45 protein-coding genes (1 of these 45 running past the window's edge) are annotated in these 57,671 nt (G+C 72.2%); 25 read left to right on the top strand and 20 right to left on the bottom strand.

All coding sequences use genetic code 11. The annotated features are described in order from the left end of the window. Nucleotides 1-388, bottom strand: partial view of a putative glycolipid-binding domain-containing protein gene (locus ACZ4EF_RS09790; RefSeq protein WP_391049429.1) — the 5' portion only. 197 nt of this gene lie to the left of the window's left edge; 388 of the gene's 585 nt are visible here — the first part of the coding sequence; the start codon lies at nucleotides 386-388; its stop codon lies off the left edge, out of view. A 221-nt stretch (nucleotides 389-609) separates the two neighbouring features. Here ACZ4EF_RS09790 and ACZ4EF_RS09785 point away from each other — a divergent pair, with 221 nt between their 5' ends. After that, entirely contained in the window at nucleotides 610-1,113 is a 504-nt protein-coding gene (locus ACZ4EF_RS09785) for an SAV_915 family protein (protein WP_391049427.1), read from the top strand. 68 nt (nucleotides 1,114-1,181) lie between these two features. Here the strand turns inward: ACZ4EF_RS09785 and ACZ4EF_RS09780 are convergent, their stop codons facing one another. Then, nucleotides 1,182-2,024: a GntR family transcriptional regulator gene (locus ACZ4EF_RS09780; protein ID WP_391163588.1), complete on the bottom strand. Its 843-nt coding sequence runs from the start codon at nucleotides 2,022-2,024 to the stop codon at nucleotides 1,182-1,184. Between the two features lie 352 nt (nucleotides 2,025-2,376). On the opposite strand from ACZ4EF_RS09780, the gene ACZ4EF_RS09775 reads away from it, so the two are divergent. The 6 genes from ACZ4EF_RS09775 (at nucleotide 2,377) to ACZ4EF_RS09750 (ending at nucleotide 11,033) form a co-directional block, all read left to right on the top strand. Then, complete coding sequence (locus tag ACZ4EF_RS09775) at nucleotides 2,377-3,675, top strand: extracellular solute-binding protein (RefSeq protein WP_467503727.1); 1,299 nt, start codon at nucleotides 2,377-2,379, stop codon at nucleotides 3,673-3,675. Between the two features lie 78 nt (nucleotides 3,676-3,753). Further along, nucleotides 3,754-4,725: a carbohydrate ABC transporter permease gene (locus ACZ4EF_RS09770; RefSeq protein ID WP_467503725.1), complete on the top strand. Its 972-nt coding sequence runs from the start codon at nucleotides 3,754-3,756 to the stop codon at nucleotides 4,723-4,725. A gap of 179 nt (nucleotides 4,726-4,904) precedes the next feature. Next, entirely contained in the window at nucleotides 4,905-5,654 is a 750-nt protein-coding gene (locus tag ACZ4EF_RS09765; protein WP_355339482.1) for a carbohydrate ABC transporter permease, read from the top strand. A gap of 126 nt (nucleotides 5,655-5,780) precedes the next feature. Continuing rightward, a complete protein-coding gene (locus tag ACZ4EF_RS09760) occupies nucleotides 5,781-7,367 on the top strand; it encodes a beta-N-acetylhexosaminidase (protein WP_401311713.1) in 1,587 nt (528 codons plus the stop codon). Nucleotides 7,368-7,421: 54 nt separating this feature from the next. Then, entirely contained in the window at nucleotides 7,422-8,846 is a 1,425-nt protein-coding gene (locus ACZ4EF_RS09755) for a cellulose binding domain-containing protein (RefSeq protein WP_355338895.1), read from the top strand. 195 nt (nucleotides 8,847-9,041) lie between these two features. Further along, nucleotides 9,042-11,033: a sigma-70 family RNA polymerase sigma factor gene (locus ACZ4EF_RS09750; RefSeq protein ID WP_401856084.1), complete on the top strand. Its 1,992-nt coding sequence runs from the start codon at nucleotides 9,042-9,044 to the stop codon at nucleotides 11,031-11,033. A 20-nt stretch (nucleotides 11,034-11,053) separates the two neighbouring features. Here ACZ4EF_RS09750 and ACZ4EF_RS09745 read toward each other — a convergent pair whose 3' ends face one another. Further along, nucleotides 11,054-12,169, bottom strand: a complete 1,116-nt coding sequence (locus ACZ4EF_RS09745; protein ID WP_355338889.1) for a winged helix DNA-binding domain-containing protein — start codon at nucleotides 12,167-12,169, stop codon at nucleotides 11,054-11,056. 176 nt (nucleotides 12,170-12,345) lie between these two features. Between ACZ4EF_RS09745 and ACZ4EF_RS09740 the strand changes: the two genes are divergently transcribed. Continuing rightward, nucleotides 12,346-12,921, top strand: a complete 576-nt coding sequence (locus ACZ4EF_RS09740; RefSeq protein WP_355338887.1) for an RNA polymerase sigma factor — start codon at nucleotides 12,346-12,348, stop codon at nucleotides 12,919-12,921. After that, nucleotides 12,918-13,985: a CU044_5270 family protein gene (locus ACZ4EF_RS09735; RefSeq protein ID WP_467503722.1), complete on the top strand. Its 1,068-nt coding sequence runs from the start codon at nucleotides 12,918-12,920 to the stop codon at nucleotides 13,983-13,985. Before ACZ4EF_RS09740 ends, ACZ4EF_RS09735 begins: the two co-directional genes overlap by 4 nt. Nucleotides 13,986-14,105: 120 nt before the next feature. On the opposite strand, the gene ACZ4EF_RS09730 is transcribed toward ACZ4EF_RS09735, so the two are convergent. The 5 genes from ACZ4EF_RS09730 to ACZ4EF_RS09710 form a co-directional block, all read right to left on the bottom strand. Beyond that, on the bottom strand, nucleotides 14,106-15,278 hold the full coding sequence (locus ACZ4EF_RS09730; protein ID WP_402711665.1) for an XdhC family protein: 1,173 nt from the start codon (nucleotides 15,276-15,278) through the stop codon (nucleotides 14,106-14,108). 43 nt (nucleotides 15,279-15,321) lie between these two features. After that, nucleotides 15,322-16,788, bottom strand: coding sequence for an NCS2 family permease (locus ACZ4EF_RS09725; protein ID WP_355338878.1), 1,467 nt, complete (start codon nucleotides 16,786-16,788; stop codon nucleotides 15,322-15,324). Between the two features lie 136 nt (nucleotides 16,789-16,924). Beyond that, entirely contained in the window at nucleotides 16,925-19,339 is a 2,415-nt protein-coding gene (locus ACZ4EF_RS09720) for a xanthine dehydrogenase family protein molybdopterin-binding subunit (protein ID WP_467346428.1), read from the bottom strand. Nucleotides 19,340-19,341: 2 nt separating this feature from the next. Continuing rightward, a complete protein-coding gene (locus ACZ4EF_RS09715) occupies nucleotides 19,342-19,818 on the bottom strand; it encodes a (2Fe-2S)-binding protein (protein WP_355338872.1) in 477 nt (158 codons plus the stop codon). Further along, nucleotides 19,809-20,714 (bottom strand): FAD binding domain-containing protein, encoded by a 906-nt coding sequence (locus ACZ4EF_RS09710; protein WP_355338869.1) that lies wholly within the window; start codon nucleotides 20,712-20,714, stop codon nucleotides 19,809-19,811. The genes ACZ4EF_RS09715 and ACZ4EF_RS09710 overlap by 10 nt, the downstream gene beginning before the upstream one ends. 273 nt (nucleotides 20,715-20,987) lie before the next feature. Between ACZ4EF_RS09710 and ACZ4EF_RS09705 the strand changes: the two genes are divergently transcribed. Both ACZ4EF_RS09705 and ACZ4EF_RS09700 read left to right on the top strand, forming a co-directional pair. After that, on the top strand, nucleotides 20,988-22,649 hold the full coding sequence (locus tag ACZ4EF_RS09705) for a PucR family transcriptional regulator (RefSeq protein WP_391049580.1): 1,662 nt from the start codon (nucleotides 20,988-20,990) through the stop codon (nucleotides 22,647-22,649). Between the two features lie 222 nt (nucleotides 22,650-22,871). After that, nucleotides 22,872-23,624 (top strand): hypothetical protein, encoded by a 753-nt coding sequence (locus ACZ4EF_RS09700; protein ID WP_391049409.1) that lies wholly within the window; start codon nucleotides 22,872-22,874, stop codon nucleotides 23,622-23,624. Nucleotides 23,625-23,726: 102 nt separating this feature from the next. On the opposite strand, the gene ACZ4EF_RS09695 is transcribed toward ACZ4EF_RS09700, so the two are convergent. Next, entirely contained in the window at nucleotides 23,727-24,569 is an 843-nt protein-coding gene (locus ACZ4EF_RS09695) for a Rossmann-fold NAD(P)-binding domain-containing protein (RefSeq protein WP_467346431.1), read from the bottom strand. 88 nt (nucleotides 24,570-24,657) lie between these two features. Continuing rightward, nucleotides 24,658-25,386 carry a GntR family transcriptional regulator gene (locus tag ACZ4EF_RS09690; RefSeq protein WP_355338857.1) on the bottom strand — a complete coding sequence of 243 codons (729 nt, stop codon included), beginning with the start codon at nucleotides 25,384-25,386 and terminating at the stop codon, nucleotides 24,658-24,660. A 417-nt stretch (nucleotides 25,387-25,803) separates the two neighbouring features. Here ACZ4EF_RS09690 and ACZ4EF_RS09685 point away from each other — a divergent pair, with 417 nt between their 5' ends. The 3 genes from ACZ4EF_RS09685 (at nucleotide 25,804) to ACZ4EF_RS09675 (ending at nucleotide 29,147) form a co-directional block, all read left to right on the top strand. Beyond that, on the top strand, nucleotides 25,804-26,787 hold the full coding sequence (locus ACZ4EF_RS09685) for an acetylxylan esterase (protein ID WP_401719678.1): 984 nt from the start codon (nucleotides 25,804-25,806) through the stop codon (nucleotides 26,785-26,787). Nucleotides 26,788-27,028: 241 nt separating this feature from the next. Continuing rightward, nucleotides 27,029-27,904: a (2Fe-2S)-binding protein gene (locus tag ACZ4EF_RS09680; RefSeq protein ID WP_401719681.1), complete on the top strand. Its 876-nt coding sequence runs from the start codon at nucleotides 27,029-27,031 to the stop codon at nucleotides 27,902-27,904. Between the two features lie 175 nt (nucleotides 27,905-28,079). Beyond that, entirely contained in the window at nucleotides 28,080-29,147 is a 1,068-nt protein-coding gene (locus ACZ4EF_RS09675) for a DUF2637 domain-containing protein (protein WP_355338847.1), read from the top strand. A gap of 80 nt (nucleotides 29,148-29,227) precedes the next feature. Here the strand turns inward: ACZ4EF_RS09675 and ACZ4EF_RS09670 are convergent, their stop codons facing one another. Then, nucleotides 29,228-29,683, bottom strand: a complete 456-nt coding sequence (locus ACZ4EF_RS09670) for an ATP-binding protein (RefSeq protein WP_355338844.1) — start codon at nucleotides 29,681-29,683, stop codon at nucleotides 29,228-29,230. A gap of 384 nt (nucleotides 29,684-30,067) precedes the next feature. Here ACZ4EF_RS09670 and ACZ4EF_RS09665 point away from each other — a divergent pair, with 384 nt between their 5' ends. Further along, complete coding sequence (locus tag ACZ4EF_RS09665) at nucleotides 30,068-32,908, top strand: fascin domain-containing protein (protein ID WP_467503716.1); 2,841 nt, start codon at nucleotides 30,068-30,070, stop codon at nucleotides 32,906-32,908. A gap of 164 nt (nucleotides 32,909-33,072) precedes the next feature. Here ACZ4EF_RS09665 and ACZ4EF_RS09660 read toward each other — a convergent pair whose 3' ends face one another. After that, a complete protein-coding gene (locus ACZ4EF_RS09660; RefSeq protein WP_355338838.1) occupies nucleotides 33,073-34,815 on the bottom strand; it encodes a pyruvate dehydrogenase in 1,743 nt (580 codons plus the stop codon). Between the two features lie 86 nt (nucleotides 34,816-34,901). Next, on the bottom strand, nucleotides 34,902-37,781 hold the full coding sequence (locus ACZ4EF_RS09655) for a protein phosphatase 2C domain-containing protein (RefSeq protein ID WP_467503714.1): 2,880 nt from the start codon (nucleotides 37,779-37,781) through the stop codon (nucleotides 34,902-34,904). Nucleotides 37,782-38,149: 368 nt separating this feature from the next. Between ACZ4EF_RS09655 and ACZ4EF_RS09650 the strand changes: the two genes are divergently transcribed. From ACZ4EF_RS09650 to ACZ4EF_RS09630, 5 genes are all read left to right on the top strand, one after another. Further along, nucleotides 38,150-39,145 carry a helix-turn-helix domain-containing protein gene (locus ACZ4EF_RS09650; RefSeq protein WP_401311750.1) on the top strand — a complete coding sequence of 332 codons (996 nt, stop codon included), beginning with the start codon at nucleotides 38,150-38,152 and terminating at the stop codon, nucleotides 39,143-39,145. A gap of 252 nt (nucleotides 39,146-39,397) precedes the next feature. Then, nucleotides 39,398-39,880, top strand: coding sequence for a DUF456 domain-containing protein (locus ACZ4EF_RS09645; protein WP_188282878.1), 483 nt, complete (start codon nucleotides 39,398-39,400; stop codon nucleotides 39,878-39,880). Nucleotides 39,881-40,036: 156 nt separating this feature from the next. Then, nucleotides 40,037-40,423, top strand: coding sequence for a PPOX class F420-dependent oxidoreductase (locus ACZ4EF_RS09640; RefSeq protein WP_355350185.1), 387 nt, complete (start codon nucleotides 40,037-40,039; stop codon nucleotides 40,421-40,423). Nucleotides 40,424-40,616: 193 nt separating this feature from the next. After that, the gene (locus ACZ4EF_RS09635) at nucleotides 40,617-41,663 is read left to right on the top strand and encodes a LacI family DNA-binding transcriptional regulator (RefSeq protein WP_355350182.1); all 1,047 of its coding nucleotides are present in this window, start codon (nucleotides 40,617-40,619) and stop codon (nucleotides 41,661-41,663) included. Between the two features lie 236 nt (nucleotides 41,664-41,899). Beyond that, nucleotides 41,900-42,037 (top strand): hypothetical protein, encoded by a 138-nt coding sequence (locus tag ACZ4EF_RS09630; protein WP_188282881.1) that lies wholly within the window; start codon nucleotides 41,900-41,902, stop codon nucleotides 42,035-42,037. Nucleotides 42,038-42,074: 37 nt separating this feature from the next. On the opposite strand, the gene rsgA is transcribed toward ACZ4EF_RS09630, so the two are convergent. Further along, nucleotides 42,075-43,223, bottom strand: a complete 1,149-nt coding sequence (gene rsgA / locus ACZ4EF_RS09625; RefSeq protein WP_467503710.1) for a ribosome small subunit-dependent GTPase A — start codon at nucleotides 43,221-43,223, stop codon at nucleotides 42,075-42,077. A 372-nt stretch (nucleotides 43,224-43,595) separates the two neighbouring features. Between rsgA and ACZ4EF_RS09620 the strand changes: the two genes are divergently transcribed. After that, nucleotides 43,596-44,537 carry an aldo/keto reductase gene (locus tag ACZ4EF_RS09620; protein WP_355350175.1) on the top strand — a complete coding sequence of 314 codons (942 nt, stop codon included), beginning with the start codon at nucleotides 43,596-43,598 and terminating at the stop codon, nucleotides 44,535-44,537. Between the two features lie 24 nt (nucleotides 44,538-44,561). On the opposite strand, the gene ACZ4EF_RS09615 is transcribed toward ACZ4EF_RS09620, so the two are convergent. The 6 genes from ACZ4EF_RS09615 to ACZ4EF_RS09590 all read right to left on the bottom strand — a co-directional run bounded on the left by ACZ4EF_RS09615 (nucleotide 44,562) and on the right by ACZ4EF_RS09590 (nucleotide 51,052). Beyond that, nucleotides 44,562-45,578: a LacI family DNA-binding transcriptional regulator gene (locus ACZ4EF_RS09615; protein ID WP_355350172.1), complete on the bottom strand. Its 1,017-nt coding sequence runs from the start codon at nucleotides 45,576-45,578 to the stop codon at nucleotides 44,562-44,564. Nucleotides 45,579-45,737: 159 nt separating this feature from the next. Further along, entirely contained in the window at nucleotides 45,738-46,058 is a 321-nt protein-coding gene (locus ACZ4EF_RS09610; RefSeq protein WP_391163568.1) for an L-rhamnose mutarotase, read from the bottom strand. Between the two features lie 81 nt (nucleotides 46,059-46,139). Next, a complete protein-coding gene (gene rhaS, locus ACZ4EF_RS09605) occupies nucleotides 46,140-47,243 on the bottom strand; it encodes a rhamnose ABC transporter substrate-binding protein (protein ID WP_355350166.1) in 1,104 nt (367 codons plus the stop codon). 80 nt (nucleotides 47,244-47,323) lie between these two features. Continuing rightward, a complete protein-coding gene (locus tag ACZ4EF_RS09600) occupies nucleotides 47,324-48,487 on the bottom strand; it encodes an ABC transporter permease (RefSeq protein WP_355350163.1) in 1,164 nt (387 codons plus the stop codon). Beyond that, nucleotides 48,480-49,535: an ABC transporter permease gene (locus tag ACZ4EF_RS09595; protein ID WP_355350160.1), complete on the bottom strand. Its 1,056-nt coding sequence runs from the start codon at nucleotides 49,533-49,535 to the stop codon at nucleotides 48,480-48,482. The genes ACZ4EF_RS09600 and ACZ4EF_RS09595 overlap by 8 nt, the downstream gene beginning before the upstream one ends. Continuing rightward, nucleotides 49,532-51,052, bottom strand: a complete 1,521-nt coding sequence (locus ACZ4EF_RS09590; protein ID WP_355350157.1) for a sugar ABC transporter ATP-binding protein — start codon at nucleotides 51,050-51,052, stop codon at nucleotides 49,532-49,534. The genes ACZ4EF_RS09595 and ACZ4EF_RS09590 overlap by 4 nt, the downstream gene beginning before the upstream one ends. A gap of 299 nt (nucleotides 51,053-51,351) precedes the next feature. Between ACZ4EF_RS09590 and rhaI the strand changes: the two genes are divergently transcribed. From rhaI to ACZ4EF_RS09570, 4 genes are all read left to right on the top strand, one after another. Continuing rightward, entirely contained in the window at nucleotides 51,352-52,518 is a 1,167-nt protein-coding gene (gene rhaI / locus ACZ4EF_RS09585) for an L-rhamnose isomerase (RefSeq protein WP_188282894.1), read from the top strand. Nucleotides 52,519-52,767: 249 nt separating this feature from the next. Then, on the top strand, nucleotides 52,768-54,822 hold the full coding sequence (locus tag ACZ4EF_RS09580; protein ID WP_467503705.1) for a bifunctional aldolase/short-chain dehydrogenase: 2,055 nt from the start codon (nucleotides 52,768-52,770) through the stop codon (nucleotides 54,820-54,822). Between the two features lie 378 nt (nucleotides 54,823-55,200). Continuing rightward, a complete protein-coding gene (locus ACZ4EF_RS09575; protein WP_467503703.1) occupies nucleotides 55,201-56,706 on the top strand; it encodes a rhamnulokinase in 1,506 nt (501 codons plus the stop codon). 61 nt (nucleotides 56,707-56,767) lie between these two features. Then, a complete protein-coding gene (locus ACZ4EF_RS09570; RefSeq protein ID WP_355350145.1) occupies nucleotides 56,768-57,589 on the top strand; it encodes a (Fe-S)-binding protein in 822 nt (273 codons plus the stop codon). Nucleotides 57,590-57,671: the final 82 nt, after the last annotated feature.

Here is a 57,671-nt window from a genome sequence, read left to right as displayed (position 1 = left end):
CCATCAGGAAGTCCTGATGGCCTTCGTTGCGGTGGAGTTGGTGCCGCAGCACCGGCATCGTGTTGGTGAGCGGTGACATGCCGAGGTCGCAGTCGAGCGCGCCGTCGAGCGCGAGGACGACCTGCCCGTTGGCCGTCCAGCGGCTGCGCTCGTCCCGGCGCAGTTCGAGGTCGTAGGTGCCGTCGACGGTGTGCGAGGTGACGTGCAGCCGCCGGGTCACGTACCCGGCGTCGGTGTCCAACTCATAGCTCAGCCAGTACGGTTCGGGCTTCAGTCCGACCGCGCGGCCGTGCGCGCGCAGCCGTCCGGCGGCCAGTTCGACCCACGCGGTCTCGTATCCGCCGGTCTCCTCGACCTGCCAGGTGAGTACGGTGTTCGGCGCTGTCATGGCGCAAACGTAACGTTCGCCCCGGATCGGACGCCATAAGCGTGGCGAGGACACATGGACGACGGCGGTCCGCGGCCGTGTCCGGCGGACGCGTCACTCGATCGGCGGGTGCCGGGCGCGGGGCGGGCGGGCGGCCGAAGAGGCGCGCGCGCCCGGTCGGCGCGGTGTCCACGCCTCGACCTCGCCGAATGCGCGTCCGGCGGCCGGGTTACGGTGGCTGCATGCACGTGAGCCAGCACGACGGACCCGGTGACCGGACTCCCGAAGGACAGCCCCACGAGCAGACGGCCCCCGCGACGGCCCGCGAGACGCCCCCCGGGCCGGTCTCGCCGACCGCGGAATCCGTGCCCGTACCGGAAGGGCCGCTGTATGTGCCGGTGCGACAGGGGCCCGCGGGCTATGTCGTACGGCTGTGGCGTACGCCCGTCGGCAGCAGGACGGCGGTCGCCTTCACCAGTGACCAGCGGCTGCGCTCGGTGCTGGGGCCGACCCAGCCGTGGATCAAGCTCTCGGAGAGCGCGCTGCGCGCGATGGCCGAGCCGCTGGGCGCCCGGCATCTGACCGTCGACCCGCTGCTGACCGCCCGGCCCCCGGCTTCCTGGACCGATCCGGCGGCGGGCCGCCCCTGCCCGCGGCGCGGCACCGACGGCGCCGCGGCGGGCGCCGCTGAAGGGGACGAGGGCGGCGACGGCATACGCCAGCAACCGGCGGGCCTGGCACCGTAGTTCGCCGTTCGAGACCCCGGCACGCCAGGGTGCGCCGCGGCGCACCCTGAGCACGTACGCCCCCGGCCTCAGCCCGCGGGCTGCACCTCCCCCACCATCTGCGCCGTCACGTCCCCGCGCCCCGCGAGGTCGCCCGGCGGGATGCCCGGGTGGTGCCGGTCGGCGGACTGCGCGGTCGCGGGCGCGGCGTCGCCGAGGGCCAGCCGGGAGACGATCCGGTAGCGGTCGCCGCGGTAGACGGAGTGGACGTACTCCACCGGACGGCCGGTGGCGTCCTTGGTGAGCCGTTCGAAGAGCAGCGCCGGTGACAGGACGGGCACGCCGATCAGCCGGGCCTCCTCGTCGTTGGTCACGGTGGGCTCGATGGACTGGACGGCCTCGTGGACGTGGACGCCGTGCCGGGCGCGCAGGAAGTCGTAGAAGTCGCCGGACTCCATGTCCGCCGCGTGCAGGCCGGGCACGAGGTCGGCCGGGACGTGCAGGTATTCGATGGCCATCGGCTCGTCGTCGACCAGCCGGAGCCGGGCGATGTAGGTGATCTCGGCGGCCGGGGAGATGCGCAGCTTGCGGCCGACGCGGGCGCCCGCCTGCACGGTGGTGAACTCCAGGACGCGGCTGGCCCAGGTGCCGGACGCCTGCGGGAGGCGGTGCGCCTGGCCGTCGAGCGCCAGCTCCTGGGTGATCTTGGCGCGGGCGACGAACATGCCGCGGCCGTGTTCGCGGACCAGCAGTCCCGTGGTGACCAGTTCGTCCACGGCGGAGCGGAGCGTGGGGCGGGAGACGCCGAGCTGCTCGCACAGGGTGCGCTCCGACGGGATCGGGTCGCCGGGCGCGCGCGACTCGACCAGTTCCATCAGGTAGTCGCGGACCCGTTCGCGTTTCAGCGCCGAGCGCGGCGGCTCGCTGGCCATGGGGGGCACCTTCCTGCCGCCGACGGGTCACCGGTGTGCCGCCGTCGTGCGGGTGAGTTCGTATGACGTGCTGCTGAGTTCGGGGGCGTGCCGGTGGGTTCATGTGACGTGCTGGTGAGCTGAGGTTATCCAGATGCTGACCAGTATGCCAGCGCTCCTTGCCACCTGGCTTTCGGGGGCCTCATTCGTATACGGCCTGCGTGTGGCGGGTGCGCGGCGGACGGCGGGTCGGCGGGCGACGGGTGCGCGAACTCTTGACGTGCTCAGTGGTCTATGCCATTTTCACTGACCAGCACTAGACCAGTTGGCAAGTGGTAAGTCCTGTTCGCTCCCTGCCCGAGGTGACATCCCCGTGAGATCCAGACTCGTTCCCGGCGCCGCGGCGCTCGTCCTCGCCGTCGCCGCGCTCTCCGCGTGCGGCTCCTCCTCCGGATCCGGCGGCTCCGGTGACTCCGGCGGCACCGGCGGTTCCGCCAAGACGCCGGCCCCCGCCAAGCTCACCGTGTGGATCATGCGCGGCAGCATGTCCGACGGTTTCCTCAGCCGCTTCAGGTCCGACTTCGAGGCCGGGCACAAGGGCACCACCCTGGACATCCAGATCCAGGAGTGGGACGGCATAGGCCAGAAGATCACCAGCGCGCTGGCCAGCAACGACGCACCCGACGTGATGGAGGTCGGCAACACGCAGGTCGCGCAGTACGCGGCGAGCGGCGGCGTCAAGGACCTCACCGACAAGGTGACCGACCTCCAGGGCGCCGACTGGATTCCCGGCCTCGCCGACCCCGGCAAGATCGACGGCAAGCAGTTCGGCATCCCCTGGTACGCGGCCAACCGCGTCGTGATCTACAACAAGGACCTCTTCTCGAAGGCGGGCATCGCCGCGCCGCCCAAGACCCGCGACGAGTGGATCCAGGACACCACCAAGCTCAACACCGGGGGCAACGACGGCATTTACCTGCCGGGCCAGACCTGGTACGCGCTGGCCGGATTCATCTGGGACGAGGGCGGCGACCTGGCGGTCCAGGACGGCGACAACTGGAAGGGCGCGCTGGACACCCCGCAGGCCAAGGCGGGCATGGAGTTCTACAAGCGACTCCAGGCGCTCGGCAAGGGCCCGAAGGACTCCGACGAGGCCAAGCCGCTCCAGGCCGACGTCTTCGCCAAGGGCAAGAGCGCGCAGATCATCTCGGTGCCCGGCGGCGCCGACGCCATCGTCAAGGCCAATCCCGCGATGAAGGACAAGATCGGCTTCTTCCCGATCCCCGGCAAGACCGCCGACAAGCCGGGCGCGGTCTTCACCGGCGGCTCCGACCTGGTGATCCCCGAGGCGTCCCGGCACCAGGCGCTCGCCTACGAGGTGGTCAAGGCGCTCGCGGGCACCAAGTGGCAGACGGACATGGCCAAGGAGATGAGCTACGTGCCCAACCGCACCTCGCTCGCGGGGGTGTTGGCGGGCAACGAGGGCGCCTCGGTGATGGCGGTCGGCGCGGCCAACGGCCATGCCACGCCCAACTCGCCCAACTGGGCGGCGGTCGAGGCCAACAACCCGATCAAGCAGTACATGACGCAGGTGCTGACCGGCAGCGACCCGGACGCGGCGGGCAAGACGGCCTCGGCGGCCGTCACCAAGGCCCTCGACACCGCCTCCTGACCGGCCACGCCCCGCCCGCTCCCTATCTGATCCGCGTCCGCCCGACAGCGTCCGATCAGCGCCCCGAGGAGAACCGCCGTGCTCACCGCTCCCAACGCCGCCTCACGGCCGGCCGTCGCGGAACCGCCACCGCCGCCCCGCGAACGCCGGCGCCGCCGCCGCCCGCTCGCCGCGGTCTGGCCGTATCTGCTGGTCGCCCCCACCGTGGTGGGCACGGCCTTCCTGCTGGTCTACCCGCTGGTCAGAAACACCGTCATGTCGTTCCAGCACTTCGGCCTCGGCGAGCTGATCCGCGGCGGCGCCACCTGGGTCGGCTTCGCCAACTACCGTACGGTGCTGGACGATCCGGAGTTCTGGACGGTGGTCCGCCGCACCCTGTGGTGGACCGGGCTGAACGTCGTGCTGATCATGGTGCTCGGCACGCTCGTCTCGCTGATGCTCGTCAAGCTCGGCAAGCGGATGCGGCTCGCGGTGATGAGCGGTCTGGTCCTGGCCTGGGCCACTCCGGTGATCGCGGCCACCACGATCTTCCAGTGGCTGTTCCAGTCCCGTTTCGGAGTGGTCAACTGGCTACTGGTAAAGCTGGGCTTCGAGTCGTACCGCGACTACACCTGGTTCGCGCACGGCGGCTCGACCTTCGCGATCCTGGTGACGCTGGTGGTCTGGCAGTCCGTGCCGTTCGCCGCGCTGACCCTCTACGGCGGCCTGACCACGATCCCGGCGGAGCTGTACGAGTCGGCCAGGATCGACGGCGCGGGCGCCTGGCAGACCTTCCGGCTGGTCACCTACCCCATGCTGCGCCCGCTGTTCGCGCTGATCACCTCCCTTGAGGTGATCTGGTGCTTCAAGTGCTTCGCCCAGATCTGGGTGATCAGCGAGGGCGGTCCCAACGGGGCGACCACCACGCTGCCGGTCTACGCCTTCCAGATCGCGCAGTCCCTGCACAAGTACGACCTCGGGTCCGCGGTCTCCACGCTGACCGTCCTGATCCTGCTCGGCGTGCTGGTCTTCAACCTGCGCCGGATGTTCCGTGAGGAGGGCGCGCAGTGAGCACGTTCACCGCAACTGGTAAGGCCCCGCGCGCGGGCGGACCGGGCGGACCGGGCGGACCGGGCGGACCGGGCGGCGCGGGCCGTCGGAAGCGGCCGGGCCGCGGGTCCCTGCGGCGGCTGCCGCTCAATCTGGCCGCGCTGTTCACGCTGGCGGTCGCCGCCTTCCCCGTGTACTGGATGGTGATCACGGCCTTCAAGCCGACCACCGCCATCCAGGCCGACACCCCGTCCTTCCTGCCGCTGCACCCCACCTTCGCGCACTTCCGCACGGCCATGCACGCCGACGGCTTCGGCACCTTCTGGCGCAACAGCCTGACCGTGACGCTCGGCGCGGTGCTGATGTCGCTGGTGGTGGCGCTGCTGGCGGCCTTCGCGGTCGGCCGGATGCGCTGGCGCGGCCGGCGGGCCTTCATCCTGCTGGTCTTCACCGCGCAGATGGCGCCGTGGGAGGCGCTGCTGATCCCGATGTACGTGATCGCGCGGGACACCGACATGCTCGACAAGCTGTCGATGCTGACGCTGGTCTACTTCATGACGACGCTGCCGTTCACGATCGTGACGCTGCGCGGCTTCCTCGCGGCGATCCCGGTGGAACTGGAGGAGGCCGCCCAAGTGGACGGCTGCACAAGGCCGCAGGCGTTCCGCCGGGTCACCTTCCCGCTGCTCGCGCCCGGCCTGCTGTCCACGTCGCTGTTCGGCTTCATCACGGCGTGGAACGAGTTCGCCTTCGCCAACACGCTGATCATCAAGAACCAGGACGCCCGCACGCTGCCGGTCTGGCTCTCCTCGTTCAGCAATGTCTTCGGTACCGACTGGGGCGCCACGATGGCCGCCTCCTCGCTGTTCATGCTGCCCGTGCTGCTGGTCTTCCTCGTCCTCCAGAACCGGGTCACCACCGGAATGACCGCCGGCGCCGTGAAGGGCTGACCGCGCGACCGCTGTCCACGCTCCCTGCCCGCGACCGCTGCCCGCGACCGCTCCCCACGCCCGCTCCCAGGTCACCTCGCTCGACGCCGTCGACCGCCGACCCCCGCCGCCCCCACTGGAGCCGCTGTGATCATTCCGCACCCCTCCCATCTCGCCCGTATCCCCGGCCACTTCACCTTCGACGCGACCACGTGCGTCCGGGCGAGCGACGGCGCCCAGGGCGCGGCGGACCTGCTGCGTACGCTGCTCGCGCCCGCCACCGGGCTGCCGCTGCGGCCCTCGCCCACCGGCCGGGTGGTGCTCGCGCTCGACCCCGAGCTCGGCGGTCTCGGCGCGGAGGGCTACGGCCTGACCGTCGGGCCCGACGCGGTGCTGCTGCGGGCGGCCAGGCCGGCCGGACTGCTGCACGGTGTGCAGACGATCCGTCAACTGCTGCCCGCGCAGGCCCTGTCGGAGCGCCCGGAGAGCGGGGTCGCCTGGCGCATGCCGTGCGTGCAGGTCACCGACGTGCCGAGGTTCGGCTGGCGGGGCATGATGCTGGACGTCGCCCGGCACTTCCAACCGGTGTCGTTCCTGCGGCGCTTCGTGGACCTGCTGGCGTTCCACAAGCTGAACGTGCTGCATCTGCACCTGACCGACGACCAGGGCTGGCGGATGCCGGTCGCCGCCTACCCCCGGCTCACCGAGGTCGGCGGGGCCAGGTCCCGCTCGATGATCGGGCGTTCGGGCAGCGGCCGGTTCGACGACCTGCCGCACGCGGGGGCGTACACCACCGCAGAGCTGCGGTCGCTGGTCGCCTACGCGGCCGAGCGCGGCGTCACGGTGGTGCCGGAGATCGAGATGCCGGGGCACACCCGCGCGGCGCTGGCGGCCTATCCGCACCTGGGGAACGTGCCGGGGCGCGAGCTGGACGTGTGGACCGAGTGGGGTGTGTGCCGCAACATCCTCGGCGTCCACGACGAGGTGCTGGACTTCTGCCGCACCGTGCTCGGCGAGGTGCTCGACGTGTTCCCCTCCTCGTACGTGCACATCGGCGGCGACGAGTGCCCGGTCACCGAGTGGGAGGAGAGCCCGGCGGCGCGGCGGCGCGCGGCGGAGCTGGGCCTGGCCGCGCCCAAGGACCTGCGCGGCTGGTTCCTCGGGCGGATCGGCGACTTCCTGATCGAGGCGGGGCGGCGCCCGCTGTGCTGGGCGGAGGACTCGGGCACGCTGCCGCCGGAGTTCACCGTGATGCCGTGGCGGGACACCGACCACGGGCTGGCCGCCGCCCGGCGCGGCCACGACGTGATCATGGCGCCGCACCGCTCCACGTATCTGGACTACCCGCAGACCGAACAGCCCGGTGAACCGCTCGGCCAGGCGGGCGGAATCGTCGACCTGCGGGCCGTGCACGGCGGCGAGACCGTACCCGCCGACTGGGAACCGGCCGCGGCGGCACGTGTGTTGGGCACGCAGGCGCAGCTCTGGAGCGAATTCGTGCCGACGGCCGAACACGCCGAGTACCTGGTCTTCCCCCGGCTGTGCGCGCTGGCCGACCGGGCCTGGAATCCGGCGGGCGACTGGTCGACGGACTTCCTGCCCGCCCTGCTCCGGCACGAGGACCGGCTGGCGGCGCTGGGTATCGCCCACCGGACGATCCCGCACCCCGCGGTCCCGCCGCACACCCCCCGAGCCACCTCCCGCACCACCTCTCCCCGGACCATCTCCCAGTAGTCCCGCACCATCACCCCCCTCTGGAAAGGGATCACCGTGTCAGGAAAGTTCCGCATGTCGACCCGCGTCCGTACGGCGATGGCCGTCTGTACGGCGGCCGGTCTCGCCTGCGCCGCGCTCACCGCGATGCCCGCCTCGGCGGCGCAGGACTCGCTGAGCGCGCAGTACCGCACCAGCGCCTCCGGCGCCACCGCCGACCAGTCGGAGCCGTGGCTGGAGGTCACCAACACCGGCAGCACCACGGTGCCGTTGAACACCGTCACCGTGCGGTACTACTTCAAGTCCGACGGCCCGAACGTCAGTTACCGCTTCGCGTGCTCGTGGGCGGTCAAGGGCTGCGGCAACATCACCGGCACCTTCGGGACGCTGGCCAATCCGACGGCCACCGCGGACCGCTACCTGGAGATCGGCTTCACTTCGGGCGCGGGTTCGCTGACGCCGGGTCAGAACACCGGTGACATGCAACTGCGGTTCTACCGCGCCGACTGGCAGACCCTCACGCAGTCCGACGACTACTCCTTCAACGGCTCGCAGACGGCGTACGCGAACTGGAACAAGGTCACGGTGCAGAAGAGCGGCGCCGTGGTCTGGGGCACCGCGCCCGCGGGCAACGACCCGACCAACCCGCCCACCACTCCCCCGACCACCCCGCCGACCGGCAACCCGACCGGTCCCGCGATGTTCGACGACTTCACCTACACCTCCAGCTCCGACCCGGCCGTGCAGCAGCACGGCTGGACGGTCAAATCCGGTCAGGGCGGCCCCGGTGTGGCCGGCGCCACCTGGTCGCCGCAGGACGTGACCTTCGTCGCCGACGGCGCGAGCAACAAGGTGATGAATCTGCGGCTCACCACCGACGGCACGGCGGCGGGCACCAAGGAGACCGAACTCCAGACCACCGCAAGGAAGTTCAAGAACGGCACCTACGCGGCCCGGGTCAAGTTCAACGACACACCGACCGGCGGCCCCGACGGCGACCACGTCAACCAGACCTTCTTCACCTTCACGCCGCTCAACGCGCCGATGGACCCGAACTACAGCGAGCAGGACTTCGAGTACCTGCCCAACGGCGGCTGGGGCGAGACCCAGAACATCATGTACGAGACGTCCTGGGAGACCTACAACCCGGACCCGTGGAACGCGGTCAACACCCACGGCCAGCAGTACGGCAGCCTCGACGGCTGGCACAACCTCCAGATCACCATCGACAACACGAACATCACCTACTACATCGACGGCAACCAGGTCGCGCAGCACGGCGAGCCGTACCTGCCCGAGACGCCGCAGTGGATCGACTTCAACCACTGGCTGATCGACCTCGCGGGCCAGACGAGCAACACCCCGCGCTCGTACAACCAGCAGGTCGACTACGTGTACTTCCTCAAGGACCAGGTGCTGACGCCCGCCCAGGTGCAGACCCAGGTCGCGGCCTACCGCACGGCGGGCACCACCTTCACGGACACCGTGCCGTCCTCCTGATCCGGTGGCGCGGCCGGGACCCCGGACCGGGGGCCCGGCCCGCCGTCCGGTCGCCGGCCCCCCGGACCTCCCCGCGCGGGAAGTCCGGGGGGCCGGCGGGTTTCTGTTATCCCCCTGGTCGTGGCAGCGTCTCCTGTCCGAGGGCAGATACGTGTCACCCGGCCGGAGTCCGGGCCAGGACGGAGTGTGAGCAGCATGCGCGCAGGCGACCGGGTCGGTCCCGACCCCGCGTTGGTGAGTGCCGCGCGGGCGGGCGACCAGGCGGCACTCGACCGGCTGGTCGCGGAGTGCCTGCCGCTGGTCTACAACATCGTCGGGCGCGCCCTGGACGGGCACGACGACGTGGACGACGTGGTGCAGGAGACGCTGCTGCGGGTGGTCCGCGGCCTGTCCGACCTGCGCGACCCGGCGGCGTTCCGTTCCTGGCTGGTGGCCATCGCGGTCCGCCAGGTGCGCGACCGCGAGCAGGCCCGCAAGGCGGCGTGGCACCAACAGACCGCCCTGGACGCGGCGGAGCTGATACCGGACCCGGCCTCGGACTTCGCCGCCGTGACGATCCTGCGGCTCGGGCTGACCGACCAGCGCCGGGAGATCGCGGAGGCCACCCGCTGGCTGGACCGCGACGACCGTACGCTGCTCGCGCTGTGGTGGCTGGAGGAGACCGGCGACCTCGGCCGCTCGGAGCTGGCCGACGCCCTGGGCCTGACCCGGCAGCACGCCGCGGTGAAGGTCCAGCGGATGAAGGAACAGCTCGAAACCTCGCGCACGGTGGTGCGGGCGCTCGGCGACGCGGGCGGCTGCGCGGGTCTCACGCATGTGACCGGCGGCTGGGACGGTGTGCCGAGCCCGCTGTGGCGCAAGCGCTTCGCGCGGCACATCCGCGGCTGCCCGGACTGCGGGCAGCGCGGCCGGACGCTGCTGCCGATGGACCGGCTGCTCAGCGGGCTGCCGCTGCTGCCGGTGCCGCTCGGGATGCCGTTCAGCGCCCCCTTCGGCGGGCACGCCCCGGCGGCGCCCCCGCACACCGGCCCCGCGGGCCCGCCGCCCGCGCACTCCCCGATACCCCCCTCCCAGGCCGCTCCCCAAGCGGCGGCCCCGCGCACCGCTCCGCGACACCGCCCCCCACGGCGGAGCGGTGCGCCCCGGGGAATCCGCGGCAGGCTGCTGCACGGTCCGCTGAGCGTCCCGGCCGCCGCGATGGGCGCGGTCGCGGCGGTGGCGGCCGGAGCGCTGCTGGCCGTGCACCTGTCGGCCGACCGGTCCCCCGGCACCCCGGCCGCCGACAGCACGCCGATCCGTCCTTCGGTGACGATCTCGGCGCCCGCCACGACCGCCTCCCCCTCCCCCACGCCGTCCGCGACGAGGACCGGCGCCAAGCCGACGACGAAGCCGCCGCGCAAGCCCACGCCGACGACCCATGCGCCGCCGCCCGCGGCGCCGCCGCCGGTCGCGCCGGTCTCCTCGGTCCGCAAGGGCGTCGGGGTGTGGTCCTTCCCCGGTGTGAACACCGCGCTCGACCGGTCGGGCGCGGGCTGGTACTACACGTGGTCCACGACGCACGGCGGCATCAGCGGACCCGGCTTCGTGCCGATGATCTGGGGCGGTGACAGCGCGAGTCCGACGGCGCTGGCGCAGGCGAAGGCGGCGGGTCCGTACCTGCTGGGCTTCAACGAGCCGGACATGGGCGGCCAGGCGAACATGACGGTGGATCAGGCGCTGTCGCTGTGGCCGAAGTTGATGGCGAACGGCAAGGTGCTCGGCAGTCCCGCGGTCGCCTACGGCGGCGACACGGCCGGCGGCTGGCTCGACCGGTTCATGTCGGGGGCTCAACAGCGCGGCTACCGCGTCGACTTCATCGCCCTGCACTGGTACGGCGGGGACTTCACGACGCCGAACGCGGTCTCCCAGCTCAAGTCGTATCTGACGGCGGTCCACAACCGGTACAACAAGCCGATCTGGCTCACCGAATTCGCGCTGATCGACTTCGCCAACGGCGTCCGCTTCCCGACCGACAGCCAGCAGGCCGCCTTCGTGACGGCCGCGACGAAGATGCTCGACGGACTGCCGTGGCTCCAGCGGTACGCCTGGTTCGGGCTGCCCGCCGACGACAGCAAGCCGAGCAGCGGGCTGTTCCACAGCGGTCCGGTGGAGACGGCGGCGGGGCGGGCGTTCGAGGCGGCGCGCTGAGCGGTCGTCAGCGCGCCGCCTCACCCGGCGGGCCGCTCGAACCGCACCTCGGGCGTCCGCGCCCGCGGGTCGGAGGCGGCCAGCAGCCGCAGACCCTCCGCGTCGAGCGCGTCCCGGTCGGCCGGGCGCAGCGGCGCGAAGGGCGCGACGACGACGGCCGCCGTGTCCTTGGCACGCTCGAACCGCCAGGTGCCGCCGACGAATCCGTCGACCAGGACCGTGCCGCGGATGATGCCGTTGACGGTCATCACCCGCGGCCGGTGCTCGTCGGCGAGGACGCGGGTGCGGTCGGCGTGCGAGAGCAGCAGATTGTCGAAGTCGGCGACGAAGCGCGCGGAGACCTCGGTGGCGGGGTCGGTGAGTTCCGCGTCCGGCAGGTCGTACAGCTCCCTGCCGTCCTCGGCGGTGTAGGTCCGGCAGTCCAGCGCGGTGAAGACCTTCTTGAGGCCGGTGAGTCCGCACCACTTCTGCATGTCGGCGGGGGTGGCGGGGCCGTACGCGGCCAGGTAGCGGCGGACCAGCGCGGCCGGTTCCGCGGCGGTCGCGGCGGGGTCGGCCATCGGCTGTCCCAGCCAGTCGTCCAGCAGGGTGTAGGCGGGCTGGGCGCTCGCGCCCCACAGCCCGCGCGGCGGCACCTGTGCCAGCGGCGCCCACACCCGTAGCGCGTTGACCAGCGAGGCGGGGTCCGCGTCGGGCCAGCGGGCGCTCAGCGCGGTACGCAACTCGGCGGGTCCCAGCGGCCGTTCGGCCAGCGCCTCGCGGCCGTGCGCGACCAGTTCCGCGCGGTCGACGCCCGCGGCCCCGGCCGCCCACTGCGAGCCGCGAAATCCCCGGTCCAGCATCGGCTGGATCCACGGCCGCAGCCGCAGCGCGTCCGCCGCCGTCACCAGATGCACGGTGCCGCGCATCAAGACGACGCGCACCACCGCGCGTTCGGTGAGCAGCGTGCCCAACTCGTCGAAGCGGAAGCCGTTCAGCCGGGTCCACAGGCCCGGATAGGGCGAGGTGGGGTGCTGCGACTGGAGTCCGAGCAGATGGGCGACGGCGTCCTCGGCGGCCGTCCGCCGCCGGTCCAGCAGAAGCTGGCGCGCGAGCAGGGTCCGGTTGAGAGTGCGGCGGTCGAGCGGCGTGAGCATGGCTCCTACGCTAGGGCCCGTCGCGGACAGTTGCTGTCCGCGACGGCGGGCGGGCGGTGCGGGCGGTGCGCGCGACGGCCGAGCCACTGGCCACCCTGACCTGCGGGAAGAAACGGTTTTCGGTCCCCGAACCAAGTGATGGGTGACAGGTGGCAGACAGCACAGGAGGTCCCCGCGTGCAGATACCCACGCACGAGCCCGGACGGAACCGAACCCCGTTCGGCGAGGTGTACGAGGCGCACTTCGACGCCGTTCTCGGCTTCATTACCCGGAGAACCACCGACCGGCACTTGGCCGCCGACCTGACCGCCGACGTCTTCGTGGCCGCGCTGGAGGCATTCGAGGGTTACGACCCCAGGCGCGGCACGCACCTCATGTGGCTCTACGGGATCGCCCGCAACACCACGGCCGCACATGCCCGCCGCGCGGTACGTGAGCGGGACGCGGTGGCCGCGGTCAGCGGTCGGCGGCTGCTGGACGAGCAGGACATGCAGCGCTTCGAGGAGCGCATCGACGCCGAATGGGCGGCCAGGGAGTTGCTCGCCCGGCACGCCGGGCTCTCCGAGCCGCTGCGCGCGGTGATCGACCTCGTCGCTGTCGACGGTCTCACGACCAAGGAGGCCGCGAAGGTGCTCCGGATCTCCCAGGCGACCGCCCGGGTCCGCCTGCACCGCGCCCGCGCCGCCCTGCGTGCCGAATCCACCACCCCGTCCGCCGCATTCGATTCCCCCCTCACGGAGGTCACCCGATGAACACCCCGGTCGGATTCAAGCAACGCCTCGGTGCCGAGCTGGCCCTACTGGAACAGGTACGAGCCGAACAGCGGGAAACAGAGCGGGCATCCCGACCAAAGCCGCCGGTGGCCGCCCGCGGGATCCTCGCACGTCCCGCCGTACGTCGGACCGCGTTCGCGGGCCTGGCCGCGGGCGTGGCGGCCACCACGATCGTCGCGACCTCCTCCGTCTGGGGAGCGCAGCCCCGGCCGGTACACGCCATGACGGTCGCCCAGGTGCTGGACGCCGCCGCGGACAACGCCGCGAAGGGTCCGGGCAAGGAGCCGGGTCTCCACCAGTGGTTGTACACGGACGATGTTGTCTGCGTGACGACGTGCGGGCACGAGCGGTCCTGGTACCGGTACGACGGTCTCAAGAGCGCATCGGTCGGCAAGTCATTGGCGTCAGGAAACCGCACTGCCGTCCAGGTGCGCGATGTCTTCACCCCCTTCCGCTCGGGGAAGGTCGGGGACCATCCGCGGGAGACCCGCGAGGTTCTGTCCCGACTGCCCACCGATCCCCACGAGCTCCTCAAGCGGGTGAGTACTGACCCCTTCTTCAACAGTTCAGGAGAAGAGCCGGGCGCGGCCCCCACCAACGGAATATTCCACAGCCTGGGTGAACGGCCCCCGGCCGTCACACCCGCAGCGCAGTTCACCAGGATCCTCCACATTCTGCGGACCGCATCGACCGTCCCGCCCCGGATCAACGCCGCGCTTTACCACGCGCTGGCGCTGATCCCCGGAACCACGCTGGTCAGCACGCCGATGCGAGACGCGGCCGGTCGGCCGGGACTCGCCATCGCCTTCGATTTCCACGATCGGCAACGAACGCACGAGTACCTCATCCTGGACCCGAGCACGTACACCTACCGCGGCGACCGCGTCGACTGGCACGGAGAGAGCGACTTCTCCGATTCCTTCGCCCGCGTGACGACCGGCGTCGTCGACCATCCCGGCCAGATGCCCGGCGGCCCCGCCCCGGACCCCTCGGACATCGTGGAACTGCCCCCGGTCGTCCAGGCGCCGCTCAAAGCACGCTGACCGACACCGCCAACAGGAGTCCGGGCCGCCCTGGACCCGGGCCCCGCAACGGCGGTGCGGCGAGGTCCGGGTGCGGGTCCCGATCGGGACCCGCACCCGGTCTCGGCGGGCCGGTGGCCGCTACGCGGCCGGGGAGCCCAGGCGGCGGGACGGGGTCTTGGGCTCGTGGTGGATCGGGGTGCGGGCGCCGGTGAGGGGGGCGCCGGAGCCGCCGCGCGAGTGGGCGACGATCTCGGCGGCGATCGACAGGGCGGTCTCCTCGGGCGTGCGGGCGCCGAGGTCGAGGCCGATCGGCGAGTGGAGCCTGGCCAGGTCGAGTTCGGTCACCCCGGTGTCGCGCAGCCGGTCCAGGCGCGCGAGATGGGTGCGGCGCGAGCCCATCGCGCCGATGTAGGCCAGCGGCAGCCGCAGCGCCCGCTCCAGCAGGGGGATGTCGAACTTGGCGTCGTGGGTGAGGACGCAGACCGCTGTACGGCCGTCCAGCCGCCGCTGCCGCGCCTCTGCCTCCAGGTAGCGGTGCGGCCAGTCGACGACTACCTCGTCGGCCTCGGGGAAGCGGCGGGCGGTGGCGAAGACCGGCCGCGCGTCGCAGATCGTCACGTGGTAGCCGAGGAACTTGCCCGCCCGTACCAGCGCCGCCGCGAAGTCGATCGCCCCGAAGACCAGCATCCGCGGCGGCGGCACGCTGGCCTCGACCAGCAGGGTGAGCGGCGCGCCGCAGCGGCTGCCGTCCGCGCCGATCACGACGGTCCCGGTGCGCCCGGCGGCCAGCAGCGCGCGGGTCTCGGCCGCCGCCGTACGGTCCCGCTCGTCGTCACCGAGCGAGCCCGCGTACGCACCGGCGCCTTCGGCCTCGGACACCAGCAGCGCCCGGCCCAGCAGCTCCGCCGGGCCCTCGACCACACGGGCCACCGCCGCCGCCTCGCCGGAGACGGCCGCGGCCAGCGCCGCGACGACCTCGGGCCGTACCGCGGGGTCGATCCGCTGCACGAAGATGTCGATCGCGCCGCCGCAGGTCAGGCCGACGGCGAAGGCGTCCTCGTCGGAGTAGCCGAAGTGCTGGAGGACCGCGGCCGCGTCGGGGCCCGCGGCCAGCACCTCCCGGCACAGCTCGTAGACCGCGCCTTCCACGCACCCGCCGGACACGCTGCCGATGGCGTCGCCGCCGCCGTCGACGGCGAGCGCCGCACCGGGCTGGCGCGGGGCGCTGCCGCCGGTCGCGACGACCGTCGCGACGGCGAACGGACGCCCGAGACCGCACCAGCGGTACAACTCGTCAGCGATGTCCAGCATGGCGTTCCAGCTCCTTCTTCCTACAACTCGCTCTTCCCGGCGGTCACTTGACGCCGAGCCAGCCCTCGATCGGGTGCAGGGCGAAATAGACGACGAAGACGGCCGTGAGAATCCACATGAACAGCCCCGGCTCGCGCCACTTGCCCTGCGCGGCCTTGATGGCGGTGTACGAGACGACCCCGGCGCCGACTCCCGCGGTGATGGAGTAGGTGAACGGCATGAGGGCGACGGTCATGAAGACCGGTACGGCCACGGCGCGGTCGGACCAGTCGACGTGCCGTGCGTTGCTCATCATCATCGCGCCGATCACGACGAGCGCGGCGGCGGCGACCTGGCCGGGCACGATCTGGGCCAGTGGAGTGAAGAACAGGCCGAGCGCGAAGAGGACGCCGGTGACGACCGAGGACAGGCCGGTGCGGGCGCCCTCGCCGACGCCGGTCGCGGACTCGATGAAGACGGTCTGCCCCGACGCTCCCGCGACGCCGCCGATCGCGCCGCCCGCGCCGTCGACGAACAGCGCCTTCGACAGGCCCGGCATCCGGCCCTTGTCGTCGGCGAGCCCGGCCTCGGTGCCGACGCCGATGATGGTGGCCATCGCGTCGAAGAACCCGGCGAGCACCAGAGTGAAAACGATGACGCCGACGGTCATACCGCCGATCGAGCCCCAGCCGCCGAACTCGACATGGCCGAAGAGCCCGAAGTCCGGCATCGAGACCGCGCTGCCCTCCAGCTTGGGCGCGCTGCCTCCCCAGTCGGCCGCCGTGAGGTCGCCCGCCGCGTTGACGATCACGGACAGGACCGTGCCGGCCACGATGCCGATCAGGATCGCGCCCGGCAGATTCCTGGCCTGGAGCATGAAGATCAGCAGCAGGGTCACGCAGAAGAGCAGCACGGGCCAGCCGCGCAGCTGGCCGCCCGCGCCGAGGGCGACCGGGGCCGTGCCGTGCGGGTCGCCCTTGCCGACGAAACCGGCGTTGACCAGGCCGATCATCGCGATGAACATGCCGATGCCGATGGTGATGCCGTGCTTGAGCGCCAGCGGTATCGCGTTCATGACGATCTCGCGCAGCCCGGTGACCACCAGCAGCACGATGACGCCGCCGTAGATCACGCACATACCCATAGCCTGCGGCCAGGTCATGTTCGGAGCCACTTGGGTGGAGATCACCCCGGCCACGCTCAGCCCCGCCGCGAGCGCGAGCGGCACCTTGCCGACGAAGCCCATCAGCAGGGTGGAGACGGCGGCGGCCAGCGCCGTCGCGGTGATCAGCGCGGCGTGGCTGAGCTTGTGCCCCGCCACGTCGGGTCCCGACAGCAGCAGCGGGTTGAGGAGCAGGATGTAGCACATCGCCATGAAGGTCGTGATGCCGCCGCGGACCTCGCGGGGGATCGACGAGCCTCGGGCCGAGATGTGGAAGTACCGGTCGAGCCAGGATCTCCCGGCGGGCTGTCGCGAGCCTTCGCCCGCGTCCTCCGCCGCCGTCCGCGGCTCTACTGGCGTCTGGGTCATGGTGCCAACTCCCAAGGTTCACAGGGGCACTCGTACGCGGTGTACGGGATTTGGGATCTGCGTGGCCTGCACGACCCGGGGGACGGCCCGAGACGAACAAGAAAGGGGGACCGGGGGGCGGGAGCCCCCCGGCCGCCTAGGTTCCGGTCAGGTGCTCCGGCCGGATCGGGGTCCGGTTCAACTCCAGCCCCGTCGCGTTCCTGATCGCCGCGAGGACCGCGGGAGTGGACGACAACGTGGGCGCCTCGCCGACGCCGCGCAGGCCGTAGGGCGCGTGCTCGTCGGCGAGTTCGAGCACGTCGACCGGGATGGTCGGCGTGTCGAGGATCGTGGGGATCAGGTAGTCCGTGAAGGACGGGTTGCGGACCTTGGCGGTCCTGGGGTCGACGATGATCTCCTCCATCACCGCCACGCCCAGGCCCTGCGTGGTGCCGCCCTGGATCTGGCCGACGACCGACAGCGGGTTGAGCGCCTTGCCGACGTCCTGGGCGCAGGCGAGTTCGACCACCTTGACCAGGCCCAGTTCGGTGTCGACCTCGACCACCGCGCGGTGCGCGGCGAAGCTGTACTGGACGTGGCCGTTGCCCTGTCCGGTGCGCAGGTCGAACGCGACGGTCGGGCGGTGCCTGAACTCCAGTTCCAGGTCGACGGCTTCGTCCTCCAGGACGTCCGCGATGTCGGCCAGCGCCTCGCCGCCGTCGGTGACGACCTTGCCGCCCTCCAGCAGGAGTTCGGCGGTGGCCCACGCCGGGTGGTAGGTGCCGAATTTGCGGCGGCCGGTCTCCAGCACCTTCTCGCGTACGGCTTCGCAGGTGTTCTTCACCGCGCCGCCGGTCATGTACGTCTGCCGGGAGGCGGAGGTGGAACCGGCCGAGCCGACCCGGGTGTCGGCGGGCTGGATGGTGACCTGGGTGACGCCGAGTTCGGTGCGGGCGATCTGGGCGTGCACGGTGACGCCGCCCTGGCCGACCTCAGCCATCGCGGTGTGCACGGTCGCGACCGGCTCGCCGTTGATGACCTCCATCCGCACCCGGGCGGTGGAGTAGTCGTCGAAGCCCTCGGAGAAGCCGACGTTCTTGATGCCGACCGCGTAGCCGACACCGCGTACGACGCCTTCGCCGTGCGTGGTGTTGGACAGGCCGCCGGGCAGCGCGCGTACGTCGGCGGCTCCCCCGGCCACCTCCCACTGGCGCTCGGGCGGCAGCGGGCGGGCCTTGACCCGGCGCAGCAGTTCGGCGACCGGCGCGGGCGAGTCGACGGGCTGGCCCGTCGGCATGAGCGTGCCCTGCTCCATGGCGTTGAGCTGACGGAACTCGACCGGGTCCAGGCCGAGTTCGGCCGCGACCTTGTCCATCTGCGCCTCGTAGGCGAAGCACGCCTGGACCGCGCCGAAGCCGCGCATCGCGCCGCAGGGCGGGTTGTTGGTGTAGAGGGCCAGCGCCTCGATGTCGACGTCCTCGACGACGTACGGGCCGACCGACAGGGAGGCGGCGTTGCCGACGACGGCCGGGGAGGCGGAGGCGTAGGCGCCGCCGTCCAGCACGATCCGGCACTTGATGTGGGTGAGCTTGCCGTCGCGGGTCGCGCCGTGCTCGTACCAGAGCTTGGCGGGGTGGCGGTGGACGTGGCCGAAGAAGGACTCGAAGCGGTTGTAGACGATCTTGACGGGCTTGCCGGTGCGCAGCGCCAGCAGGCAGGCGTGGATCTGCATCGACAGGTCCTCACGGCCGCCGAAGGCGCCGCCGACGCCGGAGAGCGTCATCCGGACCTTCTTCTCCGGCAGCCCGAGGACCGGCGCGATCTGCCGCAGGTCGGAGTGGAGCCACTGGGTGGCCACGTAGAGGTCGACGCCGCCGTCCTCGCCGGGCACGGCCAGGCCGGACTCGGGGCCGAGGAACGCCTGGTCCTGCATGCCGAAGACGTACTCGCCGCTGACGACCACGTCGGCGCGGGCCGCCGCCGCGTCCGCGTCACCGCGCACGATGGGCTGGCGGTGGACGATGTTGGGGTGCGGGACATGGCCGATGTGGTGGTCCTCGCGGCCCTCGTGGACCAGGACGGCACCCGGCGTGGTGGCGGACGCCTCGTCGGTGATCACCGGCAGGTCGACGTACTCCACGCGGATCTTCGCGGCGGCGCGGCGCGCGGTCTCCGGGTGGTCGGCGGCGACCAGCGCCACCGGCTCGCCGTGGTGGCGGACCTTGCCGTGGGCGAGGACCGGGGTGTCCTGGATCTCCAGGCCGTAGTTCTTCACCTCGGTGGGCAGGTCGTCGTAGGTGAGCACCGCGTAGACGCCCGAGGTGGCCAGCGCCTGTGAGGTGTCGATGGAGCGGATCTCGGCGTGCGCGACGGTGCTGCGCAGCGTGTAGCCCCACAGCATGTCCTCGTGCCACAGGTCGGAGGAGTAGGCGAATTCGCCGGTGACCTTCAGGATGCCGTCGGGGCGCAGCGTGGACTCGCCGATGCCGCCCTTGGAGGCGGCGCCCTGAGTGAGGCTGGTGGGTGTCCGGGTGACGGACGAACCGGCGCCGGGCGCGGGTGTGTTGGGCATGCTCACACCGCTCCTTCGGTACGGGCGGCGGCCAGCCGTACGGCGTCGAGGATCTTCTCGTAGCCGGTGCAGCGGCACAGGTTGCCGGACAGCGCCTCGCGGATGTCGCCGTCGGACGGTTCGGGGACGCGTTCGAGCAACTCGTCGGCGGCGACCAGCAGTCCGGGGGTGCAGAAGCCGCACTGGACGGCGCCCGCGTCCACGAACGCCTGCTGGACGGTGGAGAGTTCACCGCCCTCACCGGCCAGGCCCTCGACGGTGACGACCTCGCGGTCCTGCGCCTGGCCCGCGGCGACCAGACACGAACACACCGGCACGCCGTCCAGGCGGACCGTGCAGGAGCCGCATTCGCCCTGCTCGCAGGCGTTCTTGGAACCGGGCAGGCCCATCCGCTCGCGCAGCACGTACAGCAGGCTCTCGCCCTCCCATACGTCGTCGGCTTCCTGCGGACTGCCGTTGACGGTGAAGGTCACGCGCATGGCTTGCTCCTGTCGTCCAGCTCGTGGGGCTCGTTGCCGCGGTACTGCTCCCAGGACCAGCCGAGCGTGCGGCGGGCCATGACGGCCAGCGCGTGCCGCCGGTAGGACGCGGTGCCGCGGACGTCGTCGATCGGGTTGGCGGCCCCGGAGACCAGCTCCGCGAACTGCCGGGCGACGGCGGGCGGGATCACCCCGCGGCTCTCCCACAGCCCGGCCTCGTCCAGCGCGGCGGCCAGGAACTCCTCGGCCGTCCGCGCCCGGATCGGGGTGGGCGCGGCCGAGCCGATGCCGGTGCGGACCTCGCGGATCTCGGGGTGCAGGGCCAGGCCGAAGGCGCAGACCGCGATGACCATCGCGTTGCGGGTGCCGACCTTGGAGAACTGCTGCGGCCCGGTCGCCTTCTTCAGCCGCACGGCGCGGATCAGCTCGTCGGGCTCCAGCGCGTTGCGCTTCACCCCCCGGTAGAAGTCGTCGATGGGGATCAGCCGGGTGCCGCGTACGGACTGCGCCTCGACCTCGCCGCCGCCCGCGAGCAGCGCCGGGTGGGCGTCACCGGCCGGGGAGGCGGTGCCGAGGTTGCCGCCGACACCGCCGCGGTTGCGGATCTGCGGGGAGGCGACGGTGTGGCTGGCCAGCGCGAGGCCGGGCAGCTCGGCTCTGAGGTTCTCCATGATCCGGGTGTACGGGACGGAGGCGCCGAGCCGGACGGTGTCCTCGGCCGCCTCCCACTCCTGGAGCTCACCGATGCGGTTCAGGTCCAGCAGAAACTCGGGCCTGCGGTGGTCGAAGTTGATCTCGACCATCACGTCCGTGCCACCCGCGATGGGCACAGCGGAGGGATGCTCGGCCTTGGCGGCGAGCGCTTCCTCCCAGCTGGCGGGGCGCAGGAATTCCATGGGGTTCTCTTCTCGAATCCGAGTGGGCTGTTCATGTCCTGTACACGCGGGGTGGCCCCAGTACACGGCTGTGGGGCCGTCCGGGTGCAGTCACCGAAAACATGAAGCGGTTGGCTGGCCAAGGGGTGGGTCTTGTAGATTCCTCCGAAAGGGTCCGCTCCGAAACCTCGCGGCAGCCCACCCGCAACACCGGTGTTCGACACTGCGACCCCGGGCTCCCGCGACAACGGCCGGGACCGCGACCACGACCCGGCAGAGGACAAGGCGACGACTATGCGGCTGCGCGCACTGCTGGACACCGAGGCCCTCGGCCTGCGGCTGCTCGGCGGCGAGGACGAGCTGGACCGTACGGTCCGCGGGGTGATGACCACGGACCTGCGCGACCCCAGCCGCTATCTGACCGGCGGCGAACTGGTCCTCACCGGTCTGGCCTGGCGGCGCGGCCCCGGCGACTGCGAGCCCTTCGTCCGGCTGCTGGCCGGCGCCGGGGTGGCGGCGCTCGCGGCGGGCGAGGCGGGGCTGAGCACGATCCCGCAGGATCTGGTGGCCGCCTGCGCCCGGCACCGGCTGCCGCTGTTCGCGGTGGACGAGACGGTGGCCTTCGCGACCGTCACCGAGTACGTGGTCCGGCAGGTCTCCGGCGGCCGGGCGGGTGATCTCGCGGCGGTCGTGGACCGGCACCGGCGGCTGATGTCGTCGGGGCCCGCGGGCGGCGGCCCCGACGCCGTGCTCGACCTGCTCGGCAGCGACCTGGACCTGCGCGCCTGGGTGCTGTCCGCGGTCGGCCGGGAGATCGGCGGCTCGGGCCAGTCGCTGGCCGCCTCGGTCCGCGCCGAGCTGGCCGGCGCCCAGCAGGCCGCCGCCCGCACCGCCCGGCCCGCGCCGCACCGCGTCGCGGTCCAGGGCGGCCGGATCTACTCGCTCTTCCCGGTCCGCGCGGGGGCTGAGGACGTACGGGCGACCGTACTGTCCGACTGGTTCCTCGCCGTCGAGGCGGACGCCGGAGAGTGGCCCGCGGAGCGCCTGGACCTGCTGCACGGCGTCACGCAGCTCATCGCGGTGGAGCGGGAGCGGCGGGACGCGGCCCGTACGGTACGGCGGCGGCTGGCCGCGGAGGTCTTCGAGCTGGTGCGCGGCGGGGCGCCGCCCGCCGAGATCGGCGCCCGGCTGCGGGCCGCGGCGCCCGTCCTGGTGCCGGGCGCGGGCGGCGCGCCGCAGTGGCAGATCGTGGTCGCCCGGGTCGACTGGGCGGGCGGCGACCTGGCGCCGGGGCCGGTGGCGCGGGACCTGCTGGAGGAAGTGCTGGTCGACCCGGCGGCGGCCGGGGCCGAGGCGACGGACCGGATCGCGGTGGCGCACCTGGACGACAAGGCGATGGCGCTGGTACCGCTGCCGCCGCCGGTCCCCGGCGCCCAGGAGGGCGGCGAGGACTCCCCCGCGACCCTGCACGCCGACCGGCTGCTCGACGTGCTGCGCGGCCCGCTCGGCCGCGGGCTCGCCGACGACGGACGGCTGACCATCGGCGTCAGCGCCGCCGTGCAGTCCGCCGAGGGGCTGCGCGGCGCCCTGGAGGAGGCCCGGCACGCGCGCCGGGTGGCCGCGGCCCGCCCCGGCCGGGTCTGCGTGGCCGGGCACGAGGAGCTGGCCTCCCACGTCCTGCTGCTGCCCTTCGTCCCCGACGACGTGCGCCGCGCCTTCACCGCCCGGCTGCTCGACCCGCTGCGCGCGTACGACCGCAGGCACCGCGCCGACCTCATCCCGACCCTTGGGGCGTTCCTGGAGTGCGACGGCTCCTGGACGCGCTGCGCCACCCGGCTGCACCTGCACGTGAACACGCTGCGGTACCGGATCGGGCGGATCGAACAGCTGACGGGGCGTGATCTGTCGCGCCTCGAGGACAAGTTGGACTTCTTCCTCGCGCTGCGGATGAGCTGACGGCACGGCGGTACGGGCGGCGCGCCCGCCGAAGTGGCCGTCGAATCTCCTTCACACGTTCACCTGTTGGACCGTCCGACCTGCCGAACAGGCATTAGTGATCCCGTTCACAAAAGGTGATCTCCAACCCCTTGGCGTGGACCCCCGCGCCATGTTGGACTTCGGCCACTGCACGTAAGCAGGAACTCGCACTCGCTCGACGACGCGCTTGGGGGAGAGACTGTGGCGGAAACCGCCCTGTCGGAATCGGTGGTCGGGGAACCGGACGTATGGCGGCTGCGGGCTCGCGGCTGCTGGGCGGAGGCGGCGACACTGCTCGCGCCGTTCTGCGCCGACCACGCCGGAGCCGCGCTACGGAGGGCGGAACTGCTGGTCGAGGGGTGTTTCTACCACCTCGACGGCTGGTCCGAGGCGGAGGACGCGCTGCGCGCCGCCGAGGCGCTGGCGGGCACCGACGAGGAGCGCGGCGCCGCCGCCTCCGAACGGGGGTACCTCGCGTACGGCGCGACGCTGTTCTCCGTACGCGACCGCGCCGACGAGGCCAGCTCCGCGTTCGGCCGCGCCGCCGCGCTGCTGTCCCCCGCCTCTCCCGGCAGGCCGCTGCTGGACTTCCGGCGCGGCCTGGTCGCCGAGAACATCGCCGCCAATCCGGCTGCCGCCCGCGCCGCCTACCGCCGCGCCCACGCCGGCGCCGTCGCCCACGGCGACGTCTTCCTGACCTCCTTCACCTGGCGCCACCTCGCCGGGCTCGCCGCCGCCGACGGCGAGATCGCCGAGGCCCGGCACGGCTTCGCGGAGTCCCTCCGCATCCGGGTCTCCCTCGGGCACCTCGTCGGCACCGCCCCGGCGCTGCTCGCCCTGGCCGATGTCGAGGACGAGCCCGAGGCAGCCCGGCTCCGCCTTGAGGCCGCCCGCCTCTACGCCCTCCTGGACGGCGTCCCCACCTGGCTCGCCCCGGCCTTCACGGCGGCCTAGGGCAGGCCCCCGCCACCGGCCCCGGCGGGGCGGTTCGGGCGTCTCCGGACACCTGCCGGTGGCGGCGGTCCTCGCGGTTGTGTTCCCCGGGGCGGCGCGGAGTCAGCCCCGGGTCCAGGCGCCTTCGGAAGCGGCCCGCAGGGCGTATTCGGTGAAGTCGCGCGGCGGACGCCCCAGGGCTTGTCGGACGCCGTCCGCGGTGTGGGCGTTGCGGCCGTCGAGGACTTCGGTGAACAGGTCGGTGAGGAGCGAGACCAGCTCGGCGGGAAGCCCGTGGGAGCCGAGCAGGGCGGCGTACTCGGCGGCCGGCAGGTGCGTGTACCGGATGTCGCGCCCCGTGGCGCGGGCGATCTCTGCGGTGGCCTCGCCGAAGGTGAGCAGGCGGGGCCCGGTGACCTCGTACACCTTCCCCTCGTGCCCCGGCGCGGTCAGCGCGGCCACGGCGACGTCCGCGACGTCCTCGGCGTCGACGAAGGGCTCGCCGACCTCACCCGCGGGCAGCGCGATCTCCCCGGCGAGCACCGGCTCCAGCAGATAGTCCTCGCTGAAGTTCTGGGCGAACCAGCTCGACCGTACGATCGTCCAGTCGGCGCCGCTGTCCTGGACGGCCCGCTCGCCGCGGAGCGCGCCCGGCTCGCCGCGGCCGGAGAGCAGGACCAGCCGCCGTACGCCCAGCTCCACGGCGAGCGCGGCGAAGGCGCCCACGTCGTCGGCGCCCTCGGGCGCGGCCAGGTCCGGGGAGTAGGCGATGTAGGCGGCGCGGACGCCGTCGAGCACCTTCGGCCAGGTCCCCCGGTCCTCCCAGAGGAACGGCGGCTCGCCCGCCCGCGAGCCGATCCGTACCCGCAACCCTTGCTCGCGCAGCCCGGCGGCGACGCGGCGGCCGGTCTTCCCGTTGCCGCCGAGGACCAGCACCGTCTCGTGTCGTGCGTCTGTTGTCGTCATGGGTCAAGCCAACGTCAGCGGCCCTCCCCCGGACCATGGCCGACCCGCTCACCGGCATACGCGGGCGTCTTCGGCCGTCTCGACCGGCTCAGCCGCGGGCGGCGCCCGAGAAGTGCTCCCTGACCAGCGCCTCGACGGTGTCGGTGTCCCCCGCGACGAGGGCGTCGAGCAGTACGGCGTGCTCGGTGGCGTCGGCGAGCAGTTCCGCCGGGGCCGGGCGGGCGGCGTGCGGCGGGCGCGGGACGGCCAGCGGCCACTGGGCGCGGCGGTGCAGCTCGTCGGCGACGGAGACGAGCTGGAGGTTGCCCGACAGGCCCAGCATCGCGCGGTGGAAGGCGCGGTCGGACTCGGCGTAGGCGGCCCGGTCGCCGAGGGCGGCGGCGGTCACGGTCGCCTCGGCCAGCGGGCGCAGCGCCTCCCACTGGTCGGCGGTGACGCTGCGGGCGAGGCCGAGGACGACGGGCACCTCGAGCAGGGCGCGGATCTCGGCCAGCTCCGCCAGGTCGCGGGCGCTGCGCTCGGTGATCCGGAAGCCGCGGTTGGGCAGCACCTCGACGGCGCCCTCGCGGGCCAGCAGTTGCATGGCCTCGCGGATGGGCGTGGCGGAGACGCCGTAGCGGCCGGCGAGGGCGGGCGCGGAGTGCACGGTGCCGGGCGGCAGCTCACCGCTGACCAGCGCGTGCCGCAGCGCTCCGAGCACCTGGTCGCGTACGGACAGCCGCTCGGGCATGCGCCGCGGCGCGGGCAGCTCCGGCTGCCCGGCGTGCGGGTGGTCGCCGCGTACCTGCTCGGCGCCCCCGGGTGCGGCTCGTTCCACGCGGCGTCCCTCTCCGTACTCCGTGAGCGTGACCGGCCGTCCTGGCCGTGACCGGTGACCAGTGCCTGGTGACGCCACTCGGGTGGCGCAGTGCGGTAAGCGTAACCCGCGCCGGTGGTGTCCCCGGCCGCCCGCGCATTACCCCCGCGGGGTATCGCGCGGAGCGCCGTACGCGCGCCGGTCACCGCCCGCCGACGGGAATTCCCCGCACCGGATTCCGTGCGACGCAGTGACGTCGGACAGGTCCGACGTCAGCTTCCGGAACCATGAGCGGACTGGTCCAACGGCCTTATCCCCCACGGCATTGGACCAGTCCGAGAGAACGGACCGGGCTGGCGGAGCCGACCGGACGTGCGGTCTCGTTTATTCTTGTGCGACCTTGTTTACTCTCGGTTCGCTCTCGCCCATGGAGTCCGCATGGCCCTGTTCGATCTGCCCCTCGAAGAACTGCGCTCGTACCGGCCGGAGCGCCACGAGCCCGACGACTTCGACGCCTTCTGGAAGCGCACGCTCGACGAGGCGGCGCGGTCGGCTCCCGACGCCGAATTCCTGCCCGTCGACGCCGCGTTGACGGCCGTCGACGTCTTCGACACGACCTTCTCCGGCTGGGGCGGCCACCCGATATCCGCCTGGCTGGTCGTGCCGCGCGGCGCGGAGGGCCCGGTGCCGTGCGTGGTGCAGTACATCGGGTACGGCGGCGGGCGCGGTCTGCCGCACGACCATCTGGTGTGGGCCGCCACCGGCCGGGCCGCGCTGGTGGTGGACACCCGCGGCCAGGGCGCGGTGGGCCGCAACAGCGCGGGCTCGACGCCGGACCCGCACGGCGGCGGCAACCCGCAGGCCCCCGGCTTCATGACCCGCGGCATCCTGGACCCCGAGGCGTACTACTACCGCCGGGTCTTCACCGACGCCGTCCGCGCGGTGGACGTGGCGGCGGCCCATCCCGCCGTCGACGCCGGGCGGGTGTACGTGGCCGGCGGCAGCCAGGGCGGCGGCATCGCGACCGCCGCCGCCGGACTGCACCCGGGGGTCGCCGCGGCGCTGATCGACGTGCCCTTCCTGTCGCACTTCCGGCGCGCGCTGACCCTCACCGACCGGGACCCGTACCAGGAGATCGTGCTGTTCCTCGCGACCCAACGCGGCACGGACGACGACGTGTTCACGACCCTCTCGTACTTCGACGGCCTCAACTTCGCCGCCCGCGCGACGGCTCCCGCGCTGTACTCGGTGGCGCTCATGGACCAGGTCTGCCCGCCGTCGACGGTCTTCGCCTCGTACAACCACTGGTCGGGCAGCACGAAGGACATCAGCGTCTACCCCTGGAACGGCCACGAGGGCGGCTCCGCCGAGCACCGCGCCACCCAGCTCCGCTGGCTCCGCGACCTGGAGGCCCAGCGGTAGCGGACCGACGCGACACGCCCGGCGCGGGCAGCGGCCAGGACGGGCAGCGGCCAGGACGGGCAGCGGCCAGGGCGGTCCGGAGGGGGCGCGGGGCAGCCGGAGGGGGGCGTGCGGGCACGCCTTTCCCCCGAATGCCGTAGTGGCAAACACCCCGGATTGCTCAAGAACCCTTCTCCATGAGTAAGGTAAGCCTTACCTCGTAACGATCTCGTGTCGCTCGAAACACCCGATGGTGAGCCGCATGCCCGTGTCCAGAATCCTGCCGCCCGCCGCACCGACCGGCTCGCCACTGACCATGGCGTACGACCGGCTCGCCGAGGTCTTCCCCGGCCTCGTCGTGACCGAGGCGACCGACGTGACCCAGCCGCTGCCGCACGGCCCCGGCTGGGTCGGGGCGCGCGAACTGGCGGACGGCGGCGCCGCGGCGGACGCCCTCACGGACACCGTCGCCGCCCAGGTCACGGCCGACCACGGCCGCCGCCCGCGGCCCGACGTGGCGGCGGCGCTGGCGCTGCACCGCTACGCGTGGCCCGCGTGCCTGCTCTTCACCGTGCCGTGGTTCCTCAGCCGCCGGGTGCCGCGGCTGGCGGTCACCGACGTGTCCTTCCACCGCGCCGCGGGCCGGATGACCGTACGGCCGCGCTCCTTCGCCTGCCTGCCGGACGACCCGGCCGCGGCGCTCCCCCACGCCCGCGTCGTGCCCGACGAGGCGGCACTGCGCGACGAACTGCGGGCCGCGCTGGCCGAGCATCTCGCGCCGCTGCTGGAGGGGTTCGGGCCGCGGCTGCGGCGCGGACCGCGTGCGCTGTGGGGCATGGCGACCGACGAGATCACCGAAGGGCTCTGGCGCGTGGGGCAGTTGCTGGGCGAGGAGGAGCGGGCCGCGGCGGAGCTGGCCGCGCTGCTGCCCGGTGGCACTACGCCGTATGCGGGAGGCGCCGCATTCCGCGAACTGACGGTCCCGACCGGTACTGACGTACCGTCACCGCCCGTGAGCCGGACCCGGGACCGGCTCACCTGCTGCCGGTTCTATACGATCAGTCCGGCCGATGCCTGCACCACCTGCCCGCGGACCTGCGACGCGGACCGGATCAGGCGGCTGGTCTCGGCGGCCTGACGATCACGCTACGATCTCGCTCAACTGAGTTGTTGTGGCACGGAAGTTCGAGCAATCCATCCGAAGGCGTGCTCTTGGGCCATAACCTCTCCAGTCATCCGCGCTCTTCGCAAAGATGTCGCTCGTAAGCCGTCCCGCGGCCCGAGCGCGACGGAAGCGACACTAGGAATCGCACATGAGACTTACGGACATATCGCTGGACTGGGCGCTCTCGGGGGCCATCGGCCTGGTCGTCCTCGTGGCCTGCGTGCTCGTCTTCCGCAACCGCAAGGCGAGTTCGAGCAGCGCCGACGGCGCCCAGGTGGATTCGTGGGAGCGCAGTGAGGAGCGCCGTCGCCGCAAGGAGGCGATATACGGCAGCGCCTCGTACGTGCTGCTCTTCTGCTGCGCCGCCGTCGCCGCGGCCCTCTCCTTCCACGGCCTGGTCGGCTTCGGCCGGGAGAACCTCAACCTGACCGGCGGCTGGGAGTACCTGGTCCCGTTCGGCCTGGACGGCGCGGCGATGTTCTGCTCCGTACTGGCCGTCCGTGAGGCCAGCCACGGTGACGCTGCTCTCGGCTCGCGCATGCTGGTGTGGCTGTTCGCCGGCGCCGCCGCCTGGTTCAACTGGGTGCACGCGCCGCGCGGTATCGACCACGCCGGTGCTCCGCAGTTCTTCGCCGGGATGTCGCTCTCGGCCGCGGTCCTCTTCGACCGCGCGCTGAAGCAGACCCGCCGGGCGGCGCTGCGCGAGCAGGGGCTCGTACCGCGTCCGCTGCCGCAGATCCGCATGGTGCGGTGGATGCGGGCACCGCGTGAGACGTACGCGGCCTGGTCCCTGATGCTCCTCGAAGGCGTACGCACGCTGGACGAGGCGGTCGAGGAGGTCCGGGAGGACAAGCGGGAGCGCGAGCAGAACGTGATGCGCCGCCGCGACCACGACCGGCTGGAGCGGGCGCGCGTCAAGGCGCTCAACCGGCAGCACAGGAACTGGCCGCGTGGTGGCGGCCGGGGCGGCCGTCAGGTCGAACTGCCTCCGGCGGCCAGTGCCGCGGGCGGCAGCGGCCAGGCCGCATCGGAGCCTGCCATAGAGGCCCACGCGGCCGAACTCCCCGTCCGCGCCCGTCCGGCGCTCCAGCCGGTACGCGAGGACGCCGCGGCCCCCTTCACCATCGACCTGACGGCGGAGGACGACACGATGACCCTCCCCCGACTGGACTCCCTGGAACGCAAGCTGGAGGAAATGGAACGCCAATTCGGCTGAGCCGAAAGCCGGTTGTCGACTGCCGCCCACGGGTGGTGGGGCACGGGAGAGATACCCGGGTACCCGCCCCGTGGGCGCTGTCACGCGCGGCGGGCGTCGACTTCGAACCAGACGACTTTGCCCTTGCCGCGTGAGTGCGCGCCCCAGGCGTCGGCCAGGGACTGCACGAGGAGGAGCCCGCGGCCCGAAGTGCCGTGGTCCTCGGGGGCGGTCGCCTGGGCCGGGAGCCTCGGGTGCCGGGCGAGGTCGTCGTAGACCTCGACGCGCAGCCGCTCCCCGGCCGTCCGCCCGGGGACGAGTGTGGCGGTGAGCACCGCCCCGTCGGTGGTGTGCTGCAGTGCGTTGGTGACCAGCTCGGTGGCGAGCAGCTCCGCCGTGTCGCAGAGCACGGGCACTCCCCAGTCCCGCAGATGCTCGCGCAGCAGGCGACGCACCTCGGCCACGGCCGGGAGGTCGGCGTGCCGCACCGTATGCCGCAGTATCTGCCCCGTGATGTCCGTCTGATCCCCCAGTTCCCCTGCTTCGGGCTCTTCCATGGCCCCGCTCCGGTCGCCGCCGCGATTCCCCGGTCGAACTTTCTTGCCGATAGGCATTCCCAGCCCCACAGGTTCCAGTCCTGCGCGCGTGATCCCCTGATGTGTCCCGGATGCGCGCAGCCGACGTCACATCGGAGGTCTGCGGATCGCGCCGCCGCCGTCGCGGATTCTCAACCCGGGCAGGCACTCTGACCTCCACTCCCTGAAGAGGTCCGATGTATAGCCGAGTCGGCGTTGTGAAAATCCTTGACACTACGCGGTCACGGCCTCCACTCTGTGGCGCACTCATCCCATGTGTCTCTTGGGTGTTGCGCCTGTGTTGTCGTCCCGTTGCCTCGGGAGGGGCCCGTGTACTCACCGCAAGGAAAACTCGGACGTCGGCGAATGATCCGACCACCCGCGCTCGTCACCACCGCACTTCTGGCGGCGGGCCTGCTCACCGCGGGCCTGCTCGTCCCCGCCGCCGCCCCGCCGGCCGCGGCGGCGACCGCGACCACGGCCTGGCAGAACGGCGGCTTCCATGTCGACACCCCCAATGTGATCCGCCGTTCGAACATCGTGCTCGGCTCGCCGAACACCGCCGCCGCGCAGTCGCTGCCGCTGGGCAACGGCTCGCTGGGCGCCGCCGCCTGGGCCGCGGGCGGCTTCACCGCGCAGCTCAACCGCGCCGACACCCTGCCGGGCCGCAAGTCCCCCGGCCAGGTGCAGATTCCGGGCCTGTCCGCGCTGACGAACGCGAGCGACTTCAAGGGCTCGCTGGACGTCTACACCGGTGTGCTCACCGAGTCCGGCGGCGGCATGACCCTCAAGTCCTGGGTGTCGGCGACCAAGGACGAACTGATCGTGGACGTCACCGGCGCCGATCCGGGCGCCCAGCAGACCGCGACGCTGAGCCTGTGGTCGGGCCGCGGTCCGCAGGCCGCCGTCTCGGGCACCGTCGGCACGCTGGCCGAGACCTGGGTGGACAACCAGGAGGCGGGCTCCTCGGGCCGTACCTTCGGCTCGCTGGCCGCGCTCTCCGCGGGCGGTCGCAATGTCACCGCCTCGGTGGTCAACTCCACCCAGGTGAAGGTCGCGTTCACCCCCAACGCCGACGGCTCCTACCGGGTGATCCTCGGCGCCCCGGCCTGGACCGGCGGCAACGCGGCGACCACCGCCGCGAATCTGCTCGGCTCCGACGCGACCGCCGCCGAGTCCTCGCTGCTGTCCTCCCAGCAGTCCTGGTGGTCCGGCTTCTGGGCCAACTCCGGTGTGCTTGAGGCGAACTCGGCCGACGGCACCGCGCAGTACATGGAGACGCTGCGCACCTTGTACCTGTACATGGAGGCCGCCTCGATGCGCGGCACCGTGCCGGGCAGCCAGGCGGGCGTCGCCGACATGTTCAACTTCGGCCAGGACCACCAGAACTGGACGCCGTCGGCGACCTGGCTGTGGAATCTGCGCACCCAGATCTCCGCGAACACCAGCAGCGGCAACTTCGCGCTGAACATCCCGATCTTCAACCTCTACCAGAACAACCTGGCCGCCATCGAGGCGTGGACCAAGCAGCAGATGGGCGGCACACCGGGCGCCTGCGTCCCCGAGGTCATGCGGTTCAACGGCAACGGCGGCGACCCGGGCAACGGCGCCAACGCGGCGTGCAGCCAGCCGGGCAGCCCCAACTGGAACGCCCTGAACATCACCTCGGGCGCCGAGATCAGCCTGTTCATCTGGCAGCAGTACCTGGCCACCGGCGACATCAACTTCCTGCGCACGTACTACCCGTTGCTGAAGTCGTCGGCGACCTTCCTGCTCAACTACCAGAAGGTCGGCTCGGACGGGAAGCTGCACGCGGTCGCCAACGCGCACGAGACGCAGTGGGCGGTGCAGGACCCGACGACCGACCTGGCCGCGGACGCCGCGCTCTTCCCCGTGGTGATCAAGGCGGCGCAGCTCCTCAACACCGGGGACACCGCGCTGATCTCGCAACTGACCACCGCGCAGGGCCAGATACCGGCGTGGGCGCGTACCGACTACGGCCGTACGCAGGTGCTGCCGCCGTCGGCGGACGCGTCGAACAACGACATCATCGCGTACTCGTACCAGCCGACCGCGCAGATCAGGAACAGCGAGAACATCGACCTGGAGCCGGTGTGGCCGTACAACCTGGTCACCGACGACCCGGGGTCGCTGCGGGACCTGGCGGTGCGCTCGTACAACCACCGGGCGGTGACCGGGGGCAACGACTGGAGCATGGACGCGATCGACGCGGCCAGGCTCGGGCTGGCCAGTGAGGTCGCGGCGAGGCTGACGTCGATCACCCAGAGCCACCAGGTGTACATCAACGGGCTGGCCGACCTCGGCAACACCGTCGGCACGGAGGCGTACATCGAGCAGGCGTCCGGTGTCGCGACCGCGCTGAACGAGGCGCTGGTGCAGGACTACGACGGGCTGCTGCGGATCGCCCCGGCCTGGCCGGCCGGCTGGGACGCGGCGGGCACGGTCTCGGTGCAGGGCAACACCAAGGTGGACGTGCAGGTCCAGAACGGCACCCCGGTCACGGTCGCCATCCAGGCCGGGTCGTCGCAGACCATGCGCGTGCGCAACCCCTGGCCGGGTCAGTCGGTGCAGGTGGTGAACGGTTCGAGCAACGCCGTCGTGGTCGCGCCGACCACCGCGGGCACCTTCAATGTGCCGGTCGCCTCGGGGCAGTCGTACCTCGTCGAGCCGGTGGCCGCGCCGACCACGGCGCTGCCCTACGCGCAGGTCTCCGGCTCCCCCGCCACCGCCGCCAAGCACCTGGGCAATGTGCAGATCGGTCTGGACGGCGGCGGCACCGCGCCCGGCGGCGGCACGGTGGTCTCGCTGCGCGCGCACGCCAACAACAAGTACGTGACGGCGGACAACGCGGGCGCGGCGCCGCTGATCGCCAACCGTACGGCCATCGGGCCCTGGGAGCAGTTCGACGAGATCGACCAGGGCGGCGGTTGGATCGCGCTGCGCGCGCACGCCAACAACAAGTACGTGACGGCCGACAACGCGGGCGCCGCCCCGCTGCTCGCCAAGGTCGACGCGGTCGGCACCTGGGAGCAGTTCCAGCTCGTGCGCAACGGCGACGGGAGCGTCAGCCTGCGGGCGCGGGTCAACAACCAGTACGTGACGGCCGAGAACGGGGGCGCGGCGGCGCTGATCGCGAATCGGGCGGCCATCGGGCAGTGGGAGGAGTTCGATCTGATCCAGAGTTGACGGCTTTTCCTCCGTCGGCCCCCTGTTCCGTCCCGCGGTACCCGTACAGCGACGGCTGATTGTCCGGGCACCGCTGGACCGGGACGGGGGGTCGAGCCGGTGGAACGTGCCGGTCGGGGTGTGCCGGAGGGCGCGGTCCTGGGTCACAACGGAGCCGAACGGGGCTACGGGCGCGGCACGTTGCGCAGATTGGAGCGCGCGAGCTGCACCATCTTGCCGACGCCGCCGTCCAGTACGACCTTGCCCACCGACAGCGCGAAGCCGCCGATCTGCTCGCCGGTGATCTTCGGCGGGATGGACAGGGCGTGCGGGTCGGTGACGACGTCGACCAGGGCGGGCCCCTTGTGCCGGAAGGCGCCGCGCAGCGCGTCCCGCAGGTCCTTGGGCTTCTCGACCCGGACGCCGTAGGCCCCGGCGGCGTTGGCGATGGCCGCGAAGTCCGGGTTGTGGTTGGTGGTGCCGTACGCGGGCAGGCCCTCGACCATCATCTCCAGCTCGACCATGCCGAGCGAGGAGTTGTTGAACAGCACGACCTTGACGGGGAGTTCGTACTGGACGAGCGTCAGGAAGTCGCCCATCAGCATGGTGAAGCCGCCGTCGCCCGACATCGACACCACCTGCCTGCGGCGGTCGAGGAACTGCGCGCCGATCGCCTGCGGCAGCGCGTTCGCCATCGAGCCGTGCGTGAAGGAGCCGATGACGCGGCGCTTGCCGTTGGGCGTCAGATAACGGGCCGCCCACACATTGCACATGCCGGTGTCGACGGTGAACACCGCGTCGTCCGCGGCCTCTTCGTCGAGCACGGACGCCACGTACTCCGGGTGGATCGGCACGTGCTTGTCGACCTTGCGGGTGTACGCCTTCACGACGCCTTCCAGCGCGTCGCTGTGCTTCTTCAGCATCCGGTTGAGGAATTTGCGGTCGGACTTCTCCCGCACCTTCGGCGTCAGGCAGCGCAGCGTCTCGCCGACGTCGCCCCACACCGCCAGGTCCAGCTTCGAGCGGCGCCCGAGGTGCTCGGGCCGCACGTCGACCTGCACGATCGTCACGTCGTCCGGCAGGAAGGCGTTGTACGGGAAGTCGGTGCCGAGCAGGATCAGCAGGTCGCACTCGTGCATCGCCTCGTACGCGGCGCCGTAGCCGAGCAGACCGCTCATGCCGACGTCGTACGGATTGTCGTACTGGATCCACTCCTTGCCGCGCAGGGCGTGGCCGACCGGGGCCTTGACGCGTTCGGCGAAGGCCATCACCTCGTCGTGCGAGCCCGCGGTGCCGCTGCCGCAGAACAGGGCGACCTTGTTGGCGCCGTTGACGAGCCGGGCGAAGACGTCGAGTTCCGCGTCGCCGGGGCGGACGGTGGGGCGGCGGGTGACCAGGGCGTGCTCGATGCTGCGCTGCGGCGCGGTCTGGGCGGCGATGTCGCCCGGCAGGCTGATGACGCTGACGCCGCCGCGGCCCACCGCGTGCTGGATGGCGGTCTGGAGGACCCGCGGCATCTGCGCCGGGTTGGAGATCAGCTCGCTGTAGTGGCTGCACTCGCGGAAGAGCTGGTCGGGGTGGGTCTCCTGGAAGTAGCCGGTGCCGATCTCGCTGCTGGGGATGTGCGAGGCGAGCGCCAGCACCGGGGCCATCGAGCGGTGCGCGTCGTACAGGCCGTTGATCAGGTGCAGATTGCCGGGGCCGCAGGAACCCGCGCAGGCCGCGAGCTTGCCGGTGAGCTGGGCCTCCGCGCCCGCCGCGAAGGCCGCGACCTCCTCGTGGCGTACGTGCACCCATTCGATGGAACGGTTGCGGCGTACGGCGTCCACGACGGGGTTGAGGCTGTCGCCCACCACCCCGTACACGCGCTGTACGCCCGCGCGCACCAGCACGTCGATGAACTGCTCGGCCACGGTCTGCTTCGCCATCGGGCCCACCTGTCCTCGTCGGTGACTCCTCTCATCTCACCGGGAAGTGGGTGGCCCCGCATCCGGGAGCGCCAGGGCGCGCCCGGTCACGCGTCCCAGACGGTCACCGCCGTCCGGTCGTCGGCGTAGCCCTTGACGCGGGTCTGGGCGTCGGCCAGATACGCGGCCATGCCGGGCGGTCCCGCGCCCCAGCGGCCTGCCAGGTGGACGGCCAGTGCGGGCTCGCCGCGCAGCGGTTCCGCGAGGCCGCCGCTGCACATCACCAGCGCGTCGCCGGGCTGCGCGACGGTGGCCCGGAAGCGGAACGGCGCCGCCGTCTCGTCCGGCGCCAGGTCCAGGTCCTGCCAGGTGTCGTCCCTGATCCGGAACAGTCCGCCGTCGCCGACGCCGAAGAACAGCCGGGTCCGGCACTCCGGGTCCGCGGGCAGCAGCAGACAGCGCAGCGAGGCGGTGTACGTGCCCTCGTCCAGGCCCAGGTCCTCGCCGCGGGCCCGCAGGCGTCCGTAGCAACGGTCGGTCAGCCGGTGCAGGCCCGACTTGAGCGAGCCTCTGCGGGCCGCGCGCAGGTCGTCAGAGAGCCGGTTCCTGCTCCGGCCGACCGCGCCCGCGATCCACCGCACCGCGTCCTGCGCCGCCTTGTGCGCGTCGTCCGCCGCGCGGGCGCCGCTGGCCATCGCGACCAGCAGCAGCGCCTCGTCGCCGCTGCCGAAGCGGGCCGTGAGGAGGGCGTCCCTGCGGGGCTGGCCCCGGTACCGCGCCGAGTCGCCGCGCAGCGACACCGTCCGGACCGTCATGCGGCCGTACCGCGCGCCGTCCAGCACCGTGTCCGCCACCAGGGCGCCGAGGTCGTCCGGTTCCGCCTCCGGCCACGCGGTCGGCTCCGCCGCGTACGTCGGCGGCCCCCCGCCCACCACCTCCGGCTCCGCGACCTCGTCCCGCGCCCCCACCGCCGCCACCCACCCGGGCGGCAGCTCCGGCGCCCACCGCACCTCCCCCTCCACGAACCCCGTCTCCCGCCCCCACCCCGCCGCCGACCCGGCCGCCTTCCCTGCGCCCTCGGTCGCCCCGGTCCCGGCCTCGGCACCGTCCCGCTCCCCCGCCTGCCCCTTCCGCCCGCCGACCGGCACGCCGACGACCGCGGGCCCCGCCCACGGACGGCGGGGCTCGACCGAAGCGGACGGCTGCGGGGGATTGGGCTGATCGGGCCCCGATACGGCGGACTCGCCCGGCGCCGCCGGGACAGACTCGGCGTCAGCCGCCTGCGAAGGGCGTGACGGATCGGGCTCCGGCTCGACCGGTTCGGCCTCGGCCGCAGGTGTCTCCGGAGAAGGACCCGGCTGGGCCGGTGCCTCCGGAGAAGGACCCGGCTGATCGTTCTGCGCTGCGGTCGGCACACCCACGGCAGTCGGACCCACCCAGGGACGGCGGGGCTCGGCCGGGGCGGACTGCTGCGGGGGGCTCGGCTGATCGGGCTCCGGTACGGCGGGCGGCTGGGCCGCCCAGGAGCGATCGACCTCCGCCACGGGCGGGACAGCCCAGGGAGAGCCGGGCTCCGGGGAGGCGGTGGGGGCCTCCCGGTCGGCCGGGACAGGCTCGGCGTCAGCCGCCTGCGAGGAGGGACCCGACCGGGCGGGCTCCGCCTCGGTCGGGGGGACCCACGGGCGGCGGGGCTCGGGCGGGGCGGACGGCTGCGGGGGAATGGGCTGGGCGGGCTCGTCCGGTGTCGCAGGGGCGGGTGGTTGGGCCGCCGAAGGGGAACGATCGGGGGCAGGTCCGGGCGGGGCGGTCTGCGGGCTCGGGGGTGCGCTCGGCGTGGTCGGGGCGGGCGGCCAGGGGTAGTTGGGGTCCGCCGCGCCGGTCGGGGCGGTAAGCGGGCGGTGGGGCTCGGCCTCGGGGCGGTCCGCCTCGGGGGTGGCCCAGGAGTTGTCGGAGGGGGGCGGCTCGGGCGCGGGGCGGCGGGCTGCCAGGAGTTGGTCGAGTGCCGAGTCGTTCGGCGACGGCGGTCCGGAATGGTCCGGCTCGGCCGGTGCCGGTTCGGCCGTCTCGGGGGTCGGGGCCTGCCAGGCGGTGCGGGGCCAGAGGGCAGGCTCGTCCGGGGAAGCGGGCGGGGGGTCCTCGACGGCGAAGGTCGGGGTGGCCGACCACGCGTCCCACGAGGCTCCGGGCGTATCGCCCTCCGGCGCCTCCGGCTCTTCGGCGACGGGCTCCGGCGCCGGTGCCGGCTCGGGGGCGGCCGAAGGTGAGCGGGTCCACCAGGAGTCGGACGCGGGGCGCGGCGCCTCGCGGGGCTCCGGGGCGGGGGCCGACGGCTCGGGGCGTTCGGCGAAGGTGGGTGCGGACGACCAGGCGTCCCAAGGGCGTTGCTCCGGCCGGGGCGGCGGAGTGGGCTCGGGCGCGGCGGCCTCCGGAGCCTCTTCCGGTGGCGGCGGCGCCGTGCCGAAGGTCGGCTCGGCCGACCAGGCGTCCCACGCGGGAGCGTCATCGACCGGCGGCGCGTCCGGCGCGGCGATCGACGGCTTGGCGGGTGGTTCGGCCGAGGACTCGACCGGCGGCTCGACCGGCCGCTCGGCTGGCACCACGTCGGCCGGCCCCACGTCGGCCGGCACCACGTCGACCGGCACCACGTCGGCCGGTACCTCGGGCGACGCGTCCTGCTGAGCCGGAATCGACACCGAAGCGGGCTCCGGAGCCGAGACCGGCGCCGTGGTCGGGACCGGCGCCGGAGGCGCACCCGGTGTGCGCGGCGGCCCCGGCCAGGAAGGGGGCGGAGGCGGCGGAGTGGGCCGACGCAGTCGCAACGTGTCGGCGGCCGGCGTCGGCGGCGGAGGCGCCACCGCGTCCAGCGCCGTATCGAAGTGCGCGTCGACGGAATCCGGCGTGGCGGACGGCGTGGCCGCGTCGTCGTCGTACAACTGACGCCACCAGTCGTCCTCTTGGCTGCTGTGGGAGTCCCCCTGCTGGCTCATGCCCTTATTGTCCACCGCGCGGGCCGCCGGGAAACGTGGAACCGCCGGGCCGGCCCCGCCCCCACAGCAGGGCCGCCCGGCGGAGTCGCCGTCCCCGGCCGGGACCTCGGGAAAGATCCTCCGGGGACCGCACCGAGACCTTCGGACGCGTCCGGAGACTTCTTCCGGGGGCTGCCACGGACACCGTCCCCGGCGCCCTCCGTCCCGCCTCCCGCGAAGCCACCGGAAAGCTCCCCGTGAAGCTCTCCGCAAAGCTCGGTGTCGATCACACTGGCAGAGCGGACCTGCGGGAGTACAAGATGACCAAGGCGGGAAACCGCCGTGGCTCATTTCCGCCACCGTCACCATCACCGCAGGGAGGGGGCTCCGTGCTCGGCGCCATCGGTCTGGACGAAGCGCAGGAATCGGCCTACCGGGCGCTGGTCGGCCTGGGCGCGGCCGAGGTCGGCGACCTGTCGCACCGCCTCGGGCTGAACGAGGAGGACGCGGGCCGCATCCTGCGCAGGCTGGAGGGGCACGGGCTGGTCGCGCAGTCGTCGGCGCGGCCCGGCCGCTGGGTCGCCGCGCCACCGGCCGTGGCGCTGTCGGCGCTGCTGACCCGGCAGCGGCACGAGTTGGAGCAGGCGGAGCTGGCCGCCGCCGTCCTGGCCGCCGAGTTCCGGGCGGAGGCGACGGAACCGGCCGTGCACGACCTGGTCGAGGTGGTCACCGGAGCCAACGCGGTGGCGCAGCGCTTCCTGCAACTCCAGTTCGGCGCGGAGAGCGAGGTCTGCGCCCTGGTCACCGACCGCCCGGTGGCCATCACCGGGACGGAGAACGACGCCGAGCAGGAGGCGTCCCGACGCGGCGTCACGTACCGCGTGGTGCTGGAACGTTCCGTCGTGACGAGCCCGAGCGGTTTCACGGAGGTGTCCGCCGCGCTCGGCAGGAACGAACAGGTGCGGGTGGTGGACCGGGTGCCGACCAAACTGGTGGTGGCCGACCGGTCGTTGGCGATGGTGCCGCTGACCCGCCGCCTCGCCCAGCCCGCCGCGCTGGTCGTGCACGCCAGCGGGCTGCTGGAGTCGCTGATGGGGCTGTTCGAGGGAGTGTGGCGGCAGGGGATGCCGCTGAGCCTGGACGGGACGGGCACCGTGGCCGAGGAGTCCCCCGAAGCGCCGGACAGCACCGACCTGCGCATCCTCTCGCTGCTGCTGGCCGGTCTGACGGACGCCTCGGCGGCCAAGCAGCTCGACCTCGGGCTGCGCACCGTGCAGCGCCGGGTCAAACGGCTGATGGAGATCGCCGAGGTCACCACCCGCCTCCAGCTCGGCTGGCACGCCTACGAACGCGGCTGGGTGGCGCGCGGCGACACGGACGTATGAGCGCGGGGCCGTACGCGGTGGCCGGTGGCCGGTCGCCGGTCCGACGGTCCCGCCGGTCCCGCCGGTCCCGCCGGAAGGGTGAGCGCGCCACCGGACGGTTGACGGCGCGGCGGACCGACGACGTCCCCACGGCGTACGGACGGCGTACGAGCGGCGTACGCGAGTGGTCCTACGGGTCTCGGACAGGTCTCGCCTTGCGCCCCGAGGGTGATCCGCCCGGCGGACGGGCGCGTCATCGGGCAGGGTGGGCTCATGGGGACCGCACAGGTGTGCCTGATCGGCGCGGTGATGCTGCTCGGACTCGTCGGTGTGCTGGCCCCCGGCGTGCCGGGGACGCTGCTCTGCTGGGCCGCCGTCATGTGGTGGGCGACGCAGGAGCACACGAGCCTGACCTGGGGCGTACTGGCCGGGGCAACCGGTCTGCTGGCCGTCGTCCAAGTGGTGGTATGGCTGCTCCCGGCGCGCCGGATCCGCGATTCGGGCATCACCTGGCACACCGTGCTGGTCGCGGGCTCCTTCGCCATCGCCGGTTTCTTCCTGATCCCCGTCCTGGGCGCGGTCCTCGGCTTCGTCGGCACGATCTACGCGACCGAGCGCGTGCGCCTCGGCGGCCACCGCGCCGCCTGGACCGCGACCCGCACCGCGATGCGCGCGGTGGGCGGCTCCGTCCTGGTCGAACTCCTGGCGTGCCTCGTCGTGGCGGGCGCGTGGCTGGGCGCGGTGATCGCGGGCTGACCGGCACCCGGCCCCGCGCGCAGGGGGAGACGTACGGGGTGTGCGGTCGTACGGACATACGTATGGCCGTACGACCGCGCGTCCCCAATCGGCCTAGGTCCTGGATAGGTCAAAGGTCCAATGGCCCGGTGCGCTCACCCGTGTGAGGGTGAGGGCATGGCGATCAAGACACCCAGGACAGCGCTGACCGAGGCCGAGCTGCGCTATCTGCGCACGCAGCGCCTCGGGCGGCTGGCGACCGTGGACGCGCAGGGCCGTCCGCAGGCCAATCCGGTCGGCTACTTCCTGCGCCCGGACGGCACGGTCGACATCGGCGGCTACACGATGGGCGCCACGAAGAAGTGGCGCAATGTGGCGGCGAACCACTATGTGTCGCTGGTCGTGGACGACATCGCGGGCACCGACCCGTGGACGGTGCGCGGGGTCGAGATCCGCGGCACCGCCGAGCAGGTCGTGGGCCCGCACGACCTCGGCGCGCAGATGAGCGACGAGTTGATCCGGATCCACCCGTACTCGATCATCGGCTGGGGCCTGGAGGACTGACCCCGCGCGCCGGACCTCGCCGGGCGTCGCTCGCACCACCGTCGCCCGGCCCGCACAAGGCGCACACAAGACACACCCGTCTCACCTGCCGAACCGACACGGAGAGCGCTCTCACGCCGCGCCGGGGGACCCGTTACGCTGTGCGCGTACCGGCCCCCGGTTTTCTGTTATTTCCGCGTGAAGGAGACGTCCCTTGTCCGACCCGAGCTTCGCGCCGCGTCCTACGCTGGAGGCCGTCGCCGCGCGGGCCGGGGTGTCGCGTGCCACCGCCTCGCGCGTGGTCAACGGCAGCGAAGGGGTACGGGCGCCGCTGGTGGAGCGGGTCCGCAAGGCCGTGGACGAGCTGGGATATGTGCCCAATCAGGCGGCCCGTACGTTGGTGACGCGGCGCAATGACGCCATCGCGGTGGTGGTCGCCGAGCCGGAGACACGGTTCTTCACCGACCCGTTCTTCGCGCAGCAGGTGCGCGGTATCAGCAAGGAACTCACCGCGCGGGACAACCAGTTGGTGCTGCTGCTGACCGAAGGGGCCGCCGATTACGAGCGGGTGGGCCGCTATCTGGCGGGCGGACACGTCGACGGCGCGCTGATCTTCTCCCTGCACACCGACGACTCGCTGCCCGTGCTGGCCCGCAGGGCCGGAGTGCCCACGGTGATCGGCGGGCGGCCCGGCTGGACCGACTTCGACAGCGACCACGGCACCTTGTACGTGGACTGCGACAACCGGGGCGGCGCGCGGGACGCGGTACGGCACCTGCTGAGGATCGGCCGCCGCCGGATCGCCCACATCGCGGGGCCACTTGACCAGACGGCGTCGGTGGACCGGCTCGACGGGTTCCGCGACGTGCTGCCGGAGACCGACCCCCGGATGATCGCCGAGGGCGACTTCACCCCGGAAGGCGGCGCCCGCGCCATGGCCGAACTCCTCCAGCGCTGCCCCGACCTGGACGCCGTCTTCGCCGCCTCCGACGTCATGGCCTCCGGCGCCCTGCGCGTCCTGCGCACCTCAGGACACCGCGTCCCCGACGACATCGCCGTCGTCGGATTCGACGACATGGTCTCCGTCGCCGAATGGACCGACCCGCCCCTGACCACCGTCCGCCAGGACATCGAGGAAATGGGCCGCCTCATGGCCCGCCTCCTCCTGCGCGCGGTGGCGCCGCCGACGGGCCCGCAGAGCGTTCCCGCCCTGTCCTCCATCGTCACGCCGACGCACCTCGTGGTCCGCGCCTCCGCCTGAGCGCCGAATCCCGGCCCGAGCACCACGCTTCCCCCTGAGCGCCGCACCGCGCCCGTCCGAGGGCACTCGGCACCGCCCGACTCCGCCTGACATACCGTCACTTCATCGGATCGAACCCACGCGCGAACACCGGTCCCCCACCTGTGGGTTGGGAACGTCGGGCGAAGGGAAGGTCACGAACAGGTAGCGAAGGTGAGGGCACGGTGAAGGCCGTGCCGGAGGCGAGGAGGTCCGACATGGCATACAGCGTGATTCTCGGCGTCGTGATCGTCGTGCTCGTGGTCGCCTGTGTCGTCGGCTCGTTCTGGAGTGCGGGCAGCCCGATCGCGGTGCGGCGCCGCCACCAGCAGGGTCCTGGCGGCGGCGCCGGATAGGGTCCGCGCCCGTACGGTCGGCCGTACGGGACCGGGTTCAGGACCGGCGGCGGTGGCCGCCGCCCCCGCCGCGCTTGCGCTCGTACATCTCCCGGCCCGCCGCGGTCCTTTGCTTCCACTCGCGCCGCATCTCGGAGCGCAGCCGCTGGTCGGTGCGTGAGGCGATCCACGCGTTCTCGCGCAGCAGCTTGCGGTAGCTCTCCAGACGGCGGTGCTGCAAGGTGCCGTCCTCCAGCGCGGCCAGGACGGCGCAGCCCGGCTCCGACTGGTGCGAGCAGTCCTGGAAGCGGCAGTCGCGGGCCAGTTGCTCGATCTCGGAGAACACCTGGTGGAGCCCGGACTCCGCGTCCCACAGGCCGACCCCGCGCAGCCCCGGCGTGTCGATCAGCACCCCGCCCTGCGGCATCGGCAGCAGGTCACGCGTGGTCGTGGTGTGCCGGCCCTTGCCGTCGGAGTCCCTGGTGGCCTGCACCTCCTGCGCTTCGCGCCCCAACAGGGCGTTGGTGAGCGTGGACTTGCCCGCGCCCGACTGGCCGAGCAGCACCGAGGTGCCGCCCGCCAGCAGCTCCGACAGCGCCTCGATCCCCTCGCCGGTCGTGGCGCTCACCACCAGGACCGGCACTCCGGGCGCCGCCGATTCGGCGTCCTCCAGCAGATAGGTGGTGTCCGGCACGAGGTCCGCCTTGGTCAGCGCGACCACCGGTTGCGCGCCGCTCTCCCAGGCCAGGGAGAGGAAGCGTTCGAGGCGCCCCAGATCGAGGTCGGCCGCCAGCGACACCGCGATCACCGCGTGGTCGATATTGGCCGCGAGCACCTGGCCCTCGGAGCGCTTGGACGACGCCGACCGTACGATCGCGGTCCTGCGCGGCAGCAGCGCCCGTACCGACGGGCCCTTCGGCTGCGCCGGGTCCGGGTCGAACGCCGCCCAGTCCCCGGTGCACGCCACGAGCATCGGATCCGGCGAGTGCACCGGATCGGTGTCGGCGCGGACCGTCACCAGACCGTCCGCGCCGTCGGGGACGACGACGTCGCACATCCCCCGGTCGACCCGCACGATCCGCGCGGGCACCAGTCCGCCCGCCGCGTACGCCGAGAAGGCGTCGTCCAGCAGCGAGTCCCAGCCGTACGGGACGAGTGAGGACCAGGAGGAGGACGACGACGAGAAGGAAGAAGACGAGAAAGACAAGCGAAACCCTTCCAACAGGGCCCCGGCACCGCGCGTCCGATCGGCGCGGCAGAAGAAGAGAGGTCAGCCGGAGACCACAGAGGTGAACTGAATGAACTTCCGCATCTGGGCAGCGCCCATCACCAAGGCAGTCATCGAGTCACACCTCCTGGCCGTACTCACGAGCCGACAGCGGCGAGCCGCTTCTGCGGCTCCCGCTCCAACACCAGGGACCGTAGCCCCTCCCCCACCGCCTCCGCCACCGAATTAACGGCCGCCGCCGCGGGCGGGCAGAGAGCGCCGGAGCAAAGCGGAGGGATCTCCGGTAGTGGTACGGTCGAAGAAGCGGAGTGACCTCCGCTTGTTCTGGTGTCGCACGGGAACGGGATGCTCATGGCTTCCAGCGGGATGACCTCGGACGGGACGACGGCCGGCGGGGCGCGGCGGGCCGGAGGGGCGGGGGCGCTGGCCGGGCGGACGGTGTCGCGCGTCGGGTACGGGGCGATGCAACTGACCGAGCGGGCCGGGCGGGCCGCCGCGGTCGCCGTACTGCGGCGGGCGGTCGAACTCGGGGTGGACCACGTCGATACGGCGCAGTTCTACGGCGACGGCTTCGTCAACGGGGTGATCCGCGAGGCGGTCAGGTCCGAGGACGAGGTGCTGGTCGCCAGCAAGGTGGGGGCCGCACCGGATTCCGGCGGCCCGGTGCACCTGCGACTCGCGCAGAAGCCCGAGGAGTTGCGGGCGGCCGTGGAGGACAATCTCGCGAGCCTCGGCCTCGACCGGATCCCGCTGGTGAATCTGCGCCGCACCGATGTCGGGCCGGGCCTGCGGGCCGAGGGCGACCAGGTGGTCGAACTCGACGACCAGCTCGCGACGATGGTGGCGCTGCGCGACGAGGGCAAGATCGGCGCGATCGGGCTGAGCAGCGTGAGCCTGGACAATCTGCGCCGGGCGATCCCGGCGGGCATCGCGTGCGTGCAGAACGCGTACAGCCTCGTGGCGCGCGACGACGAGGACATGCTGGCCCTCTGCACCGCGCAGGACATCGCGTGGGTGCCGTACTTCCCGCTCGGCAGCGCCTTCCCCGGCCTGCCGAAGGTGACCGACGAACCGGCGGTGATCGCCGCGGCGCGGGCGCTGGGCGCCACGCCCTCCCAGGTCGGCCTGGCCTGGCTGCTGCACCACGCGCCGAACGTCCACCTCATCCCGGGCACGTCGAACACCGCCCACCTCGAAGCGAACGTGGCCGCGGGCGCGCTCACGCTCGACGCCGCGACCCTCGCCGCGCTGGACGCCGTCCCGACCCGGCCGAACGACGCCCCGCTCACGTAACGCGGGGCGCGCGGCCGGACTCCCTCAGCGCGCCCCGAGGCTGGAGCCGCGCACGACCAGCTCCGGCTGGAGGACGACCTGGCGGTGCTCGTGGCCCTCGGGGTCCGCCGTCTCCTCCAGCAGCATCTCGGCGGCGAGCCGCCCCATCGCGACGGCGGGCTGCCGGACCGAGGTCAGCGGTACGGCCGCGGCGGCGGCGAATTCGATGTCGTCGTAACCGACGATGGCCATCTCCTCGGGGACCGCGATCCTGGCGGCGAAGACCGCCTGGAGGACCCCGAGGGCCAGCAGGTCGTTGGCGCAGAAGACGGCGGTGGGCCGGGGCGCCAGGCCGAGCAGCCGGGCTCCGGCGTCGCGGCCCGCCGAGACGTCCAGCCGCTCGGCGGACACCTCGGTCAGCGACTCGGGCGGCAGTCCGGCCTCGGCCAGCGCGGCGAGCGCCCCGGCGCGGCGGTCGCGGACCTGCGGGAGTTCGGGCGGGCCGCCGACGTAGACGATCGAGCGGTGTCCCGCGGCGATCAGGTGCTGGGCGGCGAGGCGTCCGCCGACGACGTCGTCCACCGAGACCGAGCAGACGGCGACGTCCGCCGAGACCCGGTCGACCAGGACGTACGGAATGCCCTGGCTGCGCAGCGTCTTGAGGCTGTGTCCGGTCGCGTCGGCGGGGGTGACCAGCACGCCGCGCACCCGCTGCTCGGCGAAGAGCGACAGGTACTCGACCTCCTCGCTGGTGCTCTGCGCGCTGTTGCAGACCATGACGCCGAGTCCGGCGGCGCGGGCGGCGCGCTCGGCGCCGCTGGCCACGTCGACGAAGAAGGGGTTGCCCATGTCGAGGACGAGCAGCGCGACGATACGGCTTGCCCCGGCCCGCAGTTGGCGGGCGGACTCACTCCGTATGTAGCCGAGGCGGCTGATGACCGACTGCACCCGGGTCCTGGTCTCCTCGGACACCAGGTCCGGGCGGTTGATCACATTGGAGACGGTCCCGACCGAGACACCCGCCTGCCGTGCCACGTCCTTGATCCCAACCATGGGCTCCACTGCTCCGTCCCGCCCGCCGCAGGCAGGGCTCCTCGTAACGCTCATCCGGCGTCGGCGCGACGTGCTCGACGTTCACCCGGAATCAACGCATTGAACTTATTCAAGCACAGTGCGTGCTGGTTGATCCGGCACGAACTGAATCGTTCCAACCTCTCATGTTCACGGAAGGTGGAACACCTCGGTGAGCGGGACCATCGCCGCGTCGGGCGCGGCGCCGTCCAACTCCTCGAAGAAGCCCGCCATTTCCGCCTGCCAGCGGGCGTTCACCTCCGTACCGTCCATGGCGGCGCGCGCCCGCTCGAAGTCCTCGGTCTCCAGATAGCCGACGAGCAGGCCGTCCTCGCGCAGGAACAGCGAGTAGTTGTGCCAGCCGGCGGCGGACAGCGCCTCACGCATCCGCGGCCAGACGTCCGCGTGCCTGGCACGGTACTCGTCCAGCCGTTCCTGACGGACCTTCAACACAAAGCAGACGCGCCGCACTTGAGGATTTCCTTCCGCACACCGCCGGCCCGGACCCACAGGGCCGGCGGTCCAACTGCCTTACTGGATGGTGCCGTCGGCTCAGAAGTTGAACTGGCCGATGTTCGCCTTGTCGAAGACGGTCGGCTTGCCCAGGACGATGACGCTGTCCTTGCCGACGGTGAAGGTGCCCATGTCGCCCGCGGTGAAGGTCTCACCCTCGGCGCCGGTGATCTGGCCGGAGGCCAGCGCGACGGCGGTGTAGCCCGCGAGCGCGCCGAGCTTGGCCGGGTCCCACAGCTCAAAGGACTGCACGGTGCCGTTGTTGACGTACGCGCGCATGTCGTTGGGCGTGCCCAGGCCGGTGAGCTGCACCTTCCCCTTGTACTTGGAGCCGCTCAGGTACTGCGCCGCGGCCTTGATGCCGACCGTGGTCGGGGAGATGATCCCCTTCAGGTTCGGGTACTGCTGGAGCAGGCCCTGGGTCTGCTGGAACGACGCCTGCGCGTCGTCGTTGCCGTAGGCGACCTTGACGAGCTGGATGTCCTTGTACTCCGGCTTCTTGAGCTCGTCCTTCATGAAGTCGATCCAGGTGTTCTGGTTGGTGGCCGTCTGGGCCGCCGACAGGATCGCGATCTGGCCCTTGTTGTTGATCTGCTTGGCCATCAACTGGACCTCGGTACGGCCCAGGTCCTCCGCGCTGGCCTGCGAGACGAACGCGTCACGGCAGTTGGTGTTGGTGTCCGAGTCGTATGTGACGACCTTGACGCCGTTCTTGCGCGCCTGGTTCAGCGCGGTGCACAGCGCGCCGGGGTCCTGCGCGGACACCGCGATGGCGCTGACCTGCTGCTGCGTCAGGGTGTTGACGTAGCTGACCTGGCCCGCGGTGTCGGTGCCGCTGCTGGTGCCGACCTCCTTGTACTTCTCGCCGAGCGCCTCGACGGCCTTCTTGCCGCCGTTGTCGGAGATGGTGAAGTACGGGTTGTTCACCTGCTTGGGCAGGTAGGCGATGGTCAGGCCCTTCTTGACGGGCGCGTTCGGGTCGGCGGAGGCCGACGCCTTCGTACCGGATCCGGCGGAGGCCGATTCCGAGTCCGAGCTGGACTTCTTGGTGGTGCCGCCACAGGCAGTGGCGCTGAGCGCGACGACGGCGACAACGGCGACCGCGGCCGCGGCGCGACGGGCGGGGGCGGTTCTGTACGACATGCGGGTGTCCTTTCGATGCCGCACTCGCGGCAGGTGACGACCAGGTGAGGGTGTTCGGACGACGTGCGTGGTGCGGGGGGTCAGGTGGCGGCCAGTGCGGCCGGTGGTGGCGCGTCGGCGGTTCTGCGCCGGGCTCGCGCCCTGCCCACCTGCCGGGCCACCCGCGGTGCCAGTACCGAGATCACCAGCAGGACTCCGGTGATCAGGATCTGGGACTGCGCGGAGACGTTGATCAGACTCATCACGTTCTGGAGCGCGCCGAGCAGGAACACTCCGGCGATCGCGCCGCCCAGCGTGCCCTTGCCGCCGTCGAAGTCGATGCCGCCGAGCAGCACACCGGCGATGACGGACAGTTCGAGGCCGGTGGCGTTGTCGTAGCGGGCGCTGGCGTAGTGCAGGGCCCAGAAGACGCCGGTGAGCGCGGAGATCGTGCCGGTGGCGACGAACATCGACAGCTTCAGCCGCTTGGTGCGGATGCCCGCGAAGCGCGCGGCCTCCTGCGAGGCGCCGACCGCGAACAGCGAGCGGCCGACCGGGGTGGCGTGCAGGACGACGACCGCGATGACCAGCAGGACGGCCCACGGGATGGCGGCCTGCGGGATGAAGGTGCCGCCGATCCGCGCGGAGCCGAAGTCCAGGTACTGCTGCGGGAAGTCGGTCACCGAGTTGGAGCCGAGCACGATCTGCGCGATGCCGCGGTAGGCGGCCAGGGTGCCGATGGTGACGGCCAGCGAGGGCAGTCCGAGCCGGGTCACCAGCAGGCCGTTGACCAGGCCGCAGACCACGCCGAGCAGGATGCACAGCGGGATGATCATCTCGATGGCCATGCCGTCGTTCCACAGCTTGCCCATGACGGCGCCGGACAGGCCCGCGGTGGAGCCGACCGACAGGTCGATCTCGCCGGAGATCACCAGCATCGTCATCGGCAGCGCGATGAGCGCGATCGGCAGGGTGTTGCCGATCAGGAACGACAGATTCAGCGCGTTGCCGAAGTTGTCGACCAGGGAGAAGGAGCAGAGCAGCAGGACGACGAGCAGGGCTCCGACGACGGTGTCCCAGCGGAACGCGTCCCGCGCCCAACCGGTCGCCGTACGGCCCGCGGTGGCGGGCTTCGCGCTCGCGGACGGCTTCGTACCGGTGGACGGGTTCGTACCGGCGGACGGCTTCGTACCGGCGGGCGGGTTCGTACCGGCGGACGGCTTCGCGGCCTTCGCCGGACCGGTGGATTTCGTTGGCTCAGGCATGAGTTGTCGCACTCCTTGTCTGTGCGGCCCGCTTACGGAGCACCGCCGCGACCCGCAGCGCGACCACCCGGTCGACGGCGATGGCCAGCAGCAGGAGGACGCCGTCGATGGCCTGCACCCATACGGAGCTGACGCCGATCGAGGGGAGCACGCTGTTGATCGAGGTCAGCAGCAGGGCGCCGAGCGCGGCGCCGTACAGGCTGCCGGAGCCGCCGGTGAAGGCGACGCCGCCGACCACCACGGCGCTGACGACGGTGAGTTCGTAGCCGCTGCCGGTGCCGGAGTCGACATTGCCGAAGCGGGCGAGGTAGAGAGCGCCCGCCAGGCCCGCGAGGGCGCCGCAGACGATGTAGGCGGTGAGGATGCGCTTGCGGACCGGCACACCGGCCAGCCGCGCGGCCTCCGGGCTCGAACCGAGCGCGTACAGGTCGCGTCCGCTGCGGTAACTGCGCAGGTAGTACGCGGCGATGATCAGCACGACCGCGGTGAGCAGCGCGAGATACGGGACGGCGCCGAGGCCGTCGTGCCCGAAGCTGCCGAAGCCCGACGGGAGGTCGGCGGCGGTGATCTGCTTGGAGCCGAACCAGATCGAGTCCAGGCCGCGGATGATGTAGAGCGTGCCGAGGGTGACGACCAGCGCGGGCACCTGGCCGAGGCTGACCAACAGGCCGTTGACGATGCCGAATCCGGCGCCGAGGGCGACCGCGATCAGGATGGCGACCAGCGGATTGCCGCCGCCGCGCAGGAACTCGCCCGCGGCGAAGGCGGTGATGCCCAGCGTGGAGCCGACCGACAGGTCGACGTTCCGGGTGATCACCACCATGGCCTGGCCGACCGCGACGAGCACCAGGATGGTCGCGTTGAGCAGCAGGTCCTTGATGCCCTGCTGGGACAGGAAGGCGCTGTTGTCGAGCTGGGTGGCCAGCAGCATCAGCACCAGGACGACGAGGATGGCCAGTTCCCTGACCTTCAGCACCCGGTCGAGGAGGCCGCCGGTGGAGGCGGTGTCCGGCGGCGCGGCCGACGCCGGTTTGGCGGTCATGGTCATGCCGCGTTCCTTCCGCGGCCGGTGGCCGCTGCCATGACGGATTCCTCGGTGGCGTCCGCGCGCGGGATGTCGGCGGCCAGCCGGCCCTCGTGCATCACCAGGACACGGTCGGCCATGCCGAGGATCTCCGGGAGGTCGGAGGAGATCATCAGGACGGCGAGGCCGTCGGCGGCGAGCTGCGAGAGCAGCCGGTGCACCTCGGCCTTGGTGCCGACGTCGATGCCGCGGGTGGGCTCGTCGACGATCAGCACCCGGGGGTCGGTGGCCAGCCACTTGGCCAGCACCACCTTCTGCTGGTTGCCGCCGGACAGCGTGCCGACGACATCGGCGAGCCGGGCGTACTTCACCTGGAGGCGCATGGCCCAGTCGACGGCGCGGCTGCGCTCGGCGCCGCGGTCCATCAGGCCCGCGCGGGTGGTGGCCTTGAAGCCGGTGAGGTTGATGTTGCGCTCGATGGACATCTCCATGACCAGGCCCTGTTCGCGGCGGTCCTCGGGTACGAGGGCCAGGCCCGCGGCCATGGCGAGGCTGGGGGCGCCGGACTTCAGCGGGCGGCCGTCGACCTCGACCTCGCCCGCGTCCCAGCGGTCCACGCCGAAGACGGCGCGGGCCACCTCGCTGCGCCCGGCGCCGACGAGTCCGGCCAGGCCGACGATCTCGCCGCGCCTGACGTCGAAGGACACGTCGGTGAAGACGCCTTCACGGGTCAGCCTGCGCACGCTCAGCGCGACGTCGCCGACCTTGGCGTCCTGCTTGGGGTAGAGCTCGTCCAGGTCACGGCCGACCATCCGGCGGACCAGGTCGTCCTCGGTGAGGCCGTCGACCGGCTCGCTGGCGATCCAGGCGCCGTCCCGCAGGGTGGTGACCTGCTGGCAGAGCGCGAAGACCTCTTCCAGCCGGTGCGAGATGAACAGGACGGCGGCGCCGTCCTCGCGCAGCGCCCTGACGACGCCGAAGAGCCGGGCGACCTCGCTGCCGGTGAGGGCGGCGGTGGGCTCGTCCATGATCAGCACGCGGGCGTCGAAGGAGAGCGCCTTGGCGATCTCGACGAGCTGCTGGTCGGCGATGGACAGGCCGCGGGCGGGCTGGTCGGGGTCGAGGTCGACGCCGAGCCGCTTGAAGAGTTGCTCGGTGGCCTTGTGCACGGCCTTGTGGTCGACCCGGCCGAGCGAGCGGCGCGGCTGGCGGCCGACGAAGATGTTCTCGGCGATGGAGAGGTCGGGGAAGAGCGTGGGCTCCTGGTAGATGACGGCCACACCGGCGTCGCGCGCGTCGGCCGGGCCGTGGAAGACCACCGGCGCGCCGTCGAGCAGTACCGTTCCGGTGTCCGGTCGGTGCACCCCGGCCAGTGCCTTGATCAAGGTCGATTTGCCGGCGCCGTTCTCCCCCGCGAGGGCGTGCGCCTCACCCGCGTACAGCCGCAGTGAGACGTCGCGCAGTGCCCGTACCGCGCCGAAGGACTTGCTCACCCCCTCCAGCGCGAGGACCGGAGTCCGTTCCGGTTCGGGGTCGGTCATTGATGTCTCCTGGATCTCCCGGTCTTGCGCCGCGGGGTGAAATGTTTCAATGGAGTTGCCGGGACGTTAGCCCCGCTTGATCAGGCCGTCAAGAGTCCGTGGAAGCCATTTCGGGAGATCAACCCCGGACGGACGGCCAATCGCGGCTGGAAAGAGACCCTCTAGCAGCGCGTCCGGCTCATGTGACACGATTCAATAACGGCGACCGGCCCGCCATCGGGTTCTCGTCATGACCATTGACATGGCGCAGTGTCGCCTTTAAGGTGAGCCGTCAAATGAAACGATTCACAGAGGTTGCCATGACAGACCTGTCGGCCGTGAAGGCGGCGCTGAAGTCCCAGCGGATCGAGACCCCTTCGTGGGCCTACGGCAACTCGGGCACCCGTTTCAAGGTGTTCAGGCAGGAGGGCGTGCCGCGTAACCCGTACGAAAAGCTGGACGACGCGGCCCAGGTGCACGCGGCCACCGGCGTCGCGCCCATCGTCTCCCTGCACATCCCCTGGGACCTGGTGGACGACTACGCGGCGCTCGGCGCGTACGCGAAGGAGCGCGGCCTGACCCTGGGCGCGATCAACTCCAACGTCTTCCAGGACGACGACTACAAGCTCGGCTCGGTCACCAACGCCGACCCCGCGATCCGCCGCAAGGCCGTCAGCTATCTGCTGGAGTGCGTCGACATCATGGACGCCACCGGCTCGCGCGACCTGAAGCTGTGGTTCTCCGACGGCACCAACTACCCGGGCCAGGACGACATCGTCGCCCGCCAGGACCGGCTCGCCGAGGCGCTGTCCCAGGTGTACGACCGGCTCGGCGACGACCAGCGGATGCTGCTGGAGTACAAGCTCTTCGAGCCCGCCTTCTACACCACGGACGTCCCCGACTGGGGCACCTCCTACGCGCACTGCCTCAAGCTCGGCGACAAGGCGCAGGTCGTCGTGGACACCGGCCACCACGCGCCGGGCACCAACATCGAGTTCATCGTCGCGTTCCTGCTGCGCGAGAAGAAGCTCGGCGGCTTCGACTTCAACTCCCGCTTCTACGCCGACGACGACCTCATGGTCGGCTCCGCCGACCCCTTCCAGCTCTTCCGGATCATGCACGAGGTCGCCAAGAACGGCGGTCTGAAGCAGGAGACCGGCGTCGCCTTCATGCTCGACCAGTGCCACAACATCGAGGCGAAGATCCCCGCGATCATCCGCTCGGTGATGAACGTCCAGGAGGCCACCGCCAAGGCGCTGCTGGTCGACCTCGACGCTCTCGGCGCCGCCCAGCGCGCCGGTGACGTACTGGAGGCCAACGCCGTACTGATGGACGCCTACAACACCGACGTCCGGCCGCTGCTCGCCGAGGTGCGCACCGAACTGGGTCTCGACCCCGACCCGATGGCCGCCTACCGCGGCTCCGGCTGGGCCACCCGCATCACCTCGGAACGCGTCGGCGGCGAACAGGCCGGCTGGGGCGCTTGATTTTCTTAAGGCTCGGTTCACCTCCGCTGCGCTTAGTCGCTGTCGACGGTCGATCGTGCTCGGTTGCTCGTTCCTCACAACCTGCGCGCGTTCTCCCTTTCAACAGCGACCGCTCCGCTTCGGTTCACTCGCCGGCCCTCCTGACGGCGAGCCCACGCGGCCGACCGGCTCCGCGACGCGCAGTGGAGCCTCCGAGCCGGTCGAGCTCGTCGCACCCGCACCCGTACTCATTCCTCCGAAGGACACCGCATGGCTTCCGCCTCCAGTTCCGACGACAGCACGGTCGGGGCGCTGCTCGGCCGTTCGAACCGGCTCGGATCCGATCCGCGCAACACCAATTACGCGGGCGGCAACACGTCCGCCAAGGGCACCGCGCCCGACCCGGTGACCGGGGCCGACACCGAGCTGATGTGGGTCAAGGGGTCCGGCGGCGACCTCGGTACGCTCACCGGCTCCGGTCTCGCGGTGCTGCGCCTGGACCGGCTGCGCGCCCTCACCGAGGTCTACCCGGGGGTCGAGCGCGAGGACGAGATGGTCGCCGCCTTCGACTACTGCCTGCACGGCAAGGGCGGCGCGGCGCCGTCGATCGACACCGCGATGCACGGGCTGGTGGACGCGGCGCACGTGGACCACCTGCACCCGGACTCCGGTATCGCGCTGGCGTGCGCGGCCGACGGCGAGGCGCTGACCAAGGAGTGCTTCGGCGACACCGTGGTGTGGGTGCCCTGGCGCCGCCCCGGCTTCCAGCTCGGGCTGGACATCGCGGCGGTCAAGGAGGCCCACCCGGAGGCGATCGGCTGTGTGCTGGGCGGGCACGGCGTCACCGCCTGGGGCGCCACCTCGCAGGAGTGCGAACGCAATTCGCTGCACATCATCCGCACCGCGGAGACCTTCCTCCAGGAGCGCGGCAAGGCCGACCCGTTCGGCGCGATGCTCGACGGGTACGAGCCGCTGCCGGAGTCCGAGCGGCGCGTACGGGCCGCCGCGCTGGCACCGCTGCTGCGCTCGATCGCCTCCCAGGACCGGCCGCAGGTCGGCCACTTCACCGACTCCCCCGAGGTGCTGGACTTCCTGTCGCGCGCCGAGCACCCGCGGCTGGCCGCGCTGGGCACGTCCTGCCCGGACCACTTCCTGCGCACCAAGGTCCGCCCGCTGGTCCTCGACCTGCCCGCGGGCACGGCCCTCGACGAGGCCGAGGCCCGGCTGCGCACGCTGCACGAGGAGTACCGCGCCGAGTACGCCGCCTACTACGAGCGGCACGCCTCGCCCGACTCCCCCGCCATGCGCGGCGCCGACCCGGCGATCGTCCTCGTGCCGGGCGTCGGCATGTTCAGCTACGGCAAGGACAAGCAGACCGCGCGCGTCGCGGGCGAGTTCTACGTCAACGCCATCAACGTGATGCGCGGCGCGGAGGCCGTCTCCTCGTACAAGCCGATCGAGGAGTCGGAGAAGTTCCGTATCGAGTACTGGGAGCTGGAGGAGGCCAAGCTGCGGCGGATGCCGAAGCCGAAGCCGCTGGCCACCCGGATCGCGCTCGTCACCGGTGCCGGGTCCGGCATCGGCAAGGCCATCGCCCAGCGGCTGGTCGCCGAGGGCGCCTGCGTGGTGGTCGCGGACCTCGACGCGGGCAACGCCGCCGCCGTGGCCGAGGAGCTGGGCGGTCCCGACAAGGCCGTCGCGGTCACCGTGGACGTCACCTCCGAGGAGCAGATCGAGGCGGCCTTCGCCGACGCGCTGCTCGCCTTCGGCGGGGTCGACCTCGTCGTCAACAACGCGGGGATCTCGATCTCCAAGCCGCTCCTGGAGACCACCGCCAAGGACTGGGACCTCCAGCACGACATCATGGCCCGCGGCTCCTTCCTCGTCTCCCGCGCCGCCGCGCGCGTCATGATCGAGCAGAAGCTGGGCGGCGACATCGTCTACATCGCCTCCAAGAACGCGGTCTTCGCCGGACCCAACAACATCGCCTATTCGGCCGTCAAGGCCGACCAGGCCCACCAAGTGCGGCTCCTCGCCGCCGAGTTGGGTGAGTACGGGGTACGTGTCAACGGCATCAACCCCGACGGGGTCGTCCGTGGTTCCGGCATCTTCGCCGGCGGCTGGGGGGCCAAGCGGGCGGCCGTCTACGGCGTCGAGGAGGCCAAGCTCGGGGAGTTCTACGCGCAGCGGACGCTCTTGAAGCGGGAAGTTCTTCCCGAGCACGTCGCCAACGCCGTCTTCGCCCTCACCGGCGGGGAGCTGACCCACACGACCGGGCTTCACATCCCCGTCGACGCGGGCGTCGCAGCCGCCTTCCTCCGCTAGGGCGTGTCACCCTGCGCAGGGCCGGCGTTCAAGGGCGCGGCCCTAGGCGTTCGCCCTGCGCAGGACGTGCCCCGTCAGGGGGGGGGGGGGGGGGGGGGGGGGGGGGGGGGGGGGGGGGGGGGGGGAGGGGGCGGGGTTTTTTCGCGTAGAGGAGGGTGGGTCGGGGGGGGGGGGGGGGGGCCTTTGGGGGGGGGGGGGGGGGGGCCCCCCCCCAGCGCCCCTAAAAGATCGGCGCAACGCCGAAGCGCAAGGACACCGCACACAGGCCGCGCCCCCAAAAGAATCGGCCTAACGCCTCGCGTAGGAGAACCGTCCCGGGGCGCGGGGCGGGAAGAATGAAGGACCGCACTCCGCAGGAGTGGCCGTATAAGGAGAGGCATGATCGGCGAACCCCCAGGCGCAAGCCCAGCCGCAGGCGTGTTCGCGGCGGCGGACCTCGGCGCGACGAGCGGCCGCGTCGTCGTGGGCCGGGTGGGCGGCGGGGAACTGGCCCTCACGGAAGTGAACAGGTTCGCGAATGTGCCGGTGCGGCTGCCGAGCGGGCTGCACTGGGACCTGCCGGGCCTGTTCACCGGCGTTCTGGACGGACTGCGCGAGGCGGCGAGGTCGGGCGCCGCGGTGGCGTCCGTCGGCGTGGACACGTGGGCGGTGGACTACGGCCTGCTGGACGCGGACGGCGCGCTGTTGGGGATCCCGTACCACTACCGGGACAGCCGTACGGCGCAGGTGGCGCCGCGGGTGCGGGACGAGGTCGGCGCGCAGGAGCTGTACGCGGCCAACGGCCTCCAGCACCTGCCGTTCAACACGCTGTTCCAGCTCGCGGCGGCGCGGGACACGGTCCAACTGGCCGCCGCGCGGACGCTGTTGCTGATCCCCGACCTGGTGACGCACTGGCTGACCGGCAGTGTCGGCGCGGAGGTCACCAACGCCTCGACGACGGGCCTGCTGGACGCCCGTACGGGCGAGTGGTCGCGGGACCTCGCCGACCGGATCGGCCTGGACCCGGCGTTGCTGCCGCCGCTGCGGCAACCGGGCGACAGCGCAGGTGAGTTGCTGCCGCACATCGTGGCGGCGACGGGTCTGGCGGCGGGGACGCGGGTCACCACGGTGGGCTCGCACGACACGGCCTCTGCGGTGGCGGCGGTACCGGCCACCGCGCCGGGTTCCGCGTACATCTCCTGCGGCACCTGGTCGCTGGCCGGGCTCGAACTGGACGCGCCGGTGCTCAGCGCGGCGTCGCGGGCCGCGAATTTCACCAATGAGCGCGGGATCGACGGCACGTTCCGCTATCTCAGGAACATCATGGGGATGTGGCTGCTGGAGGAGTGCCGTCGGGTCTGGGCCGCGCGCGGCGAGCCGTCCGAGCTGGCGTCGCTGCTCGCGGACGCGGGCCGCGCGGAGCCGTTCGGCGCGGTGATCGACCCGGACGCGCCGGAGTTCCTGGCACCGGCCGACATGCCCGCGGCCATCGCGGACTACTGCGTGCGTACGGGGCAGCGCCCGCCGGAGAGCCGGGGCGCGCTGGTCCGCTGCGTGCTGGAGAGCCTGGCGCTCGCGCACCGCAGGGTGCTGCGCAAGGCCGCCGAACTCGCCGACCGGGAGATCACCCACATCCATCTGGTCGGCGGCGGCAGCCGCAACGAACTGCTGTGCCGCCTCACCGCGGACGCGTCCGGGCTGCCGGTGATCGCCGGGCCCACCGAGGCGACCGCGCTCGGCAACATCCTCGTCCAGGCCCGCACCCACGGCCTCGTCGGCGATCTGGCCCGGATGCGGCAACTGGTCGCCGACACGCAGGAGTTGCGCCGGTACGAGCCGCGCGGTGACCTGCGCGCCTGGGACGCGGCGGACGCCCGTATCTCCGGTGCCCTCGCCGCCCCCTGACCCCCCGTCACCCGCCCACCCGCCGTCCGTCATCCGCCCGCACGACCCCGAGGGAGCCGCGATGCGTGCCGCCCTGTTTCTCACCTGCGTGAACGACACGCTCTATCCACGGACCGGCCAGGCCGTCGTCGCGCTGCTGACGCGGCTCGGCGTCGAGGTGGACTTCCCGATGGGGCAGACGTGTTGCGGCCAGGCGCACTACAACACCGGTTACCGGCACGAGGCGGAGCCTTTGGCGCGCCGCCAGGCGCGGGTCTTCGCCGGATACGACTACGTGGTCACGCCGTCCGGCTCCTGCGCGGCGATGGTGCGGGACATCTACCCGCGCCTCGGCGAACGGGCCCGGGAGGAGGGCCGCGGCGACGAGTTGAGCGAGGCGCTGGCCGACGTGGTGCCCAGGACGTACGAGTTGACGGAGTTCCTGGTGGACGTGCTGGGGGTGACGGATGTGGGCGCGTACTTCCCGCACACGGTGACGTACCACCCCACCTGTCACGGGCTGCGGATGCTGGGGCTCGGCGAGCGGCCCCGGCGGCTGTTGGAGGCTGTGAAGGGGCTTGAGCTGCGGGAGTTGGAGGGGGCGGAGGAGTGCTGCGGCTTCGGCGGCACCTTCGCCGTGAAGAATCCCGACGTCTCGGCCGCGATGGCCGCGGACAAGGTGCGGCACGCGGAGGAGACCGGCGCCGACGTGCTGTGCGCGGCCGACAACTCCTGCCTGATGCACCTGGACGGCACGATGTCCCGGCAGCGCACCGCCATCCGCCCGGTGCACATCGCGGAGATCCTGGCCAGTACGCGGGAGCACCCGCTGACGGTCCCGACCGCCGGGGTTCCGGTCCATGTCGCCACGGGCGGCGCGCGCAATGGAGGAGTGGTCCGATGAGTGGTACGTATCTGGGTCTGCCGTCGTTCCCGAAGGCCGCCGCCTCGTCCACGAAGGACACCCAGCTCCGCGCGAACCTCAC

The organism is Streptomyces sp. NPDC025721 (assembly GCF_055558595.1).
The sequence above is the reverse complement of the archived record's forward strand: the minus strand, read 5'-3'. Positions and strand labels throughout refer to the sequence as shown.

Bases quoted from the DNA above. Each gene is read 5' to 3' on its own strand.
- ACZ4EF_RS09765 (WP_355339482.1), top strand. From the start codon at position 4,905: ATGGTGATCACGGCCTTCAAGCCGACCACCGCCATCCAGGCCGACACC.
- ACZ4EF_RS09575 (WP_467503703.1), top strand. From the start codon at position 55,201: ATGATCGGCGAACCCCCAGGCGCAAGCCCAGCCGCAGGCGTGTTCGCG.
- ACZ4EF_RS09670 (WP_355338844.1), bottom strand. From the start codon at position 29,683: ATGGAAGAGCCCGAAGCAGGGGAACTGGGGGATCAGACGGACATCACG.
- ACZ4EF_RS09640 (WP_355350185.1), top strand. From the start codon at position 40,037: ATGGCGATCAAGACACCCAGGACAGCGCTGACCGAGGCCGAGCTGCGC.
- ACZ4EF_RS09665 (WP_467503716.1), top strand. From the start codon at position 30,068: ATGATCCGACCACCCGCGCTCGTCACCACCGCACTTCTGGCGGCGGGC.
- ACZ4EF_RS09695 (WP_467346431.1), bottom strand. From the start codon at position 24,569: ATGACGACAACAGACGCACGACACGAGACGGTGCTGGTCCTCGGCGGC.
- ACZ4EF_RS09645 (WP_188282878.1), top strand. From the start codon at position 39,398: ATGGGGACCGCACAGGTGTGCCTGATCGGCGCGGTGATGCTGCTCGGA.
- ACZ4EF_RS09720 (WP_467346428.1), bottom strand. From the start codon at position 19,339: ATGCCCAACACACCCGCGCCCGGCGCCGGTTCGTCCGTCACCCGGACA.
- ACZ4EF_RS09660 (WP_355338838.1), bottom strand. From the start codon at position 34,815: ATGGCGAAGCAGACCGTGGCCGAGCAGTTCATCGACGTGCTGGTGCGC.
- ACZ4EF_RS09750 (WP_401856084.1), top strand. From the start codon at position 9,042: ATGCGCGCAGGCGACCGGGTCGGTCCCGACCCCGCGTTGGTGAGTGCC.
- ACZ4EF_RS09725 (WP_355338878.1), bottom strand. From the start codon at position 16,788: ATGACCCAGACGCCAGTAGAGCCGCGGACGGCGGCGGAGGACGCGGGC.
- ACZ4EF_RS09595 (WP_355350160.1), bottom strand. From the start codon at position 49,535: ATGACCATGACCGCCAAACCGGCGTCGGCCGCGCCGCCGGACACCGCC.
- ACZ4EF_RS09715 (WP_355338872.1), bottom strand. From the start codon at position 19,818: ATGCGCGTGACCTTCACCGTCAACGGCAGTCCGCAGGAAGCCGACGAC.
- ACZ4EF_RS09785 (WP_391049427.1), top strand. From the start codon at position 610: ATGCACGTGAGCCAGCACGACGGACCCGGTGACCGGACTCCCGAAGGA.
- ACZ4EF_RS09710 (WP_355338869.1), bottom strand. From the start codon at position 20,714: ATGGAATTCCTGCGCCCCGCCAGCTGGGAGGAAGCGCTCGCCGCCAAG.
- ACZ4EF_RS09745 (WP_355338889.1), bottom strand. From the start codon at position 12,169: ATGCTCACGCCGCTCGACCGCCGCACTCTCAACCGGACCCTGCTCGCG.
- ACZ4EF_RS09735 (WP_467503722.1), top strand. From the start codon at position 12,918: ATGAACACCCCGGTCGGATTCAAGCAACGCCTCGGTGCCGAGCTGGCC.
- ACZ4EF_RS09705 (WP_391049580.1), top strand. From the start codon at position 20,988: ATGCGGCTGCGCGCACTGCTGGACACCGAGGCCCTCGGCCTGCGGCTG.
- ACZ4EF_RS09590 (WP_355350157.1), bottom strand. From the start codon at position 51,052: ATGACCGACCCCGAACCGGAACGGACTCCGGTCCTCGCGCTGGAGGGG.
- ACZ4EF_RS09730 (WP_402711665.1), bottom strand. From the start codon at position 15,278: ATGCTGGACATCGCTGACGAGTTGTACCGCTGGTGCGGTCTCGGGCGT.
- ACZ4EF_RS09570 (WP_355350145.1), top strand. From the start codon at position 56,768: ATGCGTGCCGCCCTGTTTCTCACCTGCGTGAACGACACGCTCTATCCA.
- ACZ4EF_RS09680 (WP_401719681.1), top strand. From the start codon at position 27,029: ATGCCCGTGTCCAGAATCCTGCCGCCCGCCGCACCGACCGGCTCGCCA.
- rhaI (WP_188282894.1), top strand. From the start codon at position 51,352: ATGACAGACCTGTCGGCCGTGAAGGCGGCGCTGAAGTCCCAGCGGATC.
- ACZ4EF_RS09755 (WP_355338895.1), top strand. From the start codon at position 7,422: ATGTCGACCCGCGTCCGTACGGCGATGGCCGTCTGTACGGCGGCCGGT.
- ACZ4EF_RS09685 (WP_401719678.1), top strand. From the start codon at position 25,804: ATGGCCCTGTTCGATCTGCCCCTCGAAGAACTGCGCTCGTACCGGCCG.
- ACZ4EF_RS09630 (WP_188282881.1), top strand. From the start codon at position 41,900: ATGGCATACAGCGTGATTCTCGGCGTCGTGATCGTCGTGCTCGTGGTC.
- ACZ4EF_RS09780 (WP_391163588.1), bottom strand. From the start codon at position 2,024: ATGGCCAGCGAGCCGCCGCGCTCGGCGCTGAAACGCGAACGGGTCCGC.
- ACZ4EF_RS09580 (WP_467503705.1), top strand. From the start codon at position 52,768: ATGGCTTCCGCCTCCAGTTCCGACGACAGCACGGTCGGGGCGCTGCTC.
- rhaS (WP_355350166.1), bottom strand. From the start codon at position 47,243: ATGTCGTACAGAACCGCCCCCGCCCGTCGCGCCGCGGCCGCGGTCGCC.
- ACZ4EF_RS09655 (WP_467503714.1), bottom strand. From the start codon at position 37,781: ATGAGCCAGCAGGGGGACTCCCACAGCAGCCAAGAGGACGACTGGTGG.
- ACZ4EF_RS09675 (WP_355338847.1), top strand. From the start codon at position 28,080: ATGAGACTTACGGACATATCGCTGGACTGGGCGCTCTCGGGGGCCATC.
- ACZ4EF_RS09620 (WP_355350175.1), top strand. From the start codon at position 43,596: ATGGCTTCCAGCGGGATGACCTCGGACGGGACGACGGCCGGCGGGGCG.
- ACZ4EF_RS09600 (WP_355350163.1), bottom strand. From the start codon at position 48,487: ATGCCTGAGCCAACGAAATCCACCGGTCCGGCGAAGGCCGCGAAGCCG.